Annotated in this window: 51 protein-coding genes and 1 tRNA gene; 25 read left to right on the top strand and 27 right to left on the bottom strand. The window is 50.1% G+C overall.

Features of this window, described 5'->3' with window-relative positions; genetic code table 11:
• Positions 1–27: 27 nt before the first annotated feature.
• Entirely contained in the window at positions 28–555 is a 528-nt protein-coding gene (locus ACTS3T_RS16080; RefSeq protein WP_377966500.1) for a DUF2085 domain-containing protein, read from the bottom strand.
• Positions 556–805: 250 nt separating this feature from the next.
• Between ACTS3T_RS16080 and ACTS3T_RS16085 the strand changes: the two genes are divergently transcribed.
• From ACTS3T_RS16085 to ACTS3T_RS16100, 4 genes are all read left to right on the top strand, one after another.
• Positions 806–1,744: a YihY/virulence factor BrkB family protein gene (locus tag ACTS3T_RS16085; RefSeq protein ID WP_377966502.1), complete on the top strand. Its 939-nt coding sequence runs from the start codon at positions 806–808 to the stop codon at positions 1,742–1,744.
• A 265-nt stretch (positions 1,745–2,009) separates the two neighbouring features.
• A complete protein-coding gene (locus ACTS3T_RS16090; RefSeq protein ID WP_377966504.1) occupies positions 2,010–3,797 on the top strand; it encodes an SLC13 family permease in 1,788 nt (595 codons plus the stop codon).
• A gap of 135 nt (positions 3,798–3,932) precedes the next feature.
• A complete protein-coding gene (cysC, locus tag ACTS3T_RS16095) occupies positions 3,933–4,493 on the top strand; it encodes an adenylyl-sulfate kinase (RefSeq protein WP_377966506.1) in 561 nt (186 codons plus the stop codon).
• 487 nt (positions 4,494–4,980) lie between these two features.
• On the top strand, positions 4,981–5,352 hold the full coding sequence (locus ACTS3T_RS16100) for a DNA-binding protein (protein ID WP_377966508.1): 372 nt from the start codon (positions 4,981–4,983) through the stop codon (positions 5,350–5,352).
• 179 nt (positions 5,353–5,531) lie between these two features.
• Here ACTS3T_RS16100 and ACTS3T_RS16105 read toward each other — a convergent pair whose 3' ends face one another.
• The 5 genes from ACTS3T_RS16105 to purM form a co-directional block, all read right to left on the bottom strand.
• On the bottom strand, positions 5,532–6,059 hold the full coding sequence (locus ACTS3T_RS16105; RefSeq protein ID WP_377966510.1) for a hypothetical protein: 528 nt from the start codon (positions 6,057–6,059) through the stop codon (positions 5,532–5,534).
• 89 nt (positions 6,060–6,148) lie between these two features.
• The gene (locus ACTS3T_RS16110; RefSeq protein ID WP_377966511.1) at positions 6,149–6,478 is read right to left on the bottom strand and encodes a pentapeptide repeat-containing protein; all 330 of its coding nucleotides are present in this window, start codon (positions 6,476–6,478) and stop codon (positions 6,149–6,151) included.
• A gap of 99 nt (positions 6,479–6,577) precedes the next feature.
• Positions 6,578–6,775, bottom strand: coding sequence for a hypothetical protein (locus ACTS3T_RS16115; RefSeq protein WP_377966513.1), 198 nt, complete (start codon positions 6,773–6,775; stop codon positions 6,578–6,580).
• A gap of 431 nt (positions 6,776–7,206) precedes the next feature.
• The gene (locus ACTS3T_RS16120; RefSeq protein WP_377966600.1) at positions 7,207–8,016 is read right to left on the bottom strand and encodes a prohibitin family protein; all 810 of its coding nucleotides are present in this window, start codon (positions 8,014–8,016) and stop codon (positions 7,207–7,209) included.
• 235 nt (positions 8,017–8,251) lie between these two features.
• Positions 8,252–9,307: a phosphoribosylformylglycinamidine cyclo-ligase gene (gene purM, locus ACTS3T_RS16125; protein WP_462935259.1), complete on the bottom strand. Its 1,056-nt coding sequence runs from the start codon at positions 9,305–9,307 to the stop codon at positions 8,252–8,254.
• A gap of 534 nt (positions 9,308–9,841) precedes the next feature.
• Between purM and ACTS3T_RS16130 the strand changes: the two genes are divergently transcribed.
• Both ACTS3T_RS16130 and ACTS3T_RS16135 read left to right on the top strand, forming a co-directional pair.
• Positions 9,842–10,846: a septal ring lytic transglycosylase RlpA family protein gene (locus tag ACTS3T_RS16130; RefSeq protein ID WP_377966517.1), complete on the top strand. Its 1,005-nt coding sequence runs from the start codon at positions 9,842–9,844 to the stop codon at positions 10,844–10,846.
• A gap of 217 nt (positions 10,847–11,063) precedes the next feature.
• A complete protein-coding gene (locus ACTS3T_RS16135) occupies positions 11,064–12,650 on the top strand; it encodes a bifunctional pantoate--beta-alanine ligase/(d)CMP kinase (protein WP_377966519.1) in 1,587 nt (528 codons plus the stop codon).
• Positions 12,651–12,762: 112 nt separating this feature from the next.
• Here the strand turns inward: ACTS3T_RS16135 and ACTS3T_RS16140 are convergent, their stop codons facing one another.
• The 7 genes from ACTS3T_RS16140 to ACTS3T_RS16170 all read right to left on the bottom strand — a co-directional run bounded on the left by ACTS3T_RS16140 (position 12,763) and on the right by ACTS3T_RS16170 (position 17,935).
• On the bottom strand, positions 12,763–13,251 hold the full coding sequence (locus ACTS3T_RS16140; protein WP_377966521.1) for a hypothetical protein: 489 nt from the start codon (positions 13,249–13,251) through the stop codon (positions 12,763–12,765).
• A 149-nt stretch (positions 13,252–13,400) separates the two neighbouring features.
• Positions 13,401–14,027, bottom strand: a complete 627-nt coding sequence (gene ruvA / locus ACTS3T_RS16145; protein WP_377966523.1) for a Holliday junction branch migration protein RuvA — start codon at positions 14,025–14,027, stop codon at positions 13,401–13,403.
• A 30-nt stretch (positions 14,028–14,057) separates the two neighbouring features.
• Positions 14,058–14,777: an ATP synthase subunit B family protein gene (locus ACTS3T_RS16150; RefSeq protein WP_377966525.1), complete on the bottom strand. Its 720-nt coding sequence runs from the start codon at positions 14,775–14,777 to the stop codon at positions 14,058–14,060.
• The gene (gene coaD / locus ACTS3T_RS16155; protein ID WP_377966527.1) at positions 14,675–15,238 is read right to left on the bottom strand and encodes a pantetheine-phosphate adenylyltransferase; all 564 of its coding nucleotides are present in this window, start codon (positions 15,236–15,238) and stop codon (positions 14,675–14,677) included. The genes ACTS3T_RS16150 and coaD overlap by 103 nt, the downstream gene beginning before the upstream one ends.
• Before the next feature lie 29 nt (positions 15,239–15,267).
• Entirely contained in the window at positions 15,268–15,765 is a 498-nt protein-coding gene (locus ACTS3T_RS16160; RefSeq protein WP_377966529.1) for a GNAT family N-acetyltransferase, read from the bottom strand.
• Between the two features lie 4 nt (positions 15,766–15,769).
• Positions 15,770–16,369, bottom strand: coding sequence for a MiaE family protein (locus ACTS3T_RS16165; protein WP_377966531.1), 600 nt, complete (start codon positions 16,367–16,369; stop codon positions 15,770–15,772).
• Positions 16,370–16,477: 108 nt separating this feature from the next.
• A complete protein-coding gene (locus tag ACTS3T_RS16170; protein ID WP_377966533.1) occupies positions 16,478–17,935 on the bottom strand; it encodes a DASH family cryptochrome in 1,458 nt (485 codons plus the stop codon).
• A gap of 217 nt (positions 17,936–18,152) precedes the next feature.
• Here ACTS3T_RS16170 and ACTS3T_RS16175 point away from each other — a divergent pair, with 217 nt between their 5' ends.
• Positions 18,153–18,803, top strand: a complete 651-nt coding sequence (locus tag ACTS3T_RS16175) for an alpha/beta fold hydrolase (protein ID WP_377966535.1) — start codon at positions 18,153–18,155, stop codon at positions 18,801–18,803.
• A 79-nt stretch (positions 18,804–18,882) separates the two neighbouring features.
• On the top strand, positions 18,883–19,329 hold the full coding sequence (locus ACTS3T_RS16180) for an ATP-binding protein (protein WP_377966537.1): 447 nt from the start codon (positions 18,883–18,885) through the stop codon (positions 19,327–19,329).
• A gap of 10 nt (positions 19,330–19,339) precedes the next feature.
• On the opposite strand, the gene ACTS3T_RS16185 is transcribed toward ACTS3T_RS16180, so the two are convergent.
• The gene (locus ACTS3T_RS16185) at positions 19,340–19,768 is read right to left on the bottom strand and encodes a VOC family protein (RefSeq protein WP_377966540.1); all 429 of its coding nucleotides are present in this window, start codon (positions 19,766–19,768) and stop codon (positions 19,340–19,342) included.
• Between the two features lie 191 nt (positions 19,769–19,959).
• Here ACTS3T_RS16185 and ACTS3T_RS16190 point away from each other — a divergent pair, with 191 nt between their 5' ends.
• The 3 genes from ACTS3T_RS16190 to ACTS3T_RS16200 all read left to right on the top strand — a co-directional run bounded on the left by ACTS3T_RS16190 (position 19,960) and on the right by ACTS3T_RS16200 (position 22,055).
• Positions 19,960–20,739 (top strand): TIGR00297 family protein, encoded by a 780-nt coding sequence (locus tag ACTS3T_RS16190; protein WP_377966542.1) that lies wholly within the window; start codon positions 19,960–19,962, stop codon positions 20,737–20,739.
• 31 nt (positions 20,740–20,770) lie between these two features.
• A complete protein-coding gene (locus ACTS3T_RS16195) occupies positions 20,771–21,487 on the top strand; it encodes an NnrU family protein (RefSeq protein WP_377966544.1) in 717 nt (238 codons plus the stop codon).
• A gap of 172 nt (positions 21,488–21,659) precedes the next feature.
• Entirely contained in the window at positions 21,660–22,055 is a 396-nt protein-coding gene (locus tag ACTS3T_RS16200; RefSeq protein WP_377966546.1) for a thioredoxin family protein, read from the top strand.
• Here the strand turns inward: ACTS3T_RS16200 and ribD are convergent.
• Entirely contained in the window at positions 22,052–23,110 is a 1,059-nt protein-coding gene (gene ribD, locus ACTS3T_RS16205) for a bifunctional diaminohydroxyphosphoribosylaminopyrimidine deaminase/5-amino-6-(5-phosphoribosylamino)uracil reductase RibD (RefSeq protein WP_377966602.1), read from the bottom strand. The genes ACTS3T_RS16200 and ribD overlap by 4 nt on opposite strands.
• 374 nt (positions 23,111–23,484) lie before the next feature.
• Positions 23,485–23,694 (bottom strand): hypothetical protein, encoded by a 210-nt coding sequence (locus ACTS3T_RS16210; RefSeq protein ID WP_377966548.1) that lies wholly within the window; start codon positions 23,692–23,694, stop codon positions 23,485–23,487.
• A gap of 26 nt (positions 23,695–23,720) precedes the next feature.
• Here ACTS3T_RS16210 and ACTS3T_RS16215 point away from each other — a divergent pair, with 26 nt between their 5' ends.
• Positions 23,721–23,885 (top strand): hypothetical protein, encoded by a 165-nt coding sequence (locus tag ACTS3T_RS16215; protein WP_377966550.1) that lies wholly within the window; start codon positions 23,721–23,723, stop codon positions 23,883–23,885.
• Positions 23,886–24,337: 452 nt separating this feature from the next.
• On the opposite strand, the gene ACTS3T_RS16220 is transcribed toward ACTS3T_RS16215, so the two are convergent.
• Positions 24,338–24,880: a phosphoribosyltransferase gene (locus ACTS3T_RS16220; protein ID WP_377966552.1), complete on the bottom strand. Its 543-nt coding sequence runs from the start codon at positions 24,878–24,880 to the stop codon at positions 24,338–24,340.
• Positions 24,881–25,019: 139 nt separating this feature from the next.
• Between ACTS3T_RS16220 and ACTS3T_RS16225 the strand changes: the two genes are divergently transcribed.
• Positions 25,020–26,450: an MFS transporter gene (locus ACTS3T_RS16225; RefSeq protein ID WP_377966554.1), complete on the top strand. Its 1,431-nt coding sequence runs from the start codon at positions 25,020–25,022 to the stop codon at positions 26,448–26,450.
• Positions 26,451–26,655: 205 nt separating this feature from the next.
• On the opposite strand, the gene ACTS3T_RS16230 is transcribed toward ACTS3T_RS16225, so the two are convergent.
• Complete coding sequence (locus ACTS3T_RS16230; protein ID WP_377966556.1) at positions 26,656–27,303, bottom strand: hypothetical protein; 648 nt, start codon at positions 27,301–27,303, stop codon at positions 26,656–26,658.
• A gap of 386 nt (positions 27,304–27,689) precedes the next feature.
• Here ACTS3T_RS16230 and speA point away from each other — a divergent pair, with 386 nt between their 5' ends.
• Positions 27,690–29,660 carry a biosynthetic arginine decarboxylase gene (speA, locus tag ACTS3T_RS16235; protein ID WP_377966558.1) on the top strand — a complete coding sequence of 657 codons (1,971 nt, stop codon included), beginning with the start codon at positions 27,690–27,692 and terminating at the stop codon, positions 29,658–29,660.
• A gap of 187 nt (positions 29,661–29,847) precedes the next feature.
• Here speA and ACTS3T_RS16240 read toward each other — a convergent pair whose 3' ends face one another.
• From ACTS3T_RS16240 to ACTS3T_RS16255, 4 genes are all read right to left on the bottom strand, one after another.
• The gene (locus tag ACTS3T_RS16240; protein WP_377966560.1) at positions 29,848–30,846 is read right to left on the bottom strand and encodes a fasciclin domain-containing protein; all 999 of its coding nucleotides are present in this window, start codon (positions 30,844–30,846) and stop codon (positions 29,848–29,850) included.
• A gap of 317 nt (positions 30,847–31,163) precedes the next feature.
• Positions 31,164–33,035 carry a PhnE/PtxC family ABC transporter permease gene (locus ACTS3T_RS16245; RefSeq protein WP_377966562.1) on the bottom strand — a complete coding sequence of 624 codons (1,872 nt, stop codon included), beginning with the start codon at positions 33,033–33,035 and terminating at the stop codon, positions 31,164–31,166.
• On the bottom strand, positions 33,010–33,792 hold the full coding sequence (locus ACTS3T_RS16250) for a phosphonate ABC transporter ATP-binding protein (RefSeq protein WP_377966564.1): 783 nt from the start codon (positions 33,790–33,792) through the stop codon (positions 33,010–33,012). Before ACTS3T_RS16250 ends, ACTS3T_RS16245 begins: the two co-directional genes overlap by 26 nt.
• A 3-nt stretch (positions 33,793–33,795) precedes the next feature.
• Positions 33,796–34,737: a putative selenate ABC transporter substrate-binding protein gene (locus ACTS3T_RS16255; protein WP_377966566.1), complete on the bottom strand. Its 942-nt coding sequence runs from the start codon at positions 34,735–34,737 to the stop codon at positions 33,796–33,798.
• A gap of 187 nt (positions 34,738–34,924) precedes the next feature.
• On the opposite strand from ACTS3T_RS16255, the gene sfsA reads away from it, so the two are divergent.
• The 3 genes from sfsA (at position 34,925) to ACTS3T_RS16270 (ending at position 37,447) form a co-directional block, all read left to right on the top strand.
• Positions 34,925–35,662: a DNA/RNA nuclease SfsA gene (gene sfsA / locus ACTS3T_RS16260; RefSeq protein ID WP_377966568.1), complete on the top strand. Its 738-nt coding sequence runs from the start codon at positions 34,925–34,927 to the stop codon at positions 35,660–35,662.
• A gap of 594 nt (positions 35,663–36,256) precedes the next feature.
• A complete protein-coding gene (locus tag ACTS3T_RS16265) occupies positions 36,257–36,457 on the top strand; it encodes a DUF2811 domain-containing protein (protein ID WP_377966570.1) in 201 nt (66 codons plus the stop codon).
• Positions 36,458–36,721: 264 nt separating this feature from the next.
• On the top strand, positions 36,722–37,447 hold the full coding sequence (locus ACTS3T_RS16270) for a PHP domain-containing protein (RefSeq protein ID WP_377966572.1): 726 nt from the start codon (positions 36,722–36,724) through the stop codon (positions 37,445–37,447).
• Positions 37,448–37,890: 443 nt separating this feature from the next.
• Here ACTS3T_RS16270 and ACTS3T_RS16275 read toward each other — a convergent pair whose 3' ends face one another.
• Both ACTS3T_RS16275 and ACTS3T_RS16280 read right to left on the bottom strand, forming a co-directional pair.
• Entirely contained in the window at positions 37,891–39,087 is a 1,197-nt protein-coding gene (locus tag ACTS3T_RS16275; protein ID WP_377966574.1) for an energy transducer TonB family protein, read from the bottom strand.
• A gap of 90 nt (positions 39,088–39,177) precedes the next feature.
• Positions 39,178–39,900 (bottom strand): precorrin-2 C(20)-methyltransferase, encoded by a 723-nt coding sequence (locus tag ACTS3T_RS16280; RefSeq protein ID WP_377966576.1) that lies wholly within the window; start codon positions 39,898–39,900, stop codon positions 39,178–39,180.
• A 69-nt stretch (positions 39,901–39,969) separates the two neighbouring features.
• On the opposite strand from ACTS3T_RS16280, the gene ACTS3T_RS16285 reads away from it, so the two are divergent.
• From ACTS3T_RS16285 to ACTS3T_RS16295, 3 genes are all read left to right on the top strand, one after another.
• Positions 39,970–40,043, top strand: a tRNA-Pro gene (locus tag ACTS3T_RS16285).
• 336 nt (positions 40,044–40,379) lie between these two features.
• Positions 40,380–41,114 (top strand): Tic22 family protein, encoded by a 735-nt coding sequence (locus tag ACTS3T_RS16290; protein ID WP_377966578.1) that lies wholly within the window; start codon positions 40,380–40,382, stop codon positions 41,112–41,114.
• A gap of 198 nt (positions 41,115–41,312) precedes the next feature.
• Complete coding sequence (locus ACTS3T_RS16295) at positions 41,313–41,936, top strand: TetR/AcrR family transcriptional regulator (protein WP_377966580.1); 624 nt, start codon at positions 41,313–41,315, stop codon at positions 41,934–41,936.
• A 14-nt stretch (positions 41,937–41,950) separates the two neighbouring features.
• Here the strand turns inward: ACTS3T_RS16295 and ACTS3T_RS16300 are convergent, their stop codons facing one another.
• Complete coding sequence (locus ACTS3T_RS16300) at positions 41,951–42,448, bottom strand: HugZ family pyridoxamine 5'-phosphate oxidase (protein WP_377966582.1); 498 nt, start codon at positions 42,446–42,448, stop codon at positions 41,951–41,953.
• A 115-nt stretch (positions 42,449–42,563) separates the two neighbouring features.
• On the opposite strand from ACTS3T_RS16300, the gene ACTS3T_RS16305 reads away from it, so the two are divergent.
• Positions 42,564–43,133, top strand: a complete 570-nt coding sequence (locus ACTS3T_RS16305; RefSeq protein ID WP_377966584.1) for an SRPBCC family protein — start codon at positions 42,564–42,566, stop codon at positions 43,131–43,133.
• Positions 43,134–43,844: an SOS response-associated peptidase gene (locus ACTS3T_RS16310; RefSeq protein ID WP_377966586.1), complete on the top strand. Its 711-nt coding sequence runs from the start codon at positions 43,134–43,136 to the stop codon at positions 43,842–43,844.
• Here ACTS3T_RS16310 and ACTS3T_RS16315 read toward each other — a convergent pair.
• The gene (locus tag ACTS3T_RS16315; RefSeq protein WP_377966588.1) at positions 43,828–44,832 is read right to left on the bottom strand and encodes a lipase family protein; all 1,005 of its coding nucleotides are present in this window, start codon (positions 44,830–44,832) and stop codon (positions 43,828–43,830) included. The two genes, ACTS3T_RS16310 and ACTS3T_RS16315, sit on opposite strands and share 17 nt — an antisense overlap.
• Before the next feature lie 969 nt (positions 44,833–45,801).
• Here ACTS3T_RS16315 and ACTS3T_RS16320 point away from each other — a divergent pair.
• From ACTS3T_RS16320 to ACTS3T_RS16330, 3 genes are all read left to right on the top strand, one after another.
• Positions 45,802–47,940: an AMP-dependent synthetase/ligase gene (locus ACTS3T_RS16320; RefSeq protein WP_377966590.1), complete on the top strand. Its 2,139-nt coding sequence runs from the start codon at positions 45,802–45,804 to the stop codon at positions 47,938–47,940.
• 239 nt (positions 47,941–48,179) lie between these two features.
• Positions 48,180–50,531: a 3-hydroxyacyl-CoA dehydrogenase NAD-binding domain-containing protein gene (locus ACTS3T_RS16325; RefSeq protein ID WP_462935260.1), complete on the top strand. Its 2,352-nt coding sequence runs from the start codon at positions 48,180–48,182 to the stop codon at positions 50,529–50,531.
• A gap of 306 nt (positions 50,532–50,837) precedes the next feature.
• Entirely contained in the window at positions 50,838–52,016 is a 1,179-nt protein-coding gene (locus ACTS3T_RS16330; protein ID WP_377966594.1) for an acetyl-CoA C-acyltransferase, read from the top strand.
• Between the two features lie 71 nt (positions 52,017–52,087).
• On the opposite strand, the gene ACTS3T_RS16335 is transcribed toward ACTS3T_RS16330, so the two are convergent.
• On the bottom strand, positions 52,088–52,480 hold the full coding sequence (locus ACTS3T_RS16335) for a four helix bundle protein (protein WP_377966596.1): 393 nt from the start codon (positions 52,478–52,480) through the stop codon (positions 52,088–52,090).
• Positions 52,481–52,600 lie beyond the last annotated feature (120 nt).

Consider the following 52,600-nt stretch of genomic DNA (forward strand, 5'->3'; position numbering starts at 1 on the left):
CCTTTGCCCAACCCCTTAACGGCTAGGTCATGGTTTGAGAGGGCCAGTTCGCACTATACCCGGATGGAGTATCGGCATCAGGTAAGCCCCTAGCCCTAGTCCTGCAACCAAGCCAAAAAGCCCCATCACTCCATTGTTAATCTGCCAACTGCCAAAGCCCTGTAAAGCCAGCTCTAACGGATAGAACAAACACAGTAGAAACGTGGCGACAAAGCCCCACAGTCCATATTGCTCTAGCCAGTAGCGGCTACGTCCCTGGTCTTTGGCATAGAGCCAGCGCATAACCACCAGCCCCAAAACGGTGCCATAGCAACGGGTACAGACTGCCATGATATGCGGCGACCAAAGCATAGGCCCCAGCTCTGGCTGCGGGCAAACGTGCTGCCCCATGGTGTAAATGATGGCTGCAATCTGCGGCAAAACAGGTAGCGGCGCGGCGGCTAAAAAGGGAGCTGCCAGTGGCCCCGAAACTAGCCCAGCTAGGACAACATCGCCTAACAGGCTAGACCAACTTCGGTAGCGGAAGGGAGCAGCAAATATAGAGGAATTGGCCATAGGGCGCTTGTTTAACAGCAATGATTTAAGCTGTAACTAATTGTAATCGCCAAGCGTCAGTGCTAAAGGGGAAGATTACCCCCTTAACGTTTTGCAGCTTGAGTTGTTTCTGGCCTATAAGTTGCCTGCCTGTGCTGCTGTTGCTAAGGCAGAAAGTAGCATAAAAGGCTTTCTGTCAGCGGCTTTTAGCAGCTTTCAGTGCCCAACTTAGTGGCGACAGCTATATCAGCGTCTTTGTAGACAAACACCCGTGAAGACCCAGGAGATTTACCGTTCAAAGCCGATGCAGCTTTTTATCCGTAGCTTTCTCAAATGGCAGCAGGACGGCTGTTTGGATATGGGAGCTTCGCTGGCTTATTATGCGCTGTTCTCGCTGTTTCCGATTTTGCTGGTGATGCTCAGCGTTATGGGTTTTTTGTTGGGGCCAAAAACTGACATTTATGGTCAGATTATTGGTTTAGCCCAAGAGCTATTACCGCCTAGTGCTTTCAATGTAGTTGAAAGTACGCTGCTACAGTTGCACGAGGGCAGCGTTGAAGCCAGTATCGTGGGTTTTGCTGTTTTGATGTTTACCGCTAGCGGCTTTTTCAATGCTCTCGATCGCTCTTTTGAGAAAATTTGGCGAGCCCATGAACCCATTAATAACAATCGCAGCGTGGGGGAAATTGTGCTGCGGTTTTTGTGGCGACGTGTTTTTGCCTTTTTGCTGGTGTTGGGTTCTGCCGTGATTTTGCTCGCTTCGATGCTGTCTAAAATTGCGATCGCAATTTTTCTCAAAATGGTGAATACGGTGAGCAGTCAGGTGGGGCTGATTGTGTTTGAAGGGGTCAACTTGCTTCCCTTTTTGCAGTTAATCGTTTCGTTTTTGTTGCTGACGCTAGTTTTGATGCTGTTATTTAAGGTGTTGCCTCCGCGCCGAATTCGGTGGGGCGATGTGCGGCTGAGTGGTCTTTTGACTGCGCTCTTGCTCGTAGTTTTGCAACAATTAATCAGCAACAGTGTCATTAGTTTGGGTAGCCGTTTTAGCTCTTATGGGGTTGTTGGCGGGGTTATGGTTTTGATGTTTTGGATTTATCTCACCAGTCAGATTTTCTTGCTTGGTGGTGAGTTTACCTATGTCTATACCCGCCTGTTTGGCAGTCGCCAAAATGAAACCTCGCAGCTTCTGAAGACGTCTTTACCCTCCTGAGGCTGTTAATTCATTAGCTGCATGGCTGAAAGTGACTACCAGCTTTGCTAACCCCCGATCTCGGCGATTAACAGCCGAGTTCAGCCGTCTTCCCAACTGGATTGAAACGACTCAGCTAATCTGGGTAGATTTAATGTAAATTAAGCATCAAGTTTTGGTAAAGCTAGGAGAATTAGCTCACCGAAGTGCCTAGAGGTACGTCTATCAGTATTAAGTTTGAAGTTAGATTAAGCGGCTCTTGCAATGGGGCTTGTTTTACAACGCTATGCCAATGATTCTAACTTTCGGCATTACCGCCGTGGCGCTAGCCTGCTTTGTCTTTGAGTGGCTACCTGCCGATGTGACAGCGCTGTCTGTCATGGTAGTGCTGATGTTGCTAGGGTTAGTCACCCCCGAAGAAGGCATTGCTGGATTTAGTAATTCAGCCACTATTACTGTGATGGCGATGTTTATTCTCAGTGCTGGAATTTCTCGCACAGGGGCTTTGCAGCAAGCCAGTAGCTGGATTATTCGCTGGGGCGGTAAGCAACCCGGTCAACAGATTTTTGCCATGGGGGCGATCGCTGGGCCGATTTCTGGGGTAATCAACAATACGGCTGTTGTTTCAGTATTTTTGCCGATTATTGAAGATTTATGCCGCCAGCAGCGCATTTCTGTTTCCAAGCTGCTGATGCCGCTGTCATTTGCCACGATTTTAGGCGGCATGATGACCGTTGTGGGAACCTCAACGAGCGTATTAGCCAGTGGTCTTTCCGCCAAGCTGGGTTATGGCGAGTTTAGCCTGTTTCAGTTTACGGCGATGGGGTTCATTATTTTTGTTCTTGGCTTAGCCTATCTGGTCTGTGTGGCTCCGGCTTTGCTGCCTGATCGCAAAGCACCTTACGATGGCTTTAGCCAAGACTACGGCCTCAAAGACTATGTCAGCGAAGTGGTCATTACACCGCGATCGAGCTTAGTCGGCCATAGCCTTAAAGAAAGTCAGCTACAGCGCCGTTTTGATGTAGACGTCCTAGAGGTTATTCGCAACGGTAATCGCTTTCCCCAACCCCTAGCTGATAAGATTCTGGCGGCGGGCGACATTCTCATGGTGCGCGGTGGTCGCCAAGACTTGTTGAAAATTCGTGACAGCGAAGGGATCGAAATTTTGCCCGATGTCCAGTTTGGGCAAAAGTCGTGGCAGGCAGACCTTAGCTCTGAGGTGGAAGGGGTCGCTGAGGTGTTAGTGCTATCGAACTCTAATTTGATTGGCTCAACCCTCAAAGAAATTCGCTTTCGGCAGCGCTACAACACGACAGTTTTAGCAATCCGGCGGGGGGAAGAACTGGTGCGCGATCGCCTGGGTAAAGTGCCCCTCAGATTTGGCGATTTGCTCTTAGTACAGGGGCCAAAGCAAAGCTTTGTTGGTTTGCAAACCAGCCGTGACTTGCTTGTACTAGAGCAGCGTGATCTAGAAACCTTGCGAGCCGATAGAGCCAATGTCGCTATCGGCATTGGGGTGGGAGTGGTGGTGTTGGCGGCTGTTACCCAAGTTCCTATTCTGGTATCGGCGCTAGCAGGCGTTATCTTGATGATTTTGACCGGATGCCTGAAACCGGGTGAACTGTATCAAGCTGTTCGCTGGGACGTCATCTTTTTACTGGCTTGCCTGATTCCGCTAGGAACGGCTATGGAAAAATCCGGAGCTACCCAGCTCATTGCGCAACAGTTGGTCAGCGTCGGTGGTGAGTTGCCTAGCTACTGGTTGCTGCTGTTTGTCTTTGTGCTAACTTCTTTGCTTACAAGCATTTTGTCAAACAGTGCAGCCGTGATTTTGCTGCTGCCTGTAGGGGTGCAAGTGGCTCAAAACTTAGGCTTAAACCCGTTTACGATGATGTTTGTTGTCACTTTTGCCGCCTCAAATAGCTTCATGACCCCTATTGGATATCAAACAAATACGATGATCTATGGGGTTGGCGGTTATCGTTTTTTAGATTTTGTCAGAGTCGGTGGGCCACTTAGCCTAATTATGGCGATTGTGACTCCGGCGTTGGCACTCTGGCTCTATGGTCTTTAGTCCAGGTCAGAGCTGGAGGGGCGCTTTATCAGCCTCCTCTTGTAAAGCTGCTACAGGTGGGTGTTCCGGTGAGGAATTTGACCGCTGGCAGATGGTTACGCTTGTCCATGATGTTAGGAGATAGCAAAAGCAGTTATGGGTTCACAACAGCGCGGAGTTACGGTTTGGTTTACAGGTTTGAGTGGTTCAGGCAAATCTACAATTGCGCGAGCTTTGGAGGAGGAGCTAAGAGCGCGGGACTGCCAGCTAGAAGTGTTAGATGGCGATATTGTCCGAACCAATTTGACCAAAGGGTTAGGCTTTAGTAAAGAAGACCGCGACGAAAATATTCGCCGTATTGGTTTTGTGTCTCATTTGCTAACCCGCAATGGGGTGATTGTGCTAGTTTCAGCTATTTCTCCTTATCAAGCTGTGCGTGAAGAAGTGCGCGATCGCATTGAAGATTTTGTCGAAGTTTATGTAAGTGCTCCGGTTGAAGTCTGTGAAGAGCGCGATGTTAAGGGGCTTTACAAAAAAGCGAGAGCAGGGGAAATCAAAGGGTTTACCGGAATCGATGATCCCTATGAGCCTCCCACGCATCCGGAAGTAGATTGCCGCACCCACGAAGAAACGCTAACCGAAAGCGTTAACAAAGTGCTAGCCAAGCTAGAAGAACTGGGATACATTCAACCCGCCGCTACGCCAGCCTCGGTTTAGCAGACTGTAGCCCTTAGCCATTAACGTAAAAGTGAGAGACACGAGGTTCGTGTCTCTTTTTTTTGGATCTCTTTTTTCGGGTTCAAACAAACGCAGAAAGCGGTAAGCCAAATTCAGCGCTGTGTGACTACAGCCACACAGCGCAAGACCCGGCTAATACCGATTCTTCAAAAGAAAGGTACAGATGAGACTGACGAAACGTATGCAGAGCAAAGACTGTTCAATTCAAAATCGAAGATCCAAAATCGAGAATTGATATAAGACCTTACTCACTTAGGTTAAAACTGTTTGGCTTACAGCAGATGTCTACTCGTCCTTAAGAGACAAGCAGAGGAGCGTTCAAACCTAGAAACTTTTGCGATCGCTACCGATTTAGCACTCAATAAAGCTAGCCAAAATAAGTTCATTAAGTATATCTACTCAGGTCAAAAGCGACTTCGTTAAACTAGAGGCAAATAAAGTTGATCAAAGGAGGATTGAATTTATCGTGAAATCGGCTATTCTGTTTGCTCTCGTCTCTACAGCAGCCGTCGCCCGTGTATCCATAGCGCAAAACCCAGTGCCTATTCAAACGCTGCAGCGTCAGCCGGGAGTGGCTATCTCTGGTGAAGTGGGTGATGTCGTAGGCAACGATTTTGTTCTCACTGATGGCACAGGTCAAATTGTCGTTGATGCTGGCCCGCAATGGTATCACCAAATTAATATCGCTTCTGGAGAACAGGTGACGGTTGTAGGTGAATACGATGAGGGTGATTTTGACGCTTTCAGCATTACTCGCAGTAATGGTGAGGTGATACAAATTCGACCTGCAGATGGCCCACCCCCGTGGGCAGGCGGGCCACAACGCCAAGACAGATAAGCTACCTAATTCGGCTTAAATTTGCTGTCAACGAGCGATCGCGCGATCGCTCGTTTAGCTCAGTAAAAATTGAACGAGCCTAAATGATGACGTTTAGAGTAGCTTTTTTATCTCTCTTTTGGGGACTGTAGGCTTTGAGCGTTTATTCAAGTCAACTTTAGTTTGAGATTGTTTCAGCCTCAAAATTGGGACGCCACTAAAGGCTTTTGAGGCATACTTTGGCAAAAAGCAACTTCTGCTTTTTGCGTCCAAGCTCCATACAACAGCAATTCATCTAACGTATCGAAATTAAGCAAACAAGGAGGGGTAATTAAGCCTGAACCCTTTTCATGCGTTTGCAGTAGGCTAATTAGCCAGGGGACAAATTTTAGAATCTCATCTGGCAAAAGCGTTAATTCAAACCGCAGCAGCTTTTGTCTGTTTAGATGCAGTTCTTGATGGCGTTTTGTCGGTTCAAAATTAAGCCCCTGGTTGACACCCAAGCGTAAAATAAGCGGGCGATCGGGCAACAACCTGTCAGGTGCTATATGAGCATACAGACACGCATAGTTTGGCCGCTGATAGCGATCTATCCAAGAGACTTTAGCCGTATTACTTGAATAGGAGTTTCCTTTAGTAATGTTGACTGGTTCACTAATTTCTGCCGCAAATAATTTATAGAACTCGTGTCGAACTTGTGAAATTGTCCGAATTGCTTCTGGCGTCATTCGAAAAGTTTAATAGAAAGCTTGAGCAGAGATAAGCTAAAACGGTTGATTAAATATATGGCAAATTTTGATATGGCAGATTTTGCCTGTTAAGCCTGAGAAGCAGATTGAGGAATAATTGTGCCGTGGAGCGTTGCGCTTTTTAAGTCAACACCGCTGAGATCTACATTCGTTAAATTGGCTTGGCTTAAGTTAGTATTTGTCAGTTTGGCTCCTGTCAAAACGGTGTTCATAAGTTTGGCACGGCTGAGATTAGTTCCAGTCAGGTTAGCTTTGGCTAAGTTGGCTCCGCTTAGGTCAATACCGCTGAGGTTCAGGTTCCGTAAGTTGGCAGCAATCAAATTGAGGTTCCGAAAATCTCTCTGGCCAGCAGCGTATCGACTCAACAATTCTTTGGTGTAGGTTGGTTTGGCAAGCATTTGATTAATTGAGGTTAAGTCGTAAAGGCATTTGATGTTTTAGATCAAATGCCTATGGTTGCATGAAATAGACAGCAGCTTAAATAGCTAACAGGTTAACTAAATCAGCATGCGACGGCGGCGAATGTCATACCTAGCGACGTAGCCTACAGAGCTAGTTCGCAAATAAATAACGTTATCAATTAGCTGGGAATATTCTTCAACTGGCTGTTTAAAAAGAACATCACTGCGATCGCAACTTTCACGATAGGCTGATACAGCGCTTTCAAAGTCGAGACTGGAAGAATTCTCGGTCATTAGTTACCTTTGGTTGAAGCTTCGGTAACTGCTTAGATAGCATGCACCTTGTGCTCAAGCTAACAGCATGCTACCCAGCTCTTGGTTTTACCAACTTAGCACGTAAATATCCATAGCGACAGAAAGTATCGACCAAGCTGCTAAAAAATCTTCAGCATTTTAGTCCTACAACGTTTGCATATTTACCTTATCGAAGCGTTTTCTGGACTCAGCACAACCTGGAGCAGCCCTAATAGAGTCAGACTATGCATTCTATTGAGCAACTATAGTCTCTCTATCCAACCCTCTTCTATCGAACTAGGATGAGAGCTTGATCTCTCGTTGGCCAAAACAACGCAAATTCGTCGATTTTGCCTGGACTGACAAAAGAGGGCTAAAGTGGCCTGTCTCCAAGCTGTGTCTGAGTTAATGGAGTTTAAGGTTCAAGATTATTAGTCTTGTAAATCTCCAACATTAAACAAAAAGGGAACGCTGGCACTTGATTCGCTACCCATTACCAAAACTTTGGGCATCTGGGCACCTCCTTCACGCCAAGCTTCAATCGCCTCTTTCTGCAACACCAAATCACCACCTTGCGCCTTCAACGTTTCTGCCAAAAGTCGCTGAGCTTCGGCGCGTCCTTTGGCTCGGTTGACTTCCGCCTGGGCTTCTTGTTCTGCTTCTTGCGCAATGTAAACGGCTCGACGAGCGCGTTGTTCGGCAATTTGCTTTTCTTCTACGGCGCGAGCAAACTCTGGCGAAAAGTTAAGATCGACAACGCTGGTGTCTAAAACGATGATGCCGTATTTTTCTAAACGGCTATTGAGCGCAATATCAAAGTCTTTTTTTAGCTCAGACCTTTGGGTAATGGCCTCTTCAACGGTTCGCCGAGCCGCTGCAATCTTAAATGATTCTTGCGTCTGAGGCGCAATGATTTTAGAGACCACATTCTGCAAAGTTCCTTGAGTCCGTCGAATATTCACAACTTGAATCGGATCTAGCCGGAAGTTAATCGCAAAGCTTGCGGAGAGATTTTGCAGATCTTTGGTTGAGCTTTGAGCCGGAACCTCAAACTTCTGTACCGTGACATCGTAAATATCAACCCGTGATATAAAAGGGGGCTTAACGTGAATGCCTTCTAGCAAAGGCCCATCTTGCGCCTTGCCTAAAATGCTAAGCACCCCAGTTTGCCCAGGGTTGATAATGACAAAACTGCTAGAAGCTAGAATGCCCACGATGACTGCCACGATAGAGATAAAAATGGGCTGCCAGCTTGGAGCTTGATTTTTCAAGGTTCTTTCCTGAATAAATGAACATCAAAGTTGGGATCAAGTTGCAACTCGATCGCTTCTACTAATATGACATTCACTTCCGGCCTTCACCGATCATCCAGGCGACAGGGACAAATTTGGCAGTAGCCAGCAAGAAAAATCGCTACTAGGTGAGGTTGATGGGTAAGGAGCAAATGTGAAGCCTTACCCAACACCTACCAGACGGCTAATCCTGCGGTAGTCCCAGCACTTCACCCTTGCCCTCAACTACTTGGCCAATTTCATAAGCCTCAACGCCCAAGGCTTTGAAATGCTGGAGGGCTAGACTCGCCTGAGCAGCCTCAACTAAAACCACAAAGCCAATCCCCATATTAAACGTGTTGAACATTGCCGCTGGTTTGATATCGCCTGCGATCGCCAACCATTCAAAAATCGGCAAGCTAGGCCAACTGCCCAAGGCTAGCTGAACAGACTGATTGGGCCCCAGGCAACGAGGCAAATTTTCAGGCAGACCACCGCCCGTAATATGAGCCATAGCGTGAATCGCTAATCCCTGGCGTAGCCCTTTTAGCACCGGATCAACATAGAGACGGGTTGGTGTGAGCAGCACCTCGCCTAAAGATTTACCCTGTAGCTGCTCAGGGCGATCGCTCCAGGCATAACCAGGAGCGCTTTGTCCAGGAGGTGTGCGATCGCTAATGACTTTGCGCACCAGGCTATAACCATTGCTGTGAACCCCTTGACTGGCGAGGCCAATTGCAACATCTCCTATTTGAACGCGATCGCCTGTTAGAATCTGCTGTTTTTCAACCACCCCCACGCAAAAACCAGCCAAGTCATACTCTCCGGCTGGATAAAAACCTGGCATTTCAGCCGTTTCTCCCCCCAAAAGTGCACAACCCGCTTGCTGACACCCAGCCGCAATCCCGGCAACAACCTGAGTTAGTTGAGCGGGCTCAAGTTTGCCAGTCGCCAGATAATCCAAGAAAAATAGCGGCTCAGCGCCACATGTCAGCACATCATTTACACACATCGCCACCAAATCAATGCCAATCGTGCCGTGCTGATTGAGCGCTTGCGCAATTTTGAGTTTAGTTCCTACCCCATCGGTGCCCGAAACGAGCACAGGTTCTTGATAGCCGGAAGATAGCTGAAACAAACCGCTAAATCCGCCTAGCCCTCCCAAAACTTCTGGCCGATGGGTTTTTTCCACCATCTGGCGAATTTGCCTAACAAAATTCTGACCTGCCTCAACATCAACACCTGCGTCACGATAGTCCATAAGTTTTAGCCATTAATTCCATTTACTCAGTATCCATTCATAAGCAAATTGCATAGTTAGCTTTAGCGGGGCTAATGCTTAGCTACATCTATTTGATGAAAACTCAACTAAAACGCTGCCTAAAAATGGTTTTGGATTATGCATAAAATCGCATAGCCAAAATTAATTTGCCACCAAAAAAAATCCAAAAAGTGGCTCAATCAATTTGTTTTCTCTAAGCAGTTTGCAGGGGGGTATAAAACTTTGTAAACATTTCCGTACAGTCAAAAGTCTCGAAATATTCCTGAAAAGCTTATGGGCAGACCCATTCCTAAGAAGTGTAAAGTTTGCGTGAATTTTCGGAATCTGCTTTTTTCCCAAAAAATACCCTGATCCCGATTACCTATTCTTCGTGCTAACGTACTTTTCGGTCAACAGCAGAGGGTGAAATCGCAACGATTACGAGTTAGAGCAAACCACGCGAGACTTTCTCGCCCTGAATTTTCCGACAGTCTCTGGGCGTAATCGCTTTTCAAAACACTTGTTGATGGACTTATGAAACAAAAATTTTTGGGTAGCCTGACAGCAGCCCTGGTCGTGTCCGCGATCGGCCCAGCGCTGTCAGTCCATGCTCAACAAACGGATGACCTAGGTCAAAGCTTATCGGATAACGCAGTCTATGCTTCTAGCCCAGTAACGGATGAGACCCAAAGCGTAAATCAGGCAGAACTTGCTGCAAATGCGTCAACCCAAAACCAAGATTTTATTCGGGTGTTGGGGCATCCTCTAGATACCCGCCAAGCGGCCACACTTTATATTCACAACATTCCTGTGCTGACCTTCTTAGGGGCCACGCTTGACACAACTGCCGATAAAGCCGTCACTGCAGGCAGCCGTTCTTCTGCTAATGACGTTAATGAACCGTCAGAGGTTCCGGCTAGCGGATCTGACCAAGCTTTTAGAGATGATCCGGTCATCCGAGCAACAGCCGTGGCAGCCCGAATCAATCAGCTAACGCGCAATCAGCTAGATGCCAGTCGGATTACAGCCCATTGGGATGCCGCCGAAAATGCCTATGTGATCAAAATCGACGGCAACCCCCTCGTTAGCTTCGATGAAAACTTAATTCTGCCCGATACTACCAGCAATCCGGCAGAAGACACACTGCAGGCGACGAATCGACTCCGGCGGTTGTTGGGAGCAGCCTCTCCTTTAACTGAGATTGAAGGACAACCTCAACCCACGCCTCCTCAGGTCGCCAATGTGGCTTTTGCTGCCAGTGGTATGGCTTCTTGGTATGGCCCTGGCTTTCATGGTCGTCGCAGTGCCAGTGGTGAAGTATTTAATCAAAATGCTTTGACAGCTGCCCATCGTACTTTGCCGTTTGGTACTCAAGTGCGGGTGACCAACCTCAGCAATAACCAGCAAGTGGTTGTGCGAATCAACGATCGCGGCCCTTATAGCCACGGACGAATTATCGATCTGTCGGCGGCGGCGGCGCGCCAAATTGGCTTGGCTCAAGCAGGGGTCGGTCGTGTGCGGATTGAGGTGTTGCAGTAAGTTACAACGGCAGTGGTCACTTTTTGGGATTCTGTCTAGCTTAGTATTAGGACTAGCTCTGAGGCCCCTTGCTATCGGTATCAGCGAGGGGCTTTTGAAGTTAGCTTGCAAAACGAACTGGTTTATTGAAGAGTCCGTTTGAGAATTCTGCAAAGCTTGTTTACAAAAACTAAATTGATAGACACTGTCATTGAGGCAAGATTCACAGAGGTCGCTTGTGCAGTTACTCAAAACCATTGAGGGGCTCCGCTGTAGCCTCGCGCAGTTAAGTAAAGAGTCGTCGGATCGCTTTCCGAATTCACCCAAGAAGTCTGTAGCGTTGGTTCCAACTATGGGGGCGCTACATGCGGGGCACCAAAGTTTAATTCACCGGGCTAGACAAGAAAACGATGTGGTTGTGGTCAGCATTTTTGTTAACCCGTTGCAGTTTGGCCCTCAAGAAGACCTAGCTCACTATCCGCGTAATTTAGCCGCCGACCAACAGCTTTGCGCTGCTGCTGGCGTAGATATTGTTTTTGCGCCGACGGCGGCGGCTTTGTATGGCGATGACGCCCAAAACCCAGAGTCGTTGACTCAGATCATTCCTCCTGCTCCGATGACGACTGTGCTTTGTGGGCCTTTTCGACCGGGGCACTTTCAAGGTGTGGCGACGGTAGTGACCAAGCTACTCAACATTGTGCAGCCAGATCGAGCCTATTTTGGGCGCAAAGACGCTCAGCAACTGGCGATTTTGCAGCGGTTGGTGCAAGACTTAAATTTGCCGAGTCAGATTGTGCCTTGTGCGATCGCCCGCGAAGCCAATGGCTTGGCCTATAGTTCTCGCAATCAGTATCTTTCGGCAACCGAGCGATCGCAGGCGGCGGTTCTTTACCGCAGTTTGCAAGCGGCAGCGGCGGCGTTTCAAACGGGCGTTCGTGATAGTGAAACTTTACTGAAAACGGTACAGGCCGAGCTTGAGACGGTACCTGAAATTCGAATTGAGTATGTAGAACTGGTACACCCTGAAACGTTAGTCCCTTTAAAAACAGTTGAGACAGTAGGGCTTTTGGCGATCGCAGCCTATCTAAGCCAAACGCGGCTGATTGACAATATGCTGCTGCGATCGCGCTTACCAATTATTGCGATTGATGGGCCAGCCGGAGCCGGGAAATCTACCGTAGCGCGGCAAGTTGCGCAAAAGCTAGGGTTGCTGTACTTAGATACCGGAGCCATGTATCGGGCAATTACCTGGCTGGCGTTGCAGCAGGGGATTGATCCTCAAGATCAAGTCGCTATGGCTGAGCTAATGCCGACGTGTCAAATTCAGCTTTCTAGCTTAGAGAATGACACCGAATCCCCCAATCCGTGGCCAACCCGGGTTTGGGTCAATCAGCAAGAAGTCACGCAAGCAATTCGCTCAGAGGTCGTTACTAAGCAGGTTTCAGCCGTTGCAGCTCAACCTATTGTTCGAGAAACTTTGTTAAAGCAGCAGCAGCAATACGGGGAAAAGGGGGGCATTGTCATGGAGGGGCGCGATATTGGCACTCATGTATTTCCGCAGGCGGAATTGAAGGTGTTTTTAACGGCTTCCGTTCACGAGCGAGCCAGACGACGGCAGCTTGATCTCAAGGCTCAAAACCAACCCCCCGTTGATCTAGAGGCATTAGAGCGAGCCATCTACGAGCGCGATCGCCAAGACAGTAGCCGTCAGGTAGCCCCTTTGCAGAAAGCGCCTGATGCAGTTGAAGTTCAAACCGATGGCCTCTCGATTGCTGCCGTAATTGCCAAAATTGTCAGCCTTTATCAAGCACGACTAGCTGGTTAAATTCATTTATGGCGATCGTCCAAGTCTAGAGACACTTTACTGGCTAAAAGCCGCTGATATAAAAGCTTTTCTTTTGCCTTCCGCCTGCCGCCCTTAGCTATAGCAGCCCTGGTCAAGCCAAAATACTAAACCAAATTCCGGCGGGTGCAGCTTTGGCTGCCCAAAAATCGCGGTAAAAAATGCGATCGCCCAAATGAGCCACAACTCCGCTACCGATGACTAAGCCAGTTGCCAGGTTGCAAAACAGCGTTATCTGGTGATGTTCTTCCGGTTCTACGACATCCTTAGAGAAAGGAATTCTAGCCATACAAATTTCAATCGGAAAAGGCATAGACGTTTGCGGTGTCAGCAACACCGGGCTAGACTGCCAGCTCGTGACCCGACCGAGAGCGGTTTGAGACAAAATCACTACACCCGCTGCTAAATGATTGATCTTAACCCAGAGCTTGTACTCAACGGCTACGGCTAGCGGGGCATCGGCAGAATCAAGAACGGCGAGATTGTGTACCCGCAGACTGACCTGATGCAGCGCCGCAATAGCGATCAGCCCGGAACTATCTTCTAGTAAATTTGAGGGCAGTTGCCCCTTTTCAACAGACATGCTGCTTGGCCCCTAGCATAGGGTGGGCTGAGCAGCGGCCTTGGCTAGATTAAGCTGACTAAGCGGTAGCTGTGTCATTGCGGGGAACCTTCTGAAAACAATGACTTTAGCTTATAAAGCTAGAGAGAAGAAATCGGGTGCTGTTTGGGTTAGCGGCTGAGCCAAGCGATCGCTTCTCGAATCCAATCTTCGGTATCAGCACTTTTGGGCAGAGCTGTGTTTTGGCCTACCGCTTGCAAAGCCTGGACAATTTCTCCGGTGGTGTATCCTAACGCTAGCAAAGTCATTTCAACTTCTTCTTGAATGCTAGGCGCAGGCCCAGCCAAGGGTGCCTGGGCTAACCCAGTTTGCTGTCGCCATTCTGAAAGCTTTGTCTTTAGCTCTAAAACAATCCGTTCAGCCGTTTTAGCGCCTACACCCGGCGTCCGCGACAATACCCGAATGTTTCCGGCCACCACTGACTGAACGAGCTCTTGCAGTCCTAACGTATCTAGCATGGCCATTGCCATTTGTGGGCCAATCCCGCTGACGCTGACGAGTTGGCGAAACAGATCTCGCTCAGGTCGTGAATTAAAGCCAAACAGCACCATCTGGTCTTCTCTGACCTGCAAGTGGGTGTGGATGTGTACAGGTTCACCGAAGGGCGGCAGCAAGGTCAGCAGCCGGGGCGTGACTTGAACATCGTAGCCAATTTGATTGACTTCTATCGTAATGATGACGCGCTGATTGCCCAGCTTTTGAATTTCGCTGAGAATGCCTTTGAGATAGCTGATCATAAATGAAAGGGCACTTAGGCAGTGAGCGCTTTAAGGCTGAGGAGAGCGCTTGGGGTTGTGTGCTTCGCGCGATCGCCCCACCCGTGTGCTAGTGCGATCGTTGTTAGCCGTCGGTGGTTGCAACTGCTGCCGCCCATTGCGAACGACCCTGAGCATGTCAGAAAACTGGCGCTCCATTTGTTGCAAGACATGGTCGGCGTAGGCGTCGGCTTCTTGCTGAATTTCTTGGGCTTCTGCCAGTGCCTGCTGGCGCATTTGCTCCCACTCTTGCTTGGCTTGCTGTCTAAGCTGCTCAATCTCAGCTAAAGTTTGGCTTTGCAGCGCGTCGCACTCTTGATTAACCTGATGCCGCAACCGTTGAGCCTCTTGCTCAGCCTGACGCATAATTCCCAATTCGTCTAAAATTTGAGCGGCTCGTTGCTCAGCCGCGACCACAATCTCTTCAGCAATTTGTTCTGCTTCTAGCAACAATTCTTCTCGGCGCTGCACGACCTGCTTGGCTTCTCGAAAGGCCGTGGGCAGGTTTAGCCTTACCATATCTAGCTGGTCAAGCAGCAATTCTTCATCGATCAGGGTGCGGCGGCTAAAAGGAATCCGAGGACTGTCTAAAACAATTTCTTCGATGCGGTTGAGCGCCTGCTGCAGATCTATATTTCCGGCTCCTGGAACAACGAGTTCCGGGGCAGGCTGTTCATTGAGGTTGGCATTGCTGGCCTGAGGGTTGATGCGAGAGGGTTCTGGACGTAGCATTTGTGGATATCAAGAGCAACATGCTGGGGAACGAGGTGATCAACGGGACCTCCGAATTTGGCAATTTCCTTAACTAGGCTGCTGCTAAGAAAACCATATTCGGTAGAGGTCGCCAAAAAAACCGTTTCTATTTCGTCAGAAAGAGTTTTGTTGGTGTGAGCCATTTGCAGTTCTTTCTCAAAATCAGAAAGAACCCGCAGCCCTCGCAGCAATACCTGCGCTCTTCGCATTCTCGCATAGGTTATGGTCAAACCGTCATAGCTATCAATTTCGACATTAGAAAGATGTGGGGTAGACTGACGAATTTGCTCAATCCGTTGGGCTACTGAAAATAGCGGAGATTTACCAGGGTTGTGAGAAACCACTACGACAACGCGTTCAAACAGGCGACAGGCGCGGGTAATGATATCTAAATGCCCAAACGTAATCGGGTCAAAGCTTCCAGGGTAGATAGCAAGCACGTTAGCCTCAGCCAGACTCAATGAAGGGATTATAGCGAACTAGAGAGACTCAGAGACTTCATATAAACAAGATCGCATCTTAGAGTTTCAGCCCCCACGGCGGGCTGATAACCGCTGCGTTCGTAAAGGCTGACGGCTTCTTTAAGCACGCTGGCTGTTTCAATCCAAACTTGGTGAAATTGCTGGGCTGCGATCGCCTGCTCTAGCTGCTGGAGCAAAAAACGGCCTAACCCCAAGCCGCGACTAGAAGGTTGCAGGTACATTTTGCGAATTTCTACGGCTCGCTGGCCGCGTTCGATTGGATAGTAGCCTGCGGTACCGACAATTTGCGCTTGCTGTTCGACTACCCAAAATTCGCCGCCTGTTTGCCAATAGTAAGTTTCGACTTCTAGGGCATCGCGATCGGTTTGTTCTGGCTCCCAACCCAAGCCATATTCGGCCAAAGCAGTTTTGATGACGCTGGCGGCGGCGGCGCGATCGCTGGGTTGCCAGTCTCGAATCAAAAAATCTCGATAGTGCAAATACATAAAACTAGCTGTGTACCCGTGGTTCGGGGTGCAGGGTTGCTAGTATATTGCTTTCAACCACCGCCAGTTCGGCAAGGCGTTGCTCAGCTTGCGATCGCTGAAAATAAGTGGTTGCCAGCGTCCAGTAAACCCCATAATGGCGAGCTTCAGAAGCCATCAGGCTGTGGTAAAACTGAGCCAAATCGGGTTCTGGGCAATGCTGAGCCAGCAGCCCCAAACGTTCATGGCTACGGGCTTCAATCAGCGCTGAAACCAAAAGCATATCTAACATGCGATCAGGTTCGTGGTGACGAATGTGAGCTTTGAGCGCGGCTCCGTAGGGGGGTGGCGGCAACGGCCCTAAGGCAATTTGGCGACGTTCTAGCCACTGATTGACCAATTCAAAATGGCTCAGTTCTTCTTGGGCGATCGCTGTGAGCGCTCTGACCAACGCCTGACTAGACGGATAGCGAAACATAAAGTTGAGCGCCGCACTGGCAGCTTTGCGTTCGCAGTGAGAGTGATCTAAGAGAATAATGTCTAAGTTGCTAAGAGCCTGCTGAAGCCAAGCCGCAGAGGTCGGTGCAACTAAAAATTTAATTTTGGTAGCAGGCAAAACTGACATTGACGCTGAAAGACAGGCTGTTCTCATTTTACAGTGGCAGGCCGTTGTCTAACGCCAGCAAGCCGCGATCGCAAGAGAACAGCCTAGAAAACTAGAAAAACAGAGGCATTAGGCGCTCAAAGCGGCGTTGTAGATTTGCTCGTTAGCTTTGACTGACTTTTCTAAATCGACTATTGGGTTAGGATAATCAACGCCTAGCCTTAGGTTAAAGCGTTTTTGTTCTGCAGGTCGCAGCTTGTAGGGTTCATGCACCTGCTTGGCCGGAACGTGGGCTAGTTCAGGTAGCCAGTGCTTAACATACGCGCCTTCAGGATCATAGTCTTTGGCCTGTTTAGGAATATTGAAGTAGCGAAAACCACGCGCATCGTTGCCGACGCCTGCCGTGTAGTTCCAGTTGCCGTAGTTGCTACAAACGTCATAGTCAATTAGCTGCGACTCAAACCATTCAGCCCCCATGCGCCAGTCGATGCCTAAATTTTTGGTTAAAAAACTAGCCACGTTTTGGCGGCCTCGATTAGACATAAAACCTGTATGCTTTAGCTCTCGCATATTGGCATCGACTAAGGGAAACCCTGTTTGTCCTTGCTGCCATTGCTGAAAGCGTTCTTGATCTTGCTGCCAGTCAATTTTTAAACCGCGCAGACCAGAAGGATAAAAGACGCGATCGCCATACTTCACACAGGCAAAGCGAAAATAATCACGCCACAACAGTTCAAAAATGAGCCAATAAGTAGACTCGTTTGAGGTACGCTCAGCCTCATATTGTTTAACCGCTTCATAGATGTGGCGAGGCGAAAGACAGCCCAACGCCAGCCAGGGCGAAAATTTGGTAGAGTAGTCAGCCCCTAACAGACCATTGCGGGTTTGTTTGTAGACTGACAACCCATCGGTTTGCCAAAAATAATGTTGCAGCCGTTCTAATCCGGCCAACTCGCCGCCCTTAAACGGCAACACGGCACGAGCATCGGCTATAGGAGTTTCTAAACCAAAGTCTGGCAGCGTGGGCAAGTTACCCGGTTCAAGCCCTTTTGGTAGTGCGGGGATCGCTTCAGGGGTGGCAAAAGTTGGATAGACGGCCCAGTTTTTCTCGACTGCTTTGCGAAAGCTGGTAAAAACGTCTGGTAGCTGCTCTGGTTCAAAGGGCAGATCATCTATGTGAATGAGCGTCGATCCCCAAAAAATTTCTGACTCAACCCCTAGCTTGTCTAGCGCATTTTCAAGAGCTGTTTCAACCGCAATTTCTTCGGCGGTGGCTTCTTCATGCCAGTAAACAGCATCAATCTTCAATTCTTTAACCAGTTGAGGAATTAGCCGCTCCGGATGGCCTTGCCGAATGACTAAATTGCTGCCTAACGATTGCAGCGATTGCCGCAGAACCTGCAAGCTTTCTAACAAAAACTGCCCGCGAAAAGCGCCTGTTTTGGGAAAGCCAAAAGCTGTTTGCCCAAACTGCCTGGGATCAAAACAATAAAGTGGAATGACCTGAGCCTGCTTCTGCAGCGCTTGGTTAATCGGCTCGTGATCGTGAAGCCGTAGATCGTTGCGATACCAGATAAGAATGCGCATTAGGCAAAAGCGGAGCCTGATGAATCAACTTCAGTATTCTAAGGAAAAGTGAATCGGACTGCCCACTTCACCCCACCCGACAGCGCTTTACCAAGCTGAGCGATCGCTAATTTTAATGAAAATTTTCTCTCAAATCACGAATTTTCCGATAGCTTAGGGGCCTATCCTAAAATTGTCCTAGGGCCTCGGCTAGGATAGAAACGGTTTGCTTAAAGTAATGAGAGTAAACCCCGCTTTAGTTGTCATGTCGCCTATCCACCGTCATCCGCTGGTTCTTGTTCATGGTATTGATGATACGGTTGCCGTTTTTGACTCAGCGATCGCGTATCTCCGACAGCAGGGGTGGTCTTCCTTTCATCCACTAAACTTGTTGCCCAATAACGGCCACACCGGATTAGACGTCTTAGCTACTCAGGTTGCACACTACATAGAACGCCGATTTCCGGCTGAACAACCCGTTGATCTTTTGGGGTTTAGTATGGGTGGCTTGGTCAGTCGCTACTATATCCAGCGGCTCGGCGGGCTAAAGCGGGTTGATCGATTTGTGACCGTTTCTGCCCCTCACCAGGGATCGTGGCTAGCTTATGGACGTTGGAACCAGGGCTGTGAGCAAATGCGTCCAAACAGCTTGTTTATTCAGGATCTTAGCCAAGACGTCAATATGCTTTCACAGCTGGCGTTCACCTCTATCTGGACGCCTTATGATTTGATGATCGTACCAGCCGAGAGTTCTCGACTGCCTGTGGGTCGTGAAATCAAAGTTCCTGTTTTGACCCATTCGGGTATGTTGACAAATAGAATCAGCCTGGCGGCTATTCATTCTGCTTTGGCGGTTTCAAGCTTGGCTAATACAGCTATGTCTCTTTAGAATTGGACAGATGATCAGTATCATCTGGAGATTGGAGACATCTAAACGTTCGCCGTACGCGTCAAGGATTTTTTCAGCGTTGAAACTCATTCAAAAGCGCCGTTTCCAGACGAGGACGGATTTAAAGGACCTGGACAAAGTTCTGGCATGGTTTGACCAGTTCCAAAGTTTGGCGCGATATCCCATCCCAGAAAATGTTTGGCTCCAGTGTCAGTTAGCGTTGGTTGAAGGGTTTACCAATGCGGTTCGTCATGCTCATCACAGTTTGGCTATAGAAACCCCCATTGAGATCGAGGTCATCGTTTTTTCTGAAGCTCTAGAAATTTACATTTGGGATCGAGGGCCAGGATTTGACGTACAAAGCTGGTTACGGAAGACGCCCAAAGTGATCGACAAAGATTCTGAAGGCGGGCGAGGGCTACGACTGATGGAGCGTATTGCCGATCGCTTTACCTACACATCTGAAGCCAATGGCAAAAACTGTCTCTATATTCGCAAAAGCTACCGTCCGATAGATTTGGAGTAGCCCACCCCAATTATGCGTCGCCTACCTGAGCGTAGCTCGCTTCGCCAAAAATTGCGCTTTCATGACAATAGAACTTAAACTCCAGTAGGTTATAAAACGGATCTTCTAGAAAAAAGGTGCGGTGCTCCAAAGCCGTGCCGACAAAACGGCGCTTGGGAGACTGATGAAACGAAAGATCGTTGGCTTCGGCTCTAGCTAGCAGGTTTTCCCAGTCGGCTTCTTGCCGAAAGACCAGGCCGAAATGGCGTGGATAAATTCCTCGTTGGGGGGTCAGGGGTTCACGGGTGACGTGGGCGACTAGCTGATGTCCGCCCAAATTTAGAATGACCGAACCTGGCGTTTCGCGTCCAACTTCGCAGCCCAAACCTTTGACATAAAATTCTTTGGTTTTACTAATTTCAGAAACGGGAAAAGCTAGATGAAAAAGAATAGAGTTCATGGCGGTGATCGTGCTGCTGACGAGTGAGTGACTCACTAAATTTAAGCCGTTGCAAGTTGGCAAAAGGCAACGGGTCGCTGTTGCTCGCGACCAATAACAATGGCAGTATTTCGTAAGCGATCGCTAGGTTTATCTTAGATCGAGCGTTAGGGTTTAGACTGCTGTTGTAGCACTGTTGATCTTGGACTGCTATGCCAATTTTGCCCGCTTTAAACGCTTGGTGGATAGCGATAGGGCTAAATAGCCTATTGCTAGCGATCGCCTGGTTTTTGCCTAAAAAACTACTAACGCCGGCGGGCTATCTACATGCTTGGCTGCTGGGCGTTTTAGTTTGGGGATGTTTGGGTGGGCCGGGTTATAGCGTGGTAATGGTCTACTTTTTAGCGGGATCTGCTGTCACCCGGATTGGCATGGCTCAAAAGGAGGCCGCCGGGATTGCTGAAAAGCGCTCTGGAGCGCGTGGCCCTGAAAACGTTTGGGGATCGGCGCTGACGGCTACGCTTTGTGCTGTGGGTAGCTGGCTGCTGGCAAACTGGGGCAGCGAACCGGGGCGGTCGTGGGGGATGGCTCTATTGGGACTTGGCTATGTGGCTAGCTTTAGCACTAAGCTCTCTGATACCTGTGCCAGCGAAGTGGGCAAAGCCTATGGCAAACGCACCTTTTTAATTACCACACTGCAACCCGTAGCCGCCGGAACGGAGGGAGCCGTTAGCCTTGAGGGCACCTTAGCGGGTGCGATCGCTTCTGGCGTGATTGCTTTGTTAGGGTGGTGGGTGGGGTTGATCCCGGTGGGGGGAATTGGGATTTGCCTGGTGGCTGCTTTTATAGCCACAAACTTAGAAAGCTTGATCGGGGCGACGCTACAAGAACGCTTTGACTGGCTCACCAATGAAGTGGTTAATATAATCAATACCTTGCTCGGCGCTGGGATCGCCATTGGGCTAGGCTGGCTGCTGATACAGATTGGTTGAATCCCAAAAACAAATCTTACGATACTCGGCAATGACTGATTTTTCTTGGTTAACGGCTAGTCACTTTGTCATGTTGGGGCTATTGCTGGTGTTTGCGATCGCCCACAGTGGCTTAGCGGCTCTTAGACCCAAAGGCGAAGCTCTGATAGGGCCTCGAGCCTACCGGGTTTTGTTTGCGCTGGTTAGCCTACCGCTAGCGTCAGTACTGATTATCTATTTCATTAATCACCGTTACGATGGTTTGCGGCTGTGGAACCTCCAAGGCACAGTAGGCATACAGACAACCGTGTGGCTACTGTCGGCAATTTCCTTTCTTTTTCTCTATCCGGCTACCTTTAACCTGTTAGAAGTCGCCGCGATCGCCAAGCCGCAGGTTCATCTCTACGAAACAGGCATCATTCGCATTACCCGCCATCCCCAAATGGTGGGGCAGGTCATTTGGTGCGTAGCCCATGCGCTCTGGCTGGGGACGTCGTTTATGGTGGTGACCTGCGCTGGGCTGATTTTGCACCACCTCTTTGCTGTTTGGCACGGCGATCGCCGTTGGCGCGATCGCTACGGAGAAGCCTTTGAAGCGCTCAGACAGCGAACCTCGGTGATCCCGTTTAAGGCGATTGTGCAGGGAAAGCAATCCCTAAAACTGCAAGAATTTATCCGACCTGCTTACCTAGGGGTGAGCGCTTTTGTGCTGCTGTTTTGGTGGGCACATCCGCTTCTGATTCGCGCCACACGGGCAACTGGCTGGTAGCTTATTGGTCAGGTTCTCCAAGCGCTGTAAAAGCAGAGCCTTCTTGGCTCAGGCGATGTTACCAGAACCCAACAAATCTCAAAGCATAAGTATTTTTTTATGGTCTGCCCACTTTATAATGATCCCAAGCCTTAAAGCAGCGTTTATTCATCAACCTAATTTAACTGAGACAATGTCCTCATCTGTCAACGATAAAACATTTAAAAATCAGGTTTTGCAGTCTTCTATTCCTGTTTTAGTGCATTTTTGGGCACCTTGGTGTGGGCTATGTCGAATGCTCAAACCTCTACTGAATAGCTTTCAGGCAGAGTGGGAAGGCAAAGTCAGGGTGGTCGATGTTAACGCAGATGAAAACCTCAAACTTGCTAACTTTTATCGACTCACCACTTTACCAACGTTGCTGTTTATCGAAGACGGTGAAGTTTGTGAACGGCTAGATAGCTTTCGCGGGCGCGAAGATCTCCGTCAAGCACTCGACACAATCATGCGGAGTCGCGCCGTTGCTAGCTATTTAGCGGCCAATAGCTTGAGTATTCCTGTGGTTACAGAAGTACCATTGCGAGACTAAGTCAAATAGCCTTCAATCAATAAATCAGCCCCTACCGACTGCCAGCTTAACCGCTCTAACTTGAGTGCTTGGGTCATCTTGTCCAAGCCTAAGTCTCCTACTGGGGTAGGCGCGTTCTGACCGCCGATAATTTTAGGGGCAACAAAAGCCCAAACTTTTTGCACAGCACCCGCTGCGATCGCTGCGGCGGCTAGCTGTCCGCCACACTCCCAAAGCACTGACAGCAATTCTCGCTGATACAGATAGTCCATTGCAGTGGCCGGGGTAAGTGTAGGCAGCGTGACGACTTCAACACCTTGCTGACGCAGATATGCTTGAAACGGCAAATTAGCCTCGGTTTCAGTTAAAACTAGAGTCTTGGCTTCCTCTACCTGCCAGAGGTGGGCGGTTTTGGGCAAGTTCAACTGCTGGCTCATGACGATACGCAGGGGATTGCGATCGCTTTGTCCATGACTGGTTAGGTGAGGATTGTCGCGCCGCACCGTATTACCACCGACAATAACAGCATCACAAATTGCCCGCAGTTGATGAACGGTAGCTCTGGCTTCCGGGCCTGTTACCCAGGCGCTATGACCAGAAGCAGCCGCGATTTTGCCATCTAAAGTCATGGCATACTTCAAAATGCCAAAAGGCTGGCGATGCTGAACTCGATGAACAAACGCTTCATTGATCTGCTGGCAAGCCGCTGCTTCTAAGCCGACAAAAACTTCTAGCCCCGCTTGACGCAAACGGTTGATACCCCGACCGGATACGCGCTCATCAGGATCCACCATCCCCACATAGACCTGGCGAATGCCAGCCTGAATAATGGCCTCTGTGCAGGGGGGTGTACGGCCATAGTGATTACACGGTTCTAAGTTGACGTAAAGAGTTGCTCCAACAGCGCGATCGCCCGCTGCCCTTAGGGCAAACACTTCAGCATGGGGTTGTCCCGCTTGGGGATGAAAGCCTTCACCGACGATCGTAGCCTCTTGGGTAATCACCGACCCCACCAGGGGATTCGGGGCGGTGTAGCCTGCTGCTTGCTGAGCCAAGGTTAGGCAGCGCTGCATCATGGTGCGATCAAAATCGGTAAACACAGCTATCTCTCGCTCCCAGTTGAAAACGCTTCTTCCTCAGCCTAGCGTGGTGGCTACCCGGTTTGAGTGAAAGGTTTGCAACGGAGAACTTTGCCTCTTGCCCGTCTTTAGAGCGATTCTTTTTTAAGAAAATTGTTGCCCGACTGTCGCTACTAGCGCTGACACGCTTCAACGATTGCAAGCCGCTGATAGAAAAGCTTTTCTTCTGCCCTCAGCCTTCTGCACTTTGGCGATCGCTGAGCTAGAGGCATCCGAGCAGCCAAAAGCTAAAAAGCCCGTGACGCTGAGTTGTCAAACGGGCTTAAAGATATTTATTTTTGCTAGAATTTCGTGTTTTTTAATCAACCTAACTAAACTGAAACCCACTCTGCTTCGTTTTCTGGAGCGGCTTTTTGGAAGACTTTCTTGAGCAGGATAGAAGGTAAAGTCACAGGCCACAAAATAGTCGCTAGTAGAATCACAAACCAAAGTCCTAAATCGTTTTTAGCGGCAGATTCATCCTTAGCAAACCCATAAACCATGACCGAAAAAACAAAAGAAGCCGGCAAAAAATAGAGCATTGTTTTGTTCTTGAGAGGAGCTTTCTGTGTGTGATATTAGTTTTGCTGATTTGTCTAAAAATGACTTGAGGGGGATTACTGAAATCGAGTATCCGTATATTCACGGCTATCAACAACTTCGATTATTAAGTACAAACCTGCTTTCAGGTCTATCTGCTGAGCCGTTGTCATTGGCTGCTATTGGCGGTTAACAAATCGCGTGAGTTGGATCAACCAAATCAAGCTATTCTGCTAATGCTTGACAGCGCTCAATCAGGGTTGTGGCAACTATTGCTATCTCTCAAGGTACGCGCTGTGACTGTTTTATTCGTCAGGGATAGTAGCTGCCCTGACTGCTATCGAACCGCTGCATACGCCGACAAAGATATCAAAGTTATCTTTACGGTTATGTTGGTAACAATTCACTTTTAGACGCTCACTCTAACGCCCTCGCCCAGAGCGGGCGAAGGTCTTCAGTCTGCTCTAATGCCTCTTTTTCTACTTTGGGAAAAAGAACTGGGGTATCCCGTTTTTTTAGCTCCCGCTTCAAATCCTGCTCCCCTGTTTAGGCGCAGAACATGGATTGGCTCCGCTTTTTAAGCAAAGCTGACCCGGGCTGGGCTATTGCTAGAGATGGTTGCGCCTCGAATGCTTGAAGTTCTGTTTATGAAAACTTCGAAGCGTCAGCCGATTCAGCCTGAGTGTAGCTAGCGGCCAGTTGTTTTGGCCCTAGACGTTCATACTTTTCAAAAGGCTGATGAATCCAGGGGTTGTTGGGTAGATAGTCTATATAGTAGTCAGGCTTGATGAGCGAACAGGCTTTGTACCAAAGCACCGCTGTGCGCATTTCATCAATGTAGAAACCGTACTTGCGATCGAGCCATACCAGGGAGCGCTCTAGGCTAAAGCCTGAATCCACTAAATCATCAACCACGAGAACCCGATTGCCCAAATTCGCCGTTGTCATGCTCAGATCGCGTGAGAAGGTGATGGCTCCTCGGTTTTGCTTTTCGGGGCCGCTGTAAGAAGCTGTTGAAAGAATGGCCAGGGGCAGATCAAACAAGCGGCAGAGAATGTCACCAATGCGCAAACCGCCTTTGGCTAAGCAGACAATTTGATTGAACTGCCAGCCGGATTCGTAAATTTGTAGCGCCAGTTGCTCAATTTTTTGGTGGTAGTCTGACCAAGTGATATACAGATCGGACATCGTCTATCGATAATAGGGGAGCGCCGAAGGGCAAGATAAACCCCAATCTTATCCGAAAGCAGTGACTTCGTGTTCAGCTAATCGGTTTAGAAACAGGGGGCGATCGCACTGGCGCATTTATTGTTTATGGCTCAAGGCTATGACCCGTTCTTCAGCAGATTCTGGCTCAGCTAGTAATCCCGTGGCTAAACTCAGCTTGACGACCAAGCTTGCCTATGGCGCAGGGGACTTAGGCCCAGCGATGACGGCCAACATCCTGGCTTTTTTTCTGCTGTTTTTCTTTACTAACGTGGCGGGGCTGAATCCGGCTTTGGCTGGCAGTATTTTGCTGATTGGTAAAGTCTGGGATGCGATTAACGACCCCATTGTGGGGGTGCTAAGCGATCGCACCCAATCTCGCTGGGGTCGCCGCTATCCCTGGATGATATTTGGCGCAGTGCCTTTTGGCTTGCTGTTTATTGTGCAGTGGTTGGTACCGTCTACCAATGCCTGGGTGTTGTTTGCATACTATGTTTTAGTGTCCATTCTCTTCAATGTGGCCTATACCGCCGTCAACCTGCCCTATACCGCTTTAACCCCAGAGCTAACCCAAGACTACAACGAACGTACCAGTCTCAATAGCTTTCGCTTTGCCTTTTCTCTGGGGGGTAGCATTGTTTCGCTGATACTGGCGCAAATTATTTTTTCGCAGCTAGCAGGCAATCCGGTTGGTCAGTATGTAGCGTTAGCCAGCATTTGTGCAGTTTTGTCTATTGCTTCACTGTTTTGGTGCGTTTGGGGCACCTGGAGCCGCAGCTATGCAGCGACAGGTCGCGATCAAGGAGAGCAAGCCGCTGACAATACCCCTTTTGCCGAACAGCTAAGAATTGCCTTTCGCAATCGCCCCTTTTTGTACGTTATTGGGATTTATCTCTGCTCTTGGCTGGGGGTACAGGTGACAGCCGCCATTATTCCCTACTTTGTCGTCAACTGGATGGGGCAACCAGCCGCCGTTTTTACTCAGGTTGCCTTGGCCGTTCAAGGAACCGCTTTAATTATGCTGTTCGTTTGGGATGCCATTAGCCATCGGGTGGGTAAAAAGGCGGTTTACTTTATGGGTATGGTGCTTTGGATTGCTGCCCAAGCGGGTTTGTTTTTTCTTCAGCCCGATCAGATTGGCCTTATGTATGGGCTGGCTGTTGTGGCTGGTTTGGGTGTTTCTACGGCCTATTTGATTCCCTGGTCAATGATGCCCGATGTGATTGACCTAGACGAGTTGCAAACCGGAAAACGGCGGGAAGGCGTCTTTTACGGTTTTATGGTGCTGTTGCAAAAAATTGGCCTAGCGATTGGTTTGTTTTTAGTAGGCCAAGCGCTAGAGATTTCTGGATTTCAAGAAAGTGTAGCCGGACAGCCAATTCCGATTCAGCCCGATTCAGCCCTGTTAGCAATTCGAATTTCTATCGGGCCGCTGCCCACCATTTGTCTGGTGCTGGGCTTAATTTTGGCCTACTTTTACCCAATTACCCGTACGGTTCACGCCGAAATTTTGCTAAAACTGGCCGAGCGACACCAACAGCAAGAAGGGTAATATTGTTGGCGGTGAGTCAATCACTAGCTGGGTTGACTTGTTCTTCTTTGGTCAGTCTCAGAAAAATTGACGAATTGACGTTGTTTTGGCTTACGAGAAATCTAGGTCTGCTGCCAATTTAAGTAGAGAGGGTTATAGCTATAGCCACTAAGGTAGTCGCGCTACGGGGGGTGGCGGATGTTCATAGCCCCCAAAAGCTAAAACGCTAGCTGAGGCGTTCTGATTGCGGCGCGGGATAGGTAAGAGAACCGGACTTTGCCTCAGATCCTAAAGTGACTTTGACCACAAAGATTGTGATCACCGTGGCTACAAAAATACCTGCCGAAGTGATAAAGCCTGCCTTCGCTACAGGAATACTTTTGCGAACCGCTAGAATCGTCAGTGCAAATACGGTAGCAATAAACAACCGCGAAACCAGCACCATTCGCGGAAACGCAATGCCGACGACGATTAAGATGAGGCTAAAAGAAATCGCCAGTAGCGAAACTTGTAACCGTTGCCAATAGATGCTGCTAGCTTTAGTCGCAGAATATTCGAGCGGTAGATAAAGCCGTCGGCTAAACAACCGCACCAGGTCTTGAAACATAAAGAGCAGGGCACTGGCTAGGGTGACAAAGGTGGAGATCCATTGAATGGAGGCCATTGACAGGGTGCTACCAATACCGAGATCTGCTACTAATGCGATCGCGCTACTTAGGCCATAGGCGATCGCGGTAGCAGCTAAAATCCAGGCAATATCCAGTAACAAACTGGCCACAATCCGACTGCTACGTGAAGTTCTCCCCCGCTCAGCTACAGAAAGCGGGCGGTCAGCAGTCAGTACTCGAGAAGTAGATAACTTGGGGGATGCCATAAAATACTTGCCTACAGATATTACGAGCAGGTCAGCAGACTTTACCGCTTAGGCACCCTGACGGAGAAATCAGGTCTTTTTCGTAAAGTTTAGATGATACTTTAATCAAGGTTAGGAAAAGTTGAGCAAAGCTTACAAGGCCGTTCATGGAAAGTTCACAAAATACTCGTAGTTTTTTAATTTAGCTACGGTTTTTTCAATTCAGACAGCGTGATTTTACGGAGAGACTTAGTCGAATGGCTCTAAGCCTCCTAGCGTGGCCTGGTCTGCGGCGGCTGCAACAGGTCTAAATTTTCTGGCAGGATCTCTCGTCTAGGGGTGGTTTCTGAGCAGTTCAGCCAGATAAACTGTCTACTCGGTAGGCGCATTTTAGGAGTGAGTAGCTCATGGAAGTTAAACAAAAGGTGGAACTGTTGCGGGAAAAGTACCAGGCTTCCAGTGAACGGTTAAATCCGCCCTCACCCCTCAAGCCCGTTTGGACGCTCGAAAACAGCGAGGAGCTTTACCGCATTCAAGGCTGGGGCGATCCCTATTTTTCGATTAATGCGGCAGGGCACATTACCGTTTCTCCTAAAGGCGATCGCGGCGGCTCGTTAGATCTTTTGGAACTGGTCGAAGCGTTGAAGCAGCGCAATTTGAGTCTGCCGATTCTGATTCGTTTCTCCGATATTTTGGAAGACCGCTTAGAGCGATTAAATGCTTGTTTTGCCAAGGCGATCGCCCGGTATCGTTACAGCGGTGAGTATCGCGGCGTTTTTCCAGTTAAGTGTAACCAGCAGCGCCACCTGGTAGAAGCGCTGGTGCGCTTTGGCAAGCCGCACCGCTTTGGTTTAGAAGCGGGTTCAAAGCCAGAGTTGATGATTGCTTTAGCTACTTTAGATACGCCAGGGGCTTTGCTGATCTGTAATGGGTATAAAGATCAGGAATACATTGAAACGGCCATGCTGAGTCAGCGCTTGGGCCAAACGCCTATTATTGTGCTGGAGCAGCTAGAAGAAGTCGATCTGGTAATTGCGGCGAGTCAGCGGCTTAACATCAAGCCGATTTTGGGCGTTCGCGCCAAGCTCAGCGCTAGAGGTATGGGCCGTTGGGGAGGATCCGCGGGCGATCGCGCTAAGTTTGGCCTTACTGTACTTGAAATTTTAACCACCGTTGAACGGTTGAAAGCAGCTAATATGCTGGACTGCTTGCAGCTCTTGCATTTCCACATTGGTTCTCAGATTTCAGCCATTAGCACGCTCAAAGATGCCCTGCGTGAAGCGGCTCAAATTTATGTAGAGCTAGCCAAGCTCGGCGCTAAAATGGGCTACCTCGATGTGGGCGGCGGGCTAGGGGTAGATTATGACGGCTCCAAAACCAATTTTCACGCTTCTAAAAACTACAGCATCCAAAATTATGCCAACGATGTTGTCGCTGAAATTAAAGAAGCTTGCGACGCCAGCAGTGTGGCTCTACCGACGCTGGTGAGCGAAAGTGGTCGGGCGATCGCTTCGCATCAATCTGTTCTGGTATTTGATGTACTCAGTACCAGCAACGTTCCCAGCGGCCCACCAGAACCTGCTAGCGAAGCCGATCACCTGATTGTGCGCAACCTTTACGAAACCTATACCGCCATCAATCCGCGCAACTACCAGGAGGCTTACCACGATGCTGTGCAATTTAAAGAAGAAGCAACCAGTCTATTTAGCTTTGGCTATTTAGGACTACGAGAGCGAGCCAAAGCCGAGCGGCTGTTTTGGGCTTGCTGTGAGCGAATTTTAGCGATCGTGCGCCATGAAGACTATGTTCCCGACGATCTCGAAGATCTCGAAAAAATCATGGCCTCTATTTATTATGTCAATTTGTCGGTGTTTCAGTCGGCTCCTGACAGTTGGGCTATTGGTCAACTTTTTCCCATTTTGCCGATTCATCGCCTCAACGAAGAACCCACTTGCCGGGGTACGCTGGCCGATCTAACCTGCGATAGCGACGGCAAGATCGAACAGTTTATTGATCTGCGCGATGTTAAATCGGTGCTAGAGCTGCATCCCCTTCGCCCCAATGAACCCTACTATCTCGGTATGTTCCTCAACGGTGCTTACCAGGAAATTATGGGTAATTTGCATAATTTGTTTGGCGATACCAATGCTGTCCACATTCACCTGACGCCTAAAGGCTACCAGGTAGAACATGTGGTTAAAGGCGACACTATGAACGAAGTGCTGGGCTATGTGCAGTACGACGCTGAAGACCTGATTGAACAACTGCGGCGACGCTCTGAGCGAGCCTTGCAAGACCAAAAAATTACGCTACAGGAGTCGCAAATGCTTTTGCAAAATTACGAGCGTAGCCTCAGCCGCTATACTTACCTGGCTTAGTGAGCCGCTTTATTCCCCCTAAATAACCCAAATAGCCACGAGGAGACGGATCTCTCCCTCTCTTCGTGGCTAGTCATGACGTAGCGATCGCTGCTTTTGGCAAAGCAAAGCTTTGGCGCAGAGGGGCGGTTTGTTTTTGGCAATGCCCCCTGCTGCCTTATTAATAGGGCTTATTAATAGGGATTGTTTAGCTGCCTAGGCGAGCTACGATGTCGTTGCGCAAACTACGGGGCATTAGTACCCGACTAACCACGTGAATCACCCCGTTGCTAGCCTGAATATCAGGCTGTACGACGCTAGCATCGTTGACAATCACGCTGCTGTCGGTCACCAGCACCGCTAAACCGCCGTTGAGAGACTCCACCTTACCGCTTGACAGGTCGCTGGACATCACCTCACCTGGAACGACGTGGTATTCCAGAACGCGTTGGAGCAAGTCTTGATTTTCTGGCATCAGCAACAGATCTAAGGCACCTGCAGGCAACTGAGCAAAAGCGGCATCCGTCGGCGCAAAGACGGTAAACGGCCCATCGCCCGAAAGTGTACCTGCTAATTCTGCTGCCTGAACGGCTTGAACCAGGGTGTTAAATGCCGAATTGCTAGCAGCAATTTCAACAATCGTCATACCGCTGGTATCAACTGCCTGGGGTTGGGATTGCTCCGCTGGCTCAGGCGTTTGCAGTGGATCTCTCGGATCGGTGGGACGCAACGAATCGGCGGGGCCAGGTTCTTCCATAGGATCCAGTGGCGCTCTGTCTTCGACTGGCTCGGTGGGGTCAGCCTGCTGCAGAGGATCTCTTGGATCCGTCGGACGAGTAGAATCAGCCGGATCCATGCCTTCTGAAGGATCCAATGGTGCTCTGTTTTCGACTGGCTCGGTGGGGTCAGCCTGCTGCAGAGGATCTCTTGGATCCGTCGGACGAGTAGAATCACTCGAATCGCTTTCGCCTAAAGGATTCATGGGTTCAGTTTCTGCGCCTGGTTCCATTGGTTCAGGCATTTGCAGCGGATCGCGGGGATCGGTGGGATCGAGTTCTTCAGAATTTTGGGCGTAAGTATCAGCCGAGGTCAAATTCGACTGCACCGCTTCAGAAGTGGCTGACGCCGGAGCGGCGATCGCTAGGCCAAGCGTACCTGCCAGAGCCGCAAGACCCTGAACAACTTGGCGAGATCGGATAGTCACCATCTTTTATTCTCCTTCACAAAAAGTTTAACGTTTCTTCATAAATTAATTCAGCACCCTATGTTTAACCTCTGCCATTGGGCTTATATGTCCCTCAAGGCTAATTTTGAGCTGGCTAAATTTTAGGAAAGCAGCCCCCGGACACGGCTGAAACCTCAAGGGTGTTTGAAGCGAAGCCAGGGTACGGATTTGGGCGGAGGCTCGATTAGAGGGCAGAATTCGCTGGATTTACTGAAAAAATTGCCCCCATAGGCACTTCAGGGCGATCGCGTTGCTGAGGCATTTAACTAGAGGGCTAACCTGCTTATGTCAGGGAACCTTTATCTCACTGCTCGCCGTAGGGCGGCACTGATCAAATCGACGCTAAACGTTAGCAGCACAAAGGCTATCAGCGTGATCACTAGCCCGCCATAGTCAAAGCTGCTTAGTTGCTCAGTTAGCAATCGCCCTAGGCCACCTGCCCCTACTAGACCTACCACGGCGGTTTCACGCAAACAAACCTCCCAGCGATAGAGCGTATAGGCGATAAATCGCGGTAAATTTTCGGGCAGCAGGCCATACAAAATGGTTGCTAGGGCTGAAGCCCCAGCAGTACGCAGCGATCGCGCGGGTCGGTCGTCTGTATTTTCGTTGACCTCTGCCATCAGCCGTCCCAAAATGCCAAAGTTGTGCAACCCCAGCGCCAGCGCCCCCGGCAAAATCCCCGGAAAGAACAGATAGAGCAAGACCAAAGCCCAAATGGGGGTGGGAATGGCTCTGGCGACCAAAAGGGTAAGCCGACTCAGCCCTAAAATGCTCCATCCGGCTAAGTTTCTGTTCGCCTTTTGCCCGATGGGCTGCAAAACCCCCCCGGCTAGCCAAATCGTTTGCGCTGCCAAAAAAGAAAAAACCAGGCCACCCAACCCGGCCAAAGCGATCGCCAATACCGACATCGCCACAGTTTGTCCGGCCAGATCTAAAAGAGTGTATAGCTGTTGGAATGTTAGGCCTCTAGGCTGGGCTTCAGCCAGAATAGCCTGCAACAGTTTGCCCGTGCGATCGCTGACGAGCAGGTGCCAATCGAGTGATAGCCGCCAAAAGCAAAGCGGAATAGCCAGAGCGATCGCAATCAGAGAAAGGTTGACGAAGACAGCATGGCTGCCAGGGAACTGGAGAGCGCCCAGGGCAAATCTGTTAGCCTTTCTTTTGGCTTGTGGGGGGTGCAAGGGGATCATTTCAGCCGTTTGCATCAGCGCGTTAGCGGCGGATGCGGAACCCGGTAGCCCTAGATCAGATCCTGATTTGCTAGATTGCCGGGAGGGCAACTGGGGAGCTTTGACGGAACTGACGTTTTGGCGAGGCTGGGTTTGTAAATCTAGCCGACTGGTAAACCCTAGCTGGCGGCGCAGTAGCCCACTCCAGGCATCGACTGCGCCATTGAGCAGAATTAACGCATAAAAGCTGGTCCACAACTCTTGGTAGCGCAGCGATTGCAGGCTGAGCAATATTTGATAACCCAGGCCACCTGCCCCAATGACCCCTAAAATCGCCGCTGAGCGCAACGAACACTCAAACCGATAGAAGCTATAAGACAGCAGGTTGGGCAATGCTTGGGGTAGTAAACCATAGCAAAAGGCACTCAGCGGCGGTACCCCAGCACTGATCAGCGCTTGCAGCGGTTCGTGAGGGGTTTCATCCAAAATTTCAGAAAACACCTTGGCCACAATGGCGCTAAACGGAATAGCGATCGCCAGCACTGCTACCAGCGGATCTAGCCCCAGCAGGTTAAGAAAAAAGAGACCCCAAATCAGTTCATGAATCGCCCGAGGAGCGGCTAGGGCAGCCCGGATCGTCAGCCAGATGGGCTGGCCCGGATGAAAGCGTTGCGGCTGAGGCCAAAGGGTGCGCCACCAGACCGCCGAAGCCAAAATGCCCGCCACCAGCCCTAGCGCCAAACTCAGCACTGTTCCGCAAACAGCGTAGGCCAGGGTAACTAGCGTAGCTTGGCCAATCAGGTGCAAAAATTCTGGACTGAGTTCAGGCTGCCAGCTAGCTTGCAAAAACTGCCAAAATTGGGGCCAGCCACCCAGATTAACCAGCGATCGCTGTCCCCAGCCTGTTAAGCCAAAAGAAACAGCGATCGCGATCAGCGTCCCTGCCAGCCAGCCAATATGGCTCAATCGGTGGTCAGGACGTGGCCGTCGGCAAGGCATAGAGATCTTGAAATAGGCGATCGCTCGCCTCAGCCACCGGGCAATCAAACAAAAGGGTGCCTGCCCGTAAACCAATCAGGCGATCGCAGTGGCTGAGGGCAAAGTTGACATCATGGAGACTCACAACCAACGTCTTGTCGGTGGTTTCGCACAGGTGTTTGAGCAAATCCATCACCTCGCGCGATCGCTCAGGGTCAACGCTAGCGATCGGTTCATCTGCCAACATAGCGACCGGATCTTGCACCAGCACTCGCGCCAGTGCTACCCGCTGCTGCTGCCCACCCGACAGGCGATCGGTTCTGGCATAGAGCTTATCAGCAATGCCTACTTGTGCCAGTGCCCGCGTCGCTACTTCAACCTGAAGCGGCCAGACAAGCGACCAGACTGCTTTCCATAGCGGCCAGCGCCCCAAATGTCCTGCATTGACGTTGTGGACAACGGCCAAATGACTAATCAAGTGATGCTGCTGATAAACCGTACCGATTTGACGCTGAACTTGCCGCCGTTTGAACAGCGGCATCTGCGCCAAATTGTGCCCCATTATGCGAACCTGGCCTTGAGAGGGGACTAAGCTACCATTCAACAAACTCAGCAGCGTACTTTTACCAGCCCCACTTGGCCCAACTAAGGCTACTCGTTCACCCGGATAAATCTGGAGTGAAATTGCCGTTAGCGCTGTGAGCGAGCCAAACTGGCAGCTTACTTGACTCAGTTCAAACAGGGGAGATATGGGGTTACCCTCCGTACGTCTCTCCACAGCCTACTGAATTTTGCCAATTTCTCGAGCGACCTGCTCAATCTGGTCGTAGTTGCTGTTTTGAGTTTCAATAAATCGCTGAGCGCCAAACAGCGCTAGGATTTCTTGGTGTTCTGGGTTGTTGGCGTCGAGGTTGAGCAAAGCTGCCTGCACCTTGGCCGCAAAGCCCTCACCGTACTCGGCGTCAACAGCCGGATTAATCACCCAGTGATAGTCATAGTAAGCCGGGGTACGCCAAATCACGTCTACCTGGCGGGTATCGATCGCCCCTTCTGCCAAGCGGGTTTGCCAAACTTGCTCATTGAGTACCCCCACTTCGTAGGTGCCTGCTTCCACCAGCTTGATGGTGGCATCATGATTTCCCGAAAAGCCGACCGATCCTTCAAAATCGCTCAACTCAACCCCAGCCTGCTTGAGAAAATACTGAGGCATTAACCGACCCGATGTGGAAGACTCGCTGCCAAAGGTAAAGGTATGGCCTTTGAGCTGCGCTAGGTCAGCCAGGTTACTGAAAGGGGTCAGCCCACTAGCGGCATTGGCGACAAAAACGCTGTGAAACTCGGCGTCAATTTCGCGCTGGGCGATCGCCGTTGCCCCAGCGACCTGTAACCGAGCTTGCACCCCCGTTAACCCCCCAAACCAAACCAAATCTAAGTCACCTACTTTGAAAGCTGTAACAGCGGCGGTGTAGTCAGTAACGGGCACATATTCAACGGCAACCCCTAGCTCGGCAGTGAGATAGTTAGCCAGCTTTGGATAGAGCCGCTGTAGCTTTTCAGGATCTTGATCAGGAATAGCGCTGACGGTGAAAGCTTCTACGCTGGCCGGGGTGGAGGCAGATCTATGGGTGGCTGATGGGTCTGAGTTAGTTGCGCAAGCTCCCCAGAGCAGGGAACTGCCCAATAATGCCAAAACGACAGATTTACGAAAACGGTTACCAGTCATGTTCCTTGACAAACAATTTTGACCAACTTAGCCGCTAAGCCAGCGCCGACAGCGCTAGCTGGCTGGAGCTGAAAGGCTTACTGCGATTAGTAACTAGCTAGCTAAAACGCCTACATTTACCGGAGACTTGAATCCTTGCTAGCGTCATGCCACCCTAAGGGGCGTTGTATCGTGGGGTGGGGTGGACATGTCATCCTCATGGTTTTATGCGTATCCGCAACTTGAAGCGGGTCTTTTAGTCAAACGCTATAAGCGCTTCTTTGCCGATATTGAACTGGATTCTGGCAGCCTGATCACGGCTCATTGCCCCAACACAGGCCCGATGACAGGTGTTTGTCAGGTTGGTAGCCGTGTTTTAGTTTCCCGCAGCCTGAATCCTAAGCGCAAGCTAGCATACACCTGGGAAGCAATCGAGGTCAACGACAGTCAGCCGACTTGGGTTGGAATCAATACAGCTTTGCCCAACCGGGTTGTGCGAGCCGCTTTAGAAGCCAACCTGTGGCCGCAGCTAGAGCCTTACACAGCCATTAAAGCTGAGGTACCTTATGGCCGCGATCGCAAAAGCCGCATCGACTTTTTGCTGCTGAATGAATTGGATCCGGCAGGGATGCCCACCTATGTGGAAGTTAAAAATACCACCTGGGCGCAGGGCAAACAAGCTTTGTTTCCAGATACGGTGACCACTCGTGGTCAAAAGCACTTGCGAGAACTCACAGCTTTGCCGCCTGACGCTAGAGCCGTAATGCTGTATTTCATCAATCGGGGAGACTGCCTAGAGTTTTCTCCTGGTGATAGCGCTGATCCAGCGTATGGGCAACTGCTGCGGCTGGCGATCGCGGCTGGGGTTGAAGTCTTGCCCTGTCGCTTTGAAATTACGCCTGTAGGCATTGCTTATCAGGGTTTGGCAAAGCTAAAACTGCCCTAGCCAGAGTAAAGCGCGGCGTTTGCCTCAGTCTTTACTCCTCGGCTAGTGAGCAGGTTGCTCAGAACGCTAGCAGGAAAATTTACAAACGTCTGGAAATCGCCAGACTTTGCATTTCTTATTTTTTATCGGAGTTTTCCCCATGTATTCCACAGAGTTTCCACAGCTTTCCCCAAAGTTTTCCACAGGTTGTTTAGAGTTTTCCACAGGTTTTGACGCTGGCATCAGAGTCTCACGGATTTCTTTGGATTTTTCAGGCAGGGCGAATTGTTTCTCAGGAAAGCAGCTTCTTCATAAAGTAATGTAAGCAAAAACTGTCTGAAATACCTATTGCCTCGTAAACCTTGAGTTTATCTGAAGTTTATTGCAATACTTCGCAACATTGACAACCCTACCCCCCCATAGCGCACAATGATGCGACTACCAGATGAAAGCGCTTCGCCCTCAGCTTGTGTTTTTGCTTCCCAGCTTCGGGAAAGGCACGAGTGCAGGCCAGTTTGGCGCTGATTTGGGCTGTCTGTCAATCAGTGCCAACTTTAAAGCCATTGATTTATCTGCCTGAAAATTTGCTCCATGCCGTAACTTTTGAGGTTCCTGATGAACACAACGATTAGCATCTTGGCCGAGATTCCTGAAGAACTGCACGAGTCCCTCAAGTGCTTTTTAGACACCCATCCCGCGTGGGATCAAGACCGGGTTTTCTCAGCTGCGCTCTCTCTTTTCTTGTTACAAAATAGCGACGGCGATCGCCGTGCTTCCCGTGTCTACCTAGATACGCTGTTCAACTACGCCGCGTAAGTTTGGCTATAGCGTTAAGGGCGATTGGTTAACCGTCCTTAACGTGACTCAAACCACTGATCGGACGTTGACCTTATTTTTTCTTTTAGAAATTTTCTTTTAGAAATATTTTTTGACTGAGCACTTATCCGTAGAAAGGTGTATCCAATTTGTCTGCAAGCTGGGTCTACAGGGCTGAATGATGAATAGAACAATTAAGCTGGTCGTTTTGCCAGTGCGGATATAGTATAAAAAAAGCGATAAGTCAACTTAGTTTATTTAATTATGTCGGTTAATCCTGCCCTGGTTTCAACAGTGGCAGTGCAGGGCGCTCTGACACTTCGGCAAATTTTTGCAACTGTAGACGCTCAGAGCTGTCCCCATAGCTACAACTTTCACATGCATACGGTTTGCTCAGACGGGCAGCTAGAGCCAGAGGCGCTTGTGGAGCAGGCAATTTCGATCGGATTGGTAGAATATGCCATTACCGATCATCACAGCGTCAGCGGCTATAGTCGAGCCAAAGCTTGGCTAGAAGATTGGCAGTGGCGTCATCCTGCGTCCATTCGAGGCAAGTCTCGTCGCCGAGCAGCTCTGCCTCGCCTGTGGTCAGGCGTAGAGATTACAGCCCTGCTGCTAGAAACCGAGGTTCATATTCTTGGCTATGCCTTTGATATCGATCACCCTTCGATGCAGCCTTACTTACAAGGCTATAGTCGTCGCGACAGCGATCGCGCGGCTCAAAAAGTGATCGCAGCCATTCAGCAAGCCAATGGACTGGCCGTTTTAGCGCATCCTGCTCGCTATCGACGTTCTGCTGAGGAATTGATTCAGGCGGCAGCCCAAATGGGCATTGATGGGGCAGAAGCCTATTATGCCTACGACAACCCCGCTCACTGGCGACCCAGTCCGGACAAAACGCGCACCGTCGAATATTTAGCCCGATCGCATGGCTTGCTACGCACCTGTGGTACCGATACGCATGGTAAAAGCCTACTGAAGCGGCTATAGCTAGGCGCGTGGGTGTAGCGATAAGCCTATACAGCTTTACACAGTCATTTAAAGTCAACTTTCCCAGGCAGGTCAGCCTGGGAAGACATAGTTGCTATCAGCGGCGATCGCCTGATTAGCGGCTACTTGGGCAGGCTTTCAAAAAACATGAGTCCAATCAAACCCGCACTCATTAAAGCCATAATCAAACCCAAACCCAGCGCTTGACTAATCGCTGTACGGGATAAAGAAGCTTTCATGTTATTTAGCTCACAAATTTAGATGAGAGCACAATAGCATTTGTTAAAGAGGCGCTACGGAAAGTGAATTAATGCTTCATAAAGTTAATACTTCGTTACGTTATTGCCGCCAAGGCTGGCTTCGCCTGACTCGGCTCGGCTACTAGCTATTTGCTCAAAACATCTGCTCTAGACGGTAACGCCGACTTTGCCTCATCAACTTGCTTATTCTTCAGCCGCCTCGGTTGAAATGCCTTGCGAAAGCGCCTGAGGATCGGTGCAGTTAGCTTCGTTGTATCGCACGGGAATTAAGAATTGGTGGGCTTGGTAAGCTTCAGCCGCCGCAAAATCAACTTCTTCAACCACCTGCAAAGCTTTTTGGTTTAGCCCCGGATAGCCCGTACTTTTCAGCAAGACGGGAGCACTCGCCGCTTCTCCGGCAGGATTGGTTAAAATGCCTACTCTAGCCGCCGTCGGCGGGGTAGGCAGACAGATGCGTAACGGATAGGCAATGGGAATTTCGGTGGCGGGCTGGAGGGGAAGTTCACTAATCTCTAGCTCGGCTTGGGTGTTAGAGAGCCAGTCAGCTAAAGCCGTTTCAGCCGCGGCTTCAGAGGTACCTGATTCGCTGTAGGTATAGGCGGCTTGAAAGGCTTCTAATTCTGCTCTGAGGGGGTTGGCTTCATCCTGATCGGCTTCAGCTTGATCGGCTGGGTCGGCGCTGGCTTCTGAGCTAGAAAGCGATCGCGTTGAGCCATTTCTGTCGGTTCTCAGGTCGTCTGCACTTTGAGAAGGTCGAGTTGCAATTTGTAAGCTGTCAACGCCAACGGTGCGCCGCTCTAGTTCTGCTGGCGTAATTTCGTTGACGCCCTCGCTAGCAGAGCCGCGACTGGCCTGATTGCCAGGGGCTGGAGCCGTTGCCCCTGGACGAATTTGAGTCTGGCCGGAACGGGTTGTAGCTTGGGAGTTGCTGCGTCTTCCGGCTGTGCCGCCGCCTGAATAACCTGAGGGGTTGCCGCGTACGCTGGTATTGCCCAAAGGCGGATTGTAGTAAAACGGATTGGGAGGCGCTGATTGACCGTTTGAAAAGTAAGCGGTAGAGCCGGGTGAACGGCTATTGGGCAATTGCAATTCCCCTAGTGAACCGGGCTGAGGTAGCAGTGAAAAAGTTGGGTTGGAAAAGTCTGGCAAGCGCTGTTGTTCTGCTGGCGATAGCTCCACCAACGGCACCGTGCGTTCGTCGCTTAAGGCTTCTGGCTCGGCTAAAGACGCCAGCGAAAACGACGTAAAGTGGGGAGACGCCGCAAACAAAATGCCGTGAATACCAACCGAAACGGCGGCGGCAATTCCTGTAGGTTGCCGCAGTGGCGCTAGCAATTTGCCGTACTTGACAGATTTAAGAGCAGATAATCGCGAAAACATAAGAATCGCTCGTCACCCCCGGTTGGCTTCCAACAAACCGACCTTAATTACCTTCAAAAAGTTGCCTTCATCACTGGCTAAATAACAGCTTTAGGTTGGTTTAACCTGCACAATGAGCAGCGAAAAGTAAGGCAACTTCAAATCTCGATACTGACTGAGACCAGCATAGATCACCTGATCCGATCTTGTGGCATTCTCAACAATAAAGCTGCGCTCTAAAAGCTGATGGGTTTGCAAGATAGACCAAACCGCAGCGTAAACTGAGCTGACTTTCATCAAAACAATAACATCTGCCCAAGCCAGCGCTTGCGTAATTTGGGTTGGGGCATAAAGTGCTGGGAGCACCGCCAGCTTTTGCGCTTGGATGGTTAACGGTATCCCTAGCGCAGCCGCAGCGGCTAAAGGTGAGCAAACCCCTGGTACAGCTTCGATTTGGCTTTGGGGATAGAGGTGCTGTAGCGTCTGAGCCAGATAGGTGAAGGTGCTGTAAAAACTGATATCGCCTTCGCTAGCAAAGGCGACGTCTTGACCCTGCTGTAAATAGCCCCAAACCTGATGCGCCGCTTGCTGCCAAGCAGATTCTAGCTCAGCCTGGTTTTGCACGTAGGGAAAGGAGAGCGGTAACTGGCGCTGCTGGGGCGAAATCCATGAGGCGATCGCCCGCTGAGCGACCCCTAGTTGACCCTTGAGGCCAGCCGGAAACGCCACCACTGGCGCTGCTTGCAAATGGCGCAGCGCCTTTAGCGTTATGAGTTCTGGATCACCAGGGCCAATCCCAAGGCCGTAAAGGGTACCCAAGGAAGTTTGCGTCATGAGTTTTGAATCAGCCGTACTGTTTAGAGCAAAGCAAGCTATACTTGAATACGAAAAATGTACAATGAACGGGATGTAGCGCAGCTTGGTAGCGCGCCTGCTTTGGGAGCAGGATGTCGCAGGTTCAAATCCTGTCATCCCGATTAGTATTAACTAACGTTGAAATCATTCAAAGACTGCTAACGACTTATAATTTCGCTAGTGCTGGGTTTTTCCTGAATTTTTTTAGTTGCCCTGGAAGTTAGAGTAGATAGCGGAAGGGGCATAAAGGGTGGAACTCTTGTTAGCATCCTGGGGTCAAGGGTTGAATGGAGTATCCACGAAACATTTTCAAAGAAATTTTGTTGGCCAAGGGCACAAAAAATGGCACTTCTCTCAATAGCCTCAATAGCTGAATTTTGAGAAATGGCCTAGTGAAAACTGCTTGTATTTGTTGTATTTGAGTTGAAACTACTTTGGTACGTTTACCAGGAGCTTTTATGAAATCGTTAGTTCAGCGGATTGCCACTCTAGGTTTGGTTGGAGGAACGTTGCTCGGCTCTCTTTTTATAGGGGGATTGCGGGCTTTAGCGCTTACCCAAGAGCAAATTGTAGATAAACTTTCAACCGTACCAGTCTTCATTATTGTAGATGGCGAGGGGCGATCGCTGATGGCCTCGGCCTCTAACGGTGGGGAAGCCGTTGAAGTGCCGCTCGTTTTTATTGATGGAGAAGGCGCAGAAGGCTTTTTAGAAAATGCCCAAGAAAATAACGAACCTTTTGCTGCAGAAGCGCGGGTAGCTTCCATCTGGCTGAGCGACTTATATACCCAGGCGCAAGCTCAAGGGGGCGAAACGGTTGATTTTGCCTATATTCCTGACTCGGAAGAATTAGAATCGGCTCAGGCCGAAGCGGGGGAAGAGTTTGCTGGCGTTCCCTTGTTTGTGGCTCGCATTAATGGGGGTTACTTGCCCGTTCAGCTTGGGGAAGAAACGTTGGTACCCATGTTTTTCGCTAGAGAAGACCTGCAAGTATTAATTGACCAGTTTGAGCAACAAACCAACGGCGCTGAGGCCACCATTGAAGTCGAAGTTATTGCCTTAGAAGCGGTTCTTCAAAAAATGGAATCTCCTGATAATGAGGAGCTTAATCGCCTTTTAGAAGCTGTTAGGCTTTTCCCTGATTCTGAGGTAGTTGAGTTCATTCGCGATCGCCAAGCTGAGTCTGGCAACTAGGCGAACCTGAGTTTTCGCTAACTTTTTGAACAGCAGGCACCCACCAGGGTGTCTGCTGTTATTTTTGGCTCTGCTCAAGAAATATTAAGGGGGAAAGTAGCGAAGTCAGCCGTTTTATGAGGTTCTGTAAAGCTATGCGCCATTCCAGGAAGCATCAGAGGACAATAGCGCTAATGCCCGTCGTGACAAGGTTTTCTAATGCGTATTTTTAATCGAGCGCCTCTGACTGAAGGAGAAACGCAAACCAAAATTCTACGGGCGGCGCAGCGTTTGTTTGCTCAAAAAGGGTACGGCGGCACCACAACGCGAGATTTAGCCCAAGCGGCAGGCGTAGCAGAAGGAACGTTGTTTCGTCACTTTGACAGTAAAAAAGCCATTTTAATTGAAGTGGCTACCCAGGGCTGGATTGAAATTTTGACCGATTTACTAACGGAACTGAGCGAAATGGCTAGCTACAAAGCCGTTGCTCAAGTGATGCGGCGGCGCATGCTGAGTTTACCGAGAAATTCAGACATGATGCGAGTGTGCTTTATGGAAGCGCAGTTTCATCCAGAGTTGCGAGAGCAAATCCAGGCCGAAGTGATTGTCAAAATGACTGATGTAGCTGAAGCCTTTTTTCAAACCGCTATGGATCGCGGTACCTATCGACGTCTGAATCCCCGCGTGGTAGCCCGGATTTTTCTTGGCATGTTTACAGTTGCAGGCTTTAGCCAGATGACTTTGGCCGATGCCGCTTCTCCCCAAGATATGCAGGAACTTGCCGAAGGTTTGGCTGATATCTTCTTAAACGGCGTGCTGCCACGCCAGGAAAACGAGGCTTAATAGCTGACAGCGTTTTATGAGTTCCTTTTTGGCTCAGGTATGAGGTTTTCAAGGTGGTCAGGATCGACTTGGTAAGCCGCACCAAACCCCATCACAAAGCGACCGTCATAGGGCGTTAGCTGAAAAATCCGAAAGTCAGGCAGGCTGCGCAGCATTTCAATAATGTTGCCGAAACGCTGCTGAAAGCGATCGCAAAGCTGAGTCCAGCCAGTATTATCTTTGGCAACTAGCTGAGCAGTGCAGTCATAGCTAAGTCGCTGACGCGCAAAAATTTGCACCGTTTTAGATTCATCTACAATCAGCAGGATGCTAGCTTTGCCGTTGGTTTGTAAGTTTTGCGTATGGCGAGACAAACCGCTGGTAAAAATAAAGAAGCGATACTGCTCGTCAACAATAAAGGGAGCATAGCTCGCATGAGGGCTACCGTCAGCGTTGAGGGTACTGAGCATCAGGCTTTGCACTTCGCCGGGAAAACGCCGATAGGCCGCTAAAACCGACTCTAATTCAGGCATAACTCACCTAAAAGTTAGATCAACTGGGCGTCAAGATTCTATCGGTTTCTAGAGGCCAATCCGGACGCTATTGTTTACAGTAACAGCATTAAGAACTGTAAAAAGACCCCTTCTCATGTCCATTTCCCAGCCTCCCGTCAGTTCTCTCGACAATTTGATGAGTCATTTAGCGCCCCCCGATCGCGCTCTTCTGCAACAGGAGGGAGTGGTAGTTATGGGCGAAAACGGCCAGTATACGGCGATGGTGCTGGCAAAGGCGGATTGGCAAACGGCGTGGGCGGTCATTCGCGATTACGAAAATTTTGCCCGTTTTCTGCCTACTGTGGTCTCAAGCCGGGTAATTGAAGCCGCTGGCAATCGCAAAGTGGTTGAGCAAGTTGATAGTCGAGACGTGATGCTGACGACGCTGGAATCTACTTTGCGAACAGAAAACATTGAAAAAGAGCGAGAAATTGAGTTCCGTCTGATTGCAGGCGATTTGGAAACGCTAGAAGGTTTTTGGCGGCTGGATGCCATTGCCGACAGTGCTTCTGGTTCTCTGCAAACGCTCATCACCCAACAGGTAACTGCTCAAGCTGACATTGGCCTGTTAGACGGTGCTTTTTACAGTATCTTTGAAAGCAGCTTGAAAGAAAACATTCAGGCGATCGCTGCTGAAGCAGAACGTCGCACTCAGTTAGCTTAAATGTGTGGACGCTATACTCAAAGCCATTCGGGAGAAGCGATTGCGGCAGCTTTTGAACTAGAGACAGTGCCGCTTTTGACCCCGCGTTACAACATTGCGCCGTCTCAGTCGGTTTCTGTAATCACGGCGACTGAATCGGGTCGTCAACATGGCTGGATGCGGTGGGGCTTAATCCCTAGCTGGGCTAAAGACCCTGCTATCGGCAACCGCTTGATTAACGCCCGTGCCGAAACAGCACCCGAAAAACCTTCCTTTCGAGCCGCCTTTCGGCGACGGCGGTGTCTGATAGTTGCCGATGGCTTTTACGAATGGCACCGTTCTGCGGCTAGCAAAACCAAGCAGCCCTATTATTTTCAACAGCGCGATCGCCTGCCGTTTGCCTTTGCTGGTTTGTGGGAGCAATGGCTCCATCAAGACAACACGATTACCTCTTGTACGCTGCTGACGACAACCCCCAACGACTTACTGGCCAAAGTTCATAACCGTATGCCAGTCATTTTGGCGGCGGCTAGCTACGATCGCTGGCTCGACCCCCAAGAACAACAGGTAGAAGCTTTGCAAGCGTTACTGACGCCCTACCCGGCTACAGATATGCAGGGTTTTGCGGTGGGCAAGCAAGTCAACAAACCCAGTCACGACAGCCCAAACTGTATTGAACCAATTCACCCATCCACTGACGCTGAGACGAGCGACATCAGGCAGTTAAGCTGAGTTCGCGCTCGATGTCTTTGACGTATTCAGCAATTCGATGGTTCAAAATTGTCCGGGGAATATAGCGTTTGAAAGAGATCAGCGCCAGAATAATTTCTAAAAAGGCAAGCGCTAAAACGCCAGTGTCTGACAGCACAATGTTGGTAATTGTCATGTGCTTATGTTTGCGCAGCTTGGTGAAATACACCAACTGTTCAACGTGATGAAAATCTAAAATTGGCGGCAGACGAGGCGGTAATCTTGGCACTACGTCGTTGTGGTTGACAACCCGGTGCAGCCGTCCTGCTAAGTCAGCGTTAATGGCTTCTGCCAAAGGCTGCTGTACCACTCTGGGCGAACCGAATGTATATAACCCTGTTACCTGACGATAGACCAACGCCTTGTAAGCAGCCAAGGTAGCCAATGCGCCTCCTAGACTGTGTCCGGTTAGATAAAGCGGTAAGTCGGCGGCTAAGTCATTAATCGCTTCGCTAATGCCCGCCGTTCCTTTCCACTCAACTTTGCCCTCAGGGTAAAGGCTTTGAATGTCTTGACTAAGGGCACTGCCCCAGACGTTGTAAATACCTTCTAAAAAACCCCCGTGGGCGTAAAAGCTGGCTGTCTTTTTGGGGCTTTTCTGCGTGGCTTTGACTGTTTGAGGCTCAGCTTCAACTAAATTTTCGTTGGGGAAAAGTCGCTTGACAAAATTGATATCGGTCAAAATATCAATGGAGTCTTGTTCTGTGCCGCGAAAGGCCAGAATGGCGAATTTTCCACCTGTGTTAACGCCGGGATGCGTTGCTAGGAAGGCTTGAGTACCGCCAGCGTCAAAAAAAGCAATTTGCTCAAAACCAGCCTGTTTTAGCTCAGTCGCTACCGTGATTTTGTTCTCGTAGGCAAGCTGAGAACACTGAGCCAGCCACCAGGCGATCGCCACTGTATAACTTTGTTTGCCAGCCGGAAACGCAACTTGCGACCATCCCTTGAAATACTTGGGTTGGTAAACCATACCGCACCCCCTGAATTTTATTTAAATAGTTTACTTTTTGTGCCCTGGCCGAGCAGAACTACGGCAACTGGGGCACATCTCAAGTTAATGAGGATTGCATCTCAAGAATAGCCGAATTCTGCAACAAGGACGCTATAGCTAAAGGTAGCTAAAGGCAAAAGGCAGAGAGCAGAAGAAAAGCTTTGCTGTCAGCGGCTTTCAGCAATTGAGGGGGCTTATTGCTAGCGGCTACTGCAATGTTTCTACAGGTGGTGGGCTATAGCCCCGAATGAACTGAGGCAGTTAGGGCATTTGCCAGCAAGAAAATAAGCTTAGCCGTTGTCAAGATTGAGTCGTTGCAAAGGCTGCTTCTGGTTGCGATCGCGTGTCGATTGCGTTTTCTACAATTCAGATAAATCCCTGGATTTGTTTAGTTTTGTTTATTGCATTTTCTTGCGAAGAAGATGTTTTCGTAGGCAGTGCAAAAGGTAAACCGCTATACTAAATAAAAATCAATCAACAGTTAAGGATTGATTTTAAGAGTCACTGCATTTTTAACTCAAAGAATGTTTTCAGGTTCATCTCAACTGAGTCTGAATATTAAATCAGATTGATTTCAGAGTTATTAAAACAACGTCAAATCTTTACGGAAAATTTCTGAGATCTGCTGCTGTCTTAGTCAGAGTTGCTTGTAGCTGCTCGTTTGCAGTTGATTCTAAAAATAGTTTCAAATGACTGATAAGTAGACAAAATTTCTAGAATTGTCCTTTCTTTTGGTTTTGTTGGCAATCTTAGATATTTTTTGCTTTTGTCAGGCTATTTGAAAAAATCAGCAGTTGGCGGGTGTTCAAATCATTAGCGCTATCTCTTCTTGAGGCGACTGTTGCGGTTGCCAAAAAGCGCTAAGTTTGAGCTTCTTTGAACACCTTGAAGCTGCCAGGGTGCTGTTTTTAAATTTATTGTCAAGAGCTAAGTTCTCTTGTTAAAGCAATGACGGCTTGCGCTATTTATCGGGCACCGCCTAACGCTGGCAACTTAGTTTTAAATCAAATTTTACCCACTCTGTTAGATCAAGCCTGCGATCGCTTTCCCAATGCGCTGGCCTTTAACCACTGGCACAATCGGCGCTGGCAGTCGATGTCTAACAACGATTTTCGGGCGGCTGCGGCAGCGATCGCCCTTGGACTTTTAGATATGGGGCTGCAACCAGGCGATCGCGTGGCCTTGATGATGTCTGGCGATGTCGCTTTTTGTCTAGCTGATATGGGCTGTTTGCTTGCAGGCTTGGTCAACGTTCCGATTGACCTGACTCAAACGATTGAAAACGTTATCTACAGTCTGAAGCATGCTGAAGTCAGCGCTTTGATTGTCTCGAATACAGAATTGCTAGAGCAAGTAGCGGCTTATTTGGCGCAAGTACCGTCGCTGCGGAGTGTGGTGGTAGGAGAGGGGCTAGAGAAGACGCGAGGGCAGGGGGACGCGGGAACGCGGGGACATGCCGTAGGGGCGTATCGTGATATGCCCACCGCAGACCAGCCAACGGCTGAAAAACTCGTTCAGACAAACATTTCCCCCCAACCCCCCGAAGACTGTTTGCAGTTGCCGCAGTTCTTGCATGAACTGCCGCTGCCGCCTTCGAGATTAGCGGCGTTGCCTGAAAGGGTGCAATTACTGTCGTTAGATCAGGTGCGATCGCGCGGGCAAGCGCACAGGTCACCGGAACGGATCAATGACCTCAAAGCGGCGATCGCACCCTCTGATCTGGCTACTATCCTCTACATTGCCAGCGATAGCCATCGACCCAAAGGCGTCATGCTCACCCACGAAAGCATTGCCGCAAATGTGATTGCCGCTTTTAGCAGCTATCCTGATTTGGGCTATGGGGCTGAAGAGGTGGCGCTGATCTTTTTGCCGCTGACCCATATCTTTGCGCGGGTGTTTCTCTATGGGCATATGGCCTATGGGCACAGTGTCTATTTCTCGGATGCCAATCATGTTGTCAAACATCTGAGAACGGTTAAACCCACGATTATGATTACGGTGCCCCGTCTGATTGAAAAGACTTACGAGCGCATTTGCGATCGCGGCCAGCGGTTAGGCAAGTTTGATAGAACGGTGTTTAACTGGGCGCTACAGCTTGCTCATCGCTATGAACTGGGCACCGTTCCCTCTCGCCTTTATCGACTCCAGCTAAAGCTAGCCGATCGGCTGGTATTTGCTAAATGGCGGGCAGCCTTTGGCGATCGCCTCAAAGCCCTCATTAGCGGCGGTGCGGCTCTCAAGGCAGAACTTGCCAACGTCTTTTCAGCCGCAGGCATTCCGGTGTTGCAGGGCTATGGACTCACCGAAACCAGTGCGGTACTTTGCTACAACCGGGGCAACTATAATCGCGCCGGGACGGTGGGCGTGCCGATTGCGGGCGTCGAGATTGACCTGGCAACCGATGGCGAAATTTTAGTCAAATCCCCCTTTGTGATGCAGGGCTATTACCGCGATCCGGTCGCCACCGAACGGGTGCTGCAACAGGGCTGGCTGTATACAGGCGACTTGGGCGAAATTACCCCAGAGGGCTTTCTCAAAATTACGGGCGTTAAGAAACCGCTATTTAAGCTCTCAACCGGAAAGTATGTTTCGTCATTGCCCCTAGAGCAAGATCTGGCGCGATCGCCCCTGGTTGAGCAGGCGATCGCCGTTGGCGCGAATCACAAGTTTTGCAGCATGCTGATTTTTCCCAATTTGGCTGCGCTGCACCAAGAAGCTGCCGCCATGGGGCTGTCTTTGCCCACCGAGGCGCTGCTACAACACGCTTGCATCACCGCTCGCTATCAAGCCCTCATTGACGCAGCCAATTGCCATCTGCCCTACTGGTCTACGGTGCGTAAGTTTGCCCTAGTCAACGCTGTTCTCACCCTTGAAAACGGCTGCTTGAACCCAGACGGCAGCCTTAACCGGGTGGCGGTGCTTAAAGAATTTGCCCCTGTGATTGCAGCCCTTTACGGTAAGGATGGGGAGGGAGGACGCGGGGATGGGGGGACGCGGGGATGGGGGGAGGAAGATCTGTCGGAGAGTTGCCCAATGGTACCTGCTGCTGCCTGTCCTACCTATGCGCAATCTTTAACGCATTATTGACAAATTTCTCCCCCCAGATCGCCCAGATGCAAGCACAGGTTTTACAGACAAAATTTCGAGTATTGCCCAACCCATTAGCTAAACCCGTCCTACCCCTACCATCCTGCTATTTTTCTACCACCCCCTCCCCGCGTCCCCATCTCCCCTACCTCTCCCCATCCCCCCTCCCCGCGTCCCCATCTCCCCTACCTCTCCCCATCCCCCATCCCCCACCCGCTGCATTCTAAGGTAAACGCATCATGTTTAAGCCATTTCGAACCGCTGCCGTCCTGGGTGCTGGCGTTATGGGTACCCAAATTGCCGCCCACCTCGCCAATGCCGGACTCACCGTTCACCTGCTCGATTTACCAGCCCAAACAGGTGACAAAAACGACCTCGTTGAAGGAGCTTTTAAGAAAGCGCTCAAGCAATCACCGCCGATTTTCTATACGCAGAAGACGGCGCAGCGCGTCATCTTGGGCAACTACGATCAACACTTCGATCGCTTAGCCAATGTGGACTGGGTGATTGAGGCGGTGGTTGAAAACCTAGCCGTTAAGCATGAGCTGATGGCGCGGGTAGAAAAAACGGTGCGTTCCGATGCGGTAATTTCGACCAACACCAGTGGTTTATCTATTCACGCGATCGCCCAGGGACGTTCTAAAGCTTTTCGGCAGCGCTTTTTAGGCACTCACTTTTTCAACCCCCCTCGCTATTTGAAGCTGCTAGAGCTAATTCCGACGGCAGAAACTAATCCGCAAGTGTTAGCGCAAATGGAGTGGTTTGGGCGACTGTACTTGGGTAAGGGCATTGTCATTGCTAAAGACACGCCTAACTTTATCGCCAACCGTATTGGCATTTTTGTCACCTTGCTGGGAGTCAAAGCCTTGACCGAGCAAGGCTACACCATTGAAGAGATTGATACCCTTTCAGGCGTGCTGGTGGGTCGGCCCAAGTCGGGCATTTTTCGTACGGCTGATTTAGTCGGGCTAGATACGCTACTGTATGTGGCCGACAATCTCTACCCTGCTATCCCCACTGATGAACGGCAAGATTTATTTCAAGCCCCGGAATTGATGCGCAAACTGGTTGAAACCGGGACGTTAGGAGCCAAGAGCGGTCAGGGATTTTACAAAAAAGTCAAAGGTGAAATTCAATCGATTAATCCCCAAACTTTGACCTACGAGTCGGCTCAGCCGCTGCACTTAGGCAATCTAGACGGCTTAAAAAAACTACCTTTAACAGAACGGTTGCCAAAGCTTTATCGCGATCGCGGGCGAGCAGGTGACTTTTTCCGTCAAACCCTGCTAGCCACGTTAGCCTATAGCGCTAACCGTATTCCTGAAATTGCCGACAGCCCGGTGGAGATAGATCGCGCCCTGCGTTGGGGATTTGGTTGGGAACTTGGCCCGTTTGAAATTTGGGATGTGCTGGGGTTTGAAACCGTCCTGAGCGACCTGAAGGCAGCTGGCTATTCGTTGCCAGCTTGGCTAGAGCGGCTGCAAGCAACCAGTACGGCAGGGTTTTATCAAGCCAATGGCCGAGTGTACGTTCCCGGTGAGCAGTATGTACCGCTGGCGGTGCCTGCTGACGAAATTCACCTTAGCGACTCTGATACCACCCTCTGGCGCAATCCTGAAGCTGCGCTGCTAGACCTAGGGGATGGCGTTGCTTTGTACGAATTTCGCTCTAAGGCCAATACCCTCAGCGCTAAGGTCATTGACGGCTTAGAGGAGGTCTTGAACCTGCTAGAAAAACGCGACGACCTGCGAGGTTTGGTGATTGGCAATGAAGGCGACAACTTTTGTGTTGGCATTAACCTGGCGGAAGTTGGCAAAATTGCCCAGTGGGAAAACCTCAATCCCTTTAACCGTCACCACAGCGGTATTGCGGCTCTACTAGAAAAATTTCAGACCCTGGTGCAGCGGATTTACTACTTCCACAAACCAATTGTGGCCGCGATTCAGGGGCGGGTGCTAGGCGGGGGTTGCGAACTCGCAATGGCCTGCCCCCATGTCGTGGCCGCTGCTGAAACCTATATTGGTTTGGTTGAGCTGGGGGTGGGCTTAATTCCGGCGGGGGGTGGCCTGATGCGATTAGCCCGGTGGGCGGCAAATCAGGCCATTAGCGATCGCCCCACTGATATTTTGCCCTGGCTGAAGCAGGTATTTGAAACTATTGGCATGGCCAAAGTGGCTAACAGTGCCGACGAAGCCAAGGCGCTAGGTTTTCTCTTACCCACAGCTAAGGTGACTATCAATAGCGATCGCCGCCTCTATATCGCCAAGCACGAAGTCCTCTGTCTAGATGTCCTTGGCTACAGGCCGCCACCACAAAACCCGATTCCGGTGCTGGGTCAACCTGCCCGCGCCGTTTTAGACCACATGGCCTACGTCATGCACCAAGGCGGCTACATTAGCGACTACGATCGCGCCCTCGCCCACCGCCTTGCCTACGTCCTCACGGGCGGCGAACTCACCGTACCCGCTCAGGTAGATGACGCCTACCTGCTGCAACTAGAGCGCGATAACTTTTTACCGCTAGTTGACGAAGCCAAAACCAAAGAACGAATTTTGCACATGCTGAAGACGAAGAAGCCCTTGAGGAATTAGGGGCAAGGAGAGGGGGGAGAGGGGGGACGCGGAGAAGGGGAGACGCGGAGGGGGAAAGACACCAAGAGATTCAACTACCTGTTTACAGGTGTAGTCACCCGTGTTGAGACCCTTCAATGGCTACAAGCCCCTGACAGAAAAGTGTTCCTTCTGGCCTCAGCCCTTAGCTTTTAGCCAACCACCTTCTTTCAAAACCCCCGCCTCTCTCCACACACCCCTCCCCGCGTCCCCGCATCCCCGCGTCGCCCTCTCCCTACACCCCCCACCTCCTCCTATCTCAATCCTATTCATCCATAAGTCAGAACTATGAAATCCTACATTATCAGCAGTGTCAGAACCGCCGTTGGTAAAGCCCCACGCGGTACCCTGCGTCATACGCGTCCTGATGATTTGGGAGCAGCAGCAGTGCGGGGAGCGCTGGAAAAAGTACCCGCACTGGTTTCTCACCAGATTGACGATGTGATTATGGGGTGTGCCATGCCGGAGGCTGAGCAGGGCTACAACCTGGGTCGGGTGATCGCGTTGCGGGCTGGGTTGCCAGACTCGGTCGCGGGCTGTACCGTGAATCGGCTGTGTTCATCTGGGCTGCAAACCATTGCTATGGCAACCCAGGCGATCGCCTTTGGCCAGTCCGACGCCATTATGGCTGGCGGAGCGGAGTCGATGAGCCTAATTCCAATGGGAGGCCACCAGTTTTTGCCCAATCCTGAGCAGCTAGCTGAAGCGCCAGAAACCTATATCACCATGGGGCTGACGGCTGAAAAAGTTGCCGAACAGTACCACGTTGCCCGTGCTGACCAAGATGCCTTTGCCCTGCGATCGCACCAAAAAGCCTTAGACGCGATCGCCTCCGGTCGCTTCAAAGACGAAATTATTCCGGTAACAGTACGCCAAACCCAGTACATCGGCGGTCAGCCTCACACTCACGAACTGATTTTTGACAACGACGAAGGGCCACGGGCAGATACCAGCTTGGATGCCTTAGCCCAACTTAAGCCCGTCTTTCACGCCCAAGGCAGCATCACCGCCGGCAACTCATCGCAAATGTCAGACGGAGCCGCCGCCACCTTGGTCGTCAGCGAAAAGCTGATGCACGAGCTAGCGCTCCAACCCCTCGGTCGCTTATTGGGTTTTTCAGTCGCAGGTGTTCCCCCGGCCATTATGGGCATTGGCCCGATCGCAGCCGTCCCCAAAGTCTTGAAACAGGTGGGACTGGAGCTAAAAGATATTGGCCTGATTGAACTCAACGAAGCCTTTGCCGCTCAATCGCTGGCCGTTATCCGTGAACTCGGCCTCAATCCAGAAATTGTCAATGTTAATGGCGGCGCGATCGCCCTCGGCCATCCCCTTGGCTGTAGCGGCGCTAAACTCACCGCCACCCTGCTGCACGAAATGAAGCGTCGCAGCATCCGCTACGGCCTAGTCACTATGTGCGTCGGCGGTGGCATGGGGGCAGCGGGGGTGTTTGAGAATTTGGCAATGTGAGGAGGAGGGGGGGGAGGAGGGGTGAGGGGGGGACGCGGGGATGGGGGGATGGGGTGAGATTGGAGGGTTAGCTATCGGGTAGTCTTGGCGGGAATTGTCCATTTTTCTTTTTGAGAAATCATGACTACTAGCTGACTTAGAACTGCTTCGTATTGCATATCTAAATCCTTTGCTTGTTCTTTAGTTAAATAGCCACATCTAAACGCAATTTCAATCCAGGTCTGTGTTTCTGCTGCTTCACTCTCTGCATCATTTAACTTACTTACAAACGCGGCTGGATATCTTCTTTTTCTCCAAGCTTCCGTAATATTGGCGGCCACTGATCTTGACGAACGCCGAATTTGATCAGTTAAAGAAAATTTCTCTTCCCTCGGAAACCCCTTACTGATTTCAAAAATTTTCATTGCGCTGACAATCGCATGCTGCCAAACCCGCAATTCTTTAAACGATCGAATATTAGCCATTCATCCATTTCCTAACAACCTCTCTAAACTTCCCCTCAACCTCTTTACTTTCCCCTCTCCCCCATCCCCCCTATCTCCCTATCCCCGCGTCCCCGCGTCCCCACTTCACCACCTCTCCCC

Origin of the sequence: Almyronema sp., from assembly GCF_052168255.1 — a bacterium.
GTDB classification, from domain to species: Bacteria; Cyanobacteriota; Cyanobacteriia; order Phormidesmidales; family Phormidesmidaceae; genus Sphaerothrix; species Sphaerothrix epifaneia.

What these genes read in the sequence shown, in the direction of transcription:
- ACTS3T_RS16080 (WP_377966500.1), bottom strand. Translation starts at nt 555, where the DNA reads ATGGCCAATTCCTCTATATTTGCTGCTCCCTTCCGCTACCGAAGTTGG.
- ACTS3T_RS16210 (WP_377966548.1), bottom strand. Translation starts at nt 23,694, where the DNA reads ATGCTCTATTTTTTGCCGGCTTCTTTTGTTTTTTCGGTCATGGTTTAT.
- ACTS3T_RS16105 (WP_377966510.1), bottom strand. Translation starts at nt 6,059, where the DNA reads ATGACGCCAGAAGCAATTCGGACAATTTCACAAGTTCGACACGAGTTC.
- ACTS3T_RS16110 (WP_377966511.1), bottom strand. Translation starts at nt 6,478, where the DNA reads ATGCTTGCCAAACCAACCTACACCAAAGAATTGTTGAGTCGATACGCT.
- ACTS3T_RS16090 (WP_377966504.1), top strand. Translation starts at nt 2,010, where the DNA reads ATGCCAATGATTCTAACTTTCGGCATTACCGCCGTGGCGCTAGCCTGC.
- ACTS3T_RS16335 (WP_377966596.1), bottom strand. Translation starts at nt 52,480, where the DNA reads ATGGCTAATATTCGATCGTTTAAAGAATTGCGGGTTTGGCAGCATGCG.
- ACTS3T_RS16160 (WP_377966529.1), bottom strand. Translation starts at nt 15,765, where the DNA reads ATGTATTTGCACTATCGAGATTTTTTGATTCGAGACTGGCAACCCAGC.
- ACTS3T_RS16175 (WP_377966535.1), top strand. Translation starts at nt 18,153, where the DNA reads ATGAGAGTAAACCCCGCTTTAGTTGTCATGTCGCCTATCCACCGTCAT.
- ACTS3T_RS16240 (WP_377966560.1), bottom strand. Translation starts at nt 30,846, where the DNA reads ATGGTGACTATCCGATCTCGCCAAGTTGTTCAGGGTCTTGCGGCTCTG.
- ACTS3T_RS16190 (WP_377966542.1), top strand. Translation starts at nt 19,960, where the DNA reads ATGCCAATTTTGCCCGCTTTAAACGCTTGGTGGATAGCGATAGGGCTA.
- ACTS3T_RS16270 (WP_377966572.1), top strand. Translation starts at nt 36,722, where the DNA reads ATGTCGGTTAATCCTGCCCTGGTTTCAACAGTGGCAGTGCAGGGCGCT.
- ACTS3T_RS16305 (WP_377966584.1), top strand. Translation starts at nt 42,564, where the DNA reads ATGTCCATTTCCCAGCCTCCCGTCAGTTCTCTCGACAATTTGATGAGT.
- ACTS3T_RS16245 (WP_377966562.1), bottom strand. Translation starts at nt 33,035, where the DNA reads ATGCCTTGCCGACGGCCACGTCCTGACCACCGATTGAGCCATATTGGC.
- ACTS3T_RS16255 (WP_377966566.1), bottom strand. Translation starts at nt 34,737, where the DNA reads ATGACTGGTAACCGTTTTCGTAAATCTGTCGTTTTGGCATTATTGGGC.
- ACTS3T_RS16325 (WP_462935260.1), top strand. Translation starts at nt 48,180, where the DNA reads ATGTTTAAGCCATTTCGAACCGCTGCCGTCCTGGGTGCTGGCGTTATG.
- ACTS3T_RS16315 (WP_377966588.1), bottom strand. Translation starts at nt 44,832, where the DNA reads ATGGTTTACCAACCCAAGTATTTCAAGGGATGGTCGCAAGTTGCGTTT.
- cysC (WP_377966506.1), top strand. Translation starts at nt 3,933, where the DNA reads ATGGGTTCACAACAGCGCGGAGTTACGGTTTGGTTTACAGGTTTGAGT.
- ACTS3T_RS16275 (WP_377966574.1), bottom strand. Translation starts at nt 39,087, where the DNA reads ATGTTTTCGCGATTATCTGCTCTTAAATCTGTCAAGTACGGCAAATTG.
- ACTS3T_RS16320 (WP_377966590.1), top strand. Translation starts at nt 45,802, where the DNA reads ATGACGGCTTGCGCTATTTATCGGGCACCGCCTAACGCTGGCAACTTA.
- sfsA (WP_377966568.1), top strand. Translation starts at nt 34,925, where the DNA reads ATGTCATCCTCATGGTTTTATGCGTATCCGCAACTTGAAGCGGGTCTT.
- ruvA (WP_377966523.1), bottom strand. Translation starts at nt 14,027, where the DNA reads ATGATCAGCTATCTCAAAGGCATTCTCAGCGAAATTCAAAAGCTGGGC.
- ACTS3T_RS16310 (WP_377966586.1), top strand. Translation starts at nt 43,134, where the DNA reads ATGTGTGGACGCTATACTCAAAGCCATTCGGGAGAAGCGATTGCGGCA.
- ACTS3T_RS16115 (WP_377966513.1), bottom strand. Translation starts at nt 6,775, where the DNA reads ATGACCGAGAATTCTTCCAGTCTCGACTTTGAAAGCGCTGTATCAGCC.
- ACTS3T_RS16225 (WP_377966554.1), top strand. Translation starts at nt 25,020, where the DNA reads ATGACCCGTTCTTCAGCAGATTCTGGCTCAGCTAGTAATCCCGTGGCT.
- ACTS3T_RS16290 (WP_377966578.1), top strand. Translation starts at nt 40,380, where the DNA reads ATGAAATCGTTAGTTCAGCGGATTGCCACTCTAGGTTTGGTTGGAGGA.
- ACTS3T_RS16140 (WP_377966521.1), bottom strand. Translation starts at nt 13,251, where the DNA reads ATGTCTGTTGAAAAGGGGCAACTGCCCTCAAATTTACTAGAAGATAGT.
- ACTS3T_RS16195 (WP_377966544.1), top strand. Translation starts at nt 20,771, where the DNA reads ATGACTGATTTTTCTTGGTTAACGGCTAGTCACTTTGTCATGTTGGGG.
- ACTS3T_RS16200 (WP_377966546.1), top strand. Translation starts at nt 21,660, where the DNA reads ATGTCCTCATCTGTCAACGATAAAACATTTAAAAATCAGGTTTTGCAG.
- ACTS3T_RS16150 (WP_377966525.1), bottom strand. Translation starts at nt 14,777, where the DNA reads ATGCTACGTCCAGAACCCTCTCGCATCAACCCTCAGGCCAGCAATGCC.
- purM (WP_462935259.1), bottom strand. Translation starts at nt 9,307, where the DNA reads ATGGACTATCGTGACGCAGGTGTTGATGTTGAGGCAGGTCAGAATTTT.
- ACTS3T_RS16230 (WP_377966556.1), bottom strand. Translation starts at nt 27,303, where the DNA reads ATGGCATCCCCCAAGTTATCTACTTCTCGAGTACTGACTGCTGACCGC.
- ACTS3T_RS16330 (WP_377966594.1), top strand. Translation starts at nt 50,838, where the DNA reads ATGAAATCCTACATTATCAGCAGTGTCAGAACCGCCGTTGGTAAAGCC.
- ACTS3T_RS16265 (WP_377966570.1), top strand. Translation starts at nt 36,257, where the DNA reads ATGAACACAACGATTAGCATCTTGGCCGAGATTCCTGAAGAACTGCAC.
- ACTS3T_RS16295 (WP_377966580.1), top strand. Translation starts at nt 41,313, where the DNA reads ATGCGTATTTTTAATCGAGCGCCTCTGACTGAAGGAGAAACGCAAACC.
- ACTS3T_RS16130 (WP_377966517.1), top strand. Translation starts at nt 9,842, where the DNA reads ATGAAACAAAAATTTTTGGGTAGCCTGACAGCAGCCCTGGTCGTGTCC.
- ACTS3T_RS16300 (WP_377966582.1), bottom strand. Translation starts at nt 42,448, where the DNA reads ATGCCTGAATTAGAGTCGGTTTTAGCGGCCTATCGGCGTTTTCCCGGC.
- speA (WP_377966558.1), top strand. Translation starts at nt 27,690, where the DNA reads ATGGAAGTTAAACAAAAGGTGGAACTGTTGCGGGAAAAGTACCAGGCT.
- ACTS3T_RS16165 (WP_377966531.1), bottom strand. Translation starts at nt 16,369, where the DNA reads ATGTCAGTTTTGCCTGCTACCAAAATTAAATTTTTAGTTGCACCGACC.
- ribD (WP_377966602.1), bottom strand. Translation starts at nt 23,110, where the DNA reads ATGATGCAGCGCTGCCTAACCTTGGCTCAGCAAGCAGCAGGCTACACC.
- ACTS3T_RS16280 (WP_377966576.1), bottom strand. Translation starts at nt 39,900, where the DNA reads ATGACGCAAACTTCCTTGGGTACCCTTTACGGCCTTGGGATTGGCCCT.
- ACTS3T_RS16220 (WP_377966552.1), bottom strand. Translation starts at nt 24,880, where the DNA reads ATGTCCGATCTGTATATCACTTGGTCAGACTACCACCAAAAAATTGAG.
- ACTS3T_RS16170 (WP_377966533.1), bottom strand. Translation starts at nt 17,935, where the DNA reads ATGCGCATTCTTATCTGGTATCGCAACGATCTACGGCTTCACGATCAC.
- ACTS3T_RS16185 (WP_377966540.1), bottom strand. Translation starts at nt 19,768, where the DNA reads ATGAACTCTATTCTTTTTCATCTAGCTTTTCCCGTTTCTGAAATTAGT.